General features: G+C 64.3%; 57 protein-coding genes (1 of these 57 only partly in view). 37 read left to right on the plus strand and 20 right to left on the minus strand.

Going from position 1 to position 55278, the window contains the following annotated elements:
* Positions 1 to 123: 123 nt before the first annotated feature.
* Positions 124 to 828, plus strand: a complete 705-nt coding sequence (locus ATE70_RS19695; protein ID WP_011542692.1) for a PepSY domain-containing protein — start codon at positions 124 to 126, stop codon at positions 826 to 828.
* A complete protein-coding gene (locus ATE70_RS19700; protein WP_037553306.1) occupies positions 825 to 1559 on the plus strand; it encodes a PepSY domain-containing protein in 735 nt (244 codons plus the stop codon). Before ATE70_RS19695 ends, ATE70_RS19700 begins: the two co-directional genes overlap by 4 nt.
* 6 nt (positions 1560 to 1565) lie before the next feature.
* Here ATE70_RS19700 and hutC read toward each other — a convergent pair whose 3' ends face one another.
* Positions 1566 to 2267: a histidine utilization repressor gene (hutC, locus tag ATE70_RS19705; protein WP_052181953.1), complete on the minus strand. Its 702-nt coding sequence runs from the start codon at positions 2265 to 2267 to the stop codon at positions 1566 to 1568.
* A 196-nt stretch (positions 2268 to 2463) separates the two neighbouring features.
* Complete coding sequence (locus ATE70_RS24430) at positions 2464 to 3234, minus strand: AraC family transcriptional regulator (RefSeq protein ID WP_081932949.1); 771 nt, start codon at positions 3232 to 3234, stop codon at positions 2464 to 2466.
* An 86-nt stretch (positions 3235 to 3320) separates the two neighbouring features.
* On the opposite strand from ATE70_RS24430, the gene ATE70_RS19715 reads away from it, so the two are divergent.
* The 14 genes from ATE70_RS19715 (at position 3321) to ATE70_RS19770 (ending at position 17131) form a co-directional block, all read left to right on the plus strand.
* Positions 3321 to 4052, plus strand: coding sequence for a class I SAM-dependent methyltransferase (locus ATE70_RS19715; protein ID WP_231732723.1), 732 nt, complete (start codon positions 3321 to 3323; stop codon positions 4050 to 4052).
* Complete coding sequence (locus ATE70_RS19720) at positions 3994 to 4923, plus strand: alpha/beta fold hydrolase (protein ID WP_197411521.1); 930 nt, start codon at positions 3994 to 3996, stop codon at positions 4921 to 4923. The genes ATE70_RS19715 and ATE70_RS19720 overlap by 59 nt, the downstream gene beginning before the upstream one ends.
* Positions 4924 to 5160: 237 nt before the next feature.
* The gene (locus tag ATE70_RS19725) at positions 5161 to 6354 is read left to right on the plus strand and encodes a hypothetical protein (protein WP_037553308.1); all 1194 of its coding nucleotides are present in this window, start codon (positions 5161 to 5163) and stop codon (positions 6352 to 6354) included.
* A gap of 121 nt (positions 6355 to 6475) precedes the next feature.
* Positions 6476 to 8593, plus strand: a complete 2118-nt coding sequence (locus ATE70_RS19730) for a ParB/RepB/Spo0J family partition protein (RefSeq protein ID WP_037553309.1) — start codon at positions 6476 to 6478, stop codon at positions 8591 to 8593.
* A 189-nt stretch (positions 8594 to 8782) separates the two neighbouring features.
* Entirely contained in the window at positions 8783 to 9817 is a 1035-nt protein-coding gene (locus ATE70_RS19735; RefSeq protein WP_037553310.1) for a DUF7146 domain-containing protein, read from the plus strand.
* Positions 9818 to 10134: 317 nt separating this feature from the next.
* Positions 10135 to 11067 (plus strand): DUF2493 domain-containing protein, encoded by a 933-nt coding sequence (locus ATE70_RS19740; RefSeq protein WP_037553311.1) that lies wholly within the window; start codon positions 10135 to 10137, stop codon positions 11065 to 11067.
* 251 nt (positions 11068 to 11318) lie between these two features.
* Positions 11319 to 12053 (plus strand): helix-turn-helix transcriptional regulator, encoded by a 735-nt coding sequence (locus ATE70_RS19745; protein ID WP_052181956.1) that lies wholly within the window; start codon positions 11319 to 11321, stop codon positions 12051 to 12053.
* A gap of 91 nt (positions 12054 to 12144) precedes the next feature.
* The gene (locus ATE70_RS19750; protein WP_052181957.1) at positions 12145 to 12762 is read left to right on the plus strand and encodes an acyl-homoserine-lactone synthase; all 618 of its coding nucleotides are present in this window, start codon (positions 12145 to 12147) and stop codon (positions 12760 to 12762) included.
* Between the two features lie 13 nt (positions 12763 to 12775).
* Positions 12776 to 13687, plus strand: a complete 912-nt coding sequence (locus ATE70_RS19755; protein ID WP_037553312.1) for a phytanoyl-CoA dioxygenase family protein — start codon at positions 12776 to 12778, stop codon at positions 13685 to 13687.
* Positions 13684 to 14322: a GntR family transcriptional regulator gene (locus ATE70_RS19760; protein ID WP_052181958.1), complete on the plus strand. Its 639-nt coding sequence runs from the start codon at positions 13684 to 13686 to the stop codon at positions 14320 to 14322. Before ATE70_RS19755 ends, ATE70_RS19760 begins: the two co-directional genes overlap by 4 nt.
* A gap of 82 nt (positions 14323 to 14404) precedes the next feature.
* Positions 14405 to 14527, plus strand: coding sequence for a hypothetical protein (locus ATE70_RS25720; protein ID WP_255265930.1), 123 nt, complete (start codon positions 14405 to 14407; stop codon positions 14525 to 14527).
* A 68-nt stretch (positions 14528 to 14595) separates the two neighbouring features.
* Positions 14596 to 14718, plus strand: coding sequence for a hypothetical protein (locus ATE70_RS25715; RefSeq protein ID WP_255265931.1), 123 nt, complete (start codon positions 14596 to 14598; stop codon positions 14716 to 14718).
* Between the two features lie 56 nt (positions 14719 to 14774).
* Positions 14775 to 15434, plus strand: coding sequence for a lasso peptide biosynthesis B2 protein (locus tag ATE70_RS19765; protein WP_037553313.1), 660 nt, complete (start codon positions 14775 to 14777; stop codon positions 15432 to 15434).
* Complete coding sequence (locus tag ATE70_RS19770; RefSeq protein ID WP_039579005.1) at positions 15431 to 17131, plus strand: asparagine synthase-related protein; 1701 nt, start codon at positions 15431 to 15433, stop codon at positions 17129 to 17131. Before ATE70_RS19765 ends, ATE70_RS19770 begins: the two co-directional genes overlap by 4 nt.
* Here ATE70_RS19770 and ATE70_RS19775 read toward each other — a convergent pair.
* From ATE70_RS19775 to ATE70_RS19800, 6 genes are all read right to left on the minus strand, one after another.
* Positions 17032 to 19005 carry an Atxe2 family lasso peptide isopeptidase gene (locus ATE70_RS19775; RefSeq protein ID WP_037553315.1) on the minus strand — a complete coding sequence of 658 codons (1974 nt, stop codon included), beginning with the start codon at positions 19003 to 19005 and terminating at the stop codon, positions 17032 to 17034. The genes ATE70_RS19770 and ATE70_RS19775 overlap by 100 nt on opposite strands.
* Positions 18999 to 21935, minus strand: coding sequence for a TonB-dependent receptor (locus ATE70_RS19780; protein ID WP_052181959.1), 2937 nt, complete (start codon positions 21933 to 21935; stop codon positions 18999 to 19001). Before ATE70_RS19780 ends, ATE70_RS19775 begins: the two co-directional genes overlap by 7 nt.
* An 87-nt stretch (positions 21936 to 22022) precedes the next feature.
* Positions 22023 to 22943, minus strand: coding sequence for a FecR family protein (locus ATE70_RS19785; RefSeq protein ID WP_052181960.1), 921 nt, complete (start codon positions 22941 to 22943; stop codon positions 22023 to 22025).
* On the minus strand, positions 22940 to 23584 hold the full coding sequence (locus tag ATE70_RS19790) for an RNA polymerase sigma factor (RefSeq protein ID WP_136173115.1): 645 nt from the start codon (positions 23582 to 23584) through the stop codon (positions 22940 to 22942). The genes ATE70_RS19785 and ATE70_RS19790 overlap by 4 nt, the downstream gene beginning before the upstream one ends.
* 206 nt (positions 23585 to 23790) lie before the next feature.
* Positions 23791 to 25449 carry a hypothetical protein gene (locus ATE70_RS19795; protein WP_037553316.1) on the minus strand — a complete coding sequence of 553 codons (1659 nt, stop codon included), beginning with the start codon at positions 25447 to 25449 and terminating at the stop codon, positions 23791 to 23793.
* A gap of 203 nt (positions 25450 to 25652) precedes the next feature.
* On the minus strand, positions 25653 to 26579 hold the full coding sequence (locus ATE70_RS19800; protein WP_052181962.1) for a lipid kinase: 927 nt from the start codon (positions 26577 to 26579) through the stop codon (positions 25653 to 25655).
* Positions 26580 to 26948: 369 nt separating this feature from the next.
* Here ATE70_RS19800 and ATE70_RS19805 point away from each other — a divergent pair, with 369 nt between their 5' ends.
* The gene (locus ATE70_RS19805) at positions 26949 to 27272 is read left to right on the plus strand and encodes a DUF736 domain-containing protein (RefSeq protein ID WP_037553318.1); all 324 of its coding nucleotides are present in this window, start codon (positions 26949 to 26951) and stop codon (positions 27270 to 27272) included.
* A gap of 83 nt (positions 27273 to 27355) precedes the next feature.
* Positions 27356 to 28285, plus strand: a complete 930-nt coding sequence (locus tag ATE70_RS19810) for a HEPN domain-containing protein (protein ID WP_037553319.1) — start codon at positions 27356 to 27358, stop codon at positions 28283 to 28285.
* Between the two features lie 6 nt (positions 28286 to 28291).
* On the opposite strand, the gene ATE70_RS19815 is transcribed toward ATE70_RS19810, so the two are convergent.
* On the minus strand, positions 28292 to 28522 hold the full coding sequence (locus ATE70_RS19815) for an EexN family lipoprotein (protein ID WP_037553321.1): 231 nt from the start codon (positions 28520 to 28522) through the stop codon (positions 28292 to 28294).
* Positions 28523 to 28731: 209 nt separating this feature from the next.
* On the opposite strand from ATE70_RS19815, the gene ATE70_RS19820 reads away from it, so the two are divergent.
* From ATE70_RS19820 to ATE70_RS19835, 4 genes are all read left to right on the plus strand, one after another.
* Positions 28732 to 29808: a PIN domain-containing protein gene (locus tag ATE70_RS19820; RefSeq protein WP_037553323.1), complete on the plus strand. Its 1077-nt coding sequence runs from the start codon at positions 28732 to 28734 to the stop codon at positions 29806 to 29808.
* A gap of 193 nt (positions 29809 to 30001) precedes the next feature.
* Entirely contained in the window at positions 30002 to 31069 is a 1068-nt protein-coding gene (locus tag ATE70_RS19825) for a MarR family transcriptional regulator (protein WP_231733420.1), read from the plus strand.
* On the plus strand, positions 31069 to 31977 hold the full coding sequence (locus ATE70_RS19830; RefSeq protein WP_037553327.1) for a hypothetical protein: 909 nt from the start codon (positions 31069 to 31071) through the stop codon (positions 31975 to 31977). The genes ATE70_RS19825 and ATE70_RS19830 overlap by 1 nt, the downstream gene beginning before the upstream one ends.
* 52 nt (positions 31978 to 32029) lie before the next feature.
* On the plus strand, positions 32030 to 32746 hold the full coding sequence (locus ATE70_RS19835) for an SDR family NAD(P)-dependent oxidoreductase (RefSeq protein WP_037553328.1): 717 nt from the start codon (positions 32030 to 32032) through the stop codon (positions 32744 to 32746).
* A gap of 10 nt (positions 32747 to 32756) precedes the next feature.
* Here ATE70_RS19835 and ATE70_RS19840 read toward each other — a convergent pair whose 3' ends face one another.
* The 5 genes from ATE70_RS19840 to ATE70_RS19860 form a co-directional block, all read right to left on the minus strand.
* Positions 32757 to 35693, minus strand: coding sequence for a YecA/YgfB family protein (locus tag ATE70_RS19840; RefSeq protein WP_197411522.1), 2937 nt, complete (start codon positions 35691 to 35693; stop codon positions 32757 to 32759).
* Positions 35690 to 36094: a hypothetical protein gene (locus ATE70_RS25780; RefSeq protein ID WP_231732872.1), complete on the minus strand. Its 405-nt coding sequence runs from the start codon at positions 36092 to 36094 to the stop codon at positions 35690 to 35692. Before ATE70_RS25780 ends, ATE70_RS19840 begins: the two co-directional genes overlap by 4 nt.
* Positions 35979 to 36464 (minus strand): hypothetical protein, encoded by a 486-nt coding sequence (locus tag ATE70_RS25555; protein ID WP_231732706.1) that lies wholly within the window; start codon positions 36462 to 36464, stop codon positions 35979 to 35981. Before ATE70_RS25555 ends, ATE70_RS25780 begins: the two co-directional genes overlap by 116 nt.
* Before the next feature lie 39 nt (positions 36465 to 36503).
* On the minus strand, positions 36504 to 39467 hold the full coding sequence (locus tag ATE70_RS19855) for a TrlF family AAA-like ATPase (RefSeq protein ID WP_037553330.1): 2964 nt from the start codon (positions 39465 to 39467) through the stop codon (positions 36504 to 36506).
* Between the two features lie 511 nt (positions 39468 to 39978).
* Positions 39979 to 40884: an endonuclease/exonuclease/phosphatase family protein gene (locus tag ATE70_RS19860; protein ID WP_037553331.1), complete on the minus strand. Its 906-nt coding sequence runs from the start codon at positions 40882 to 40884 to the stop codon at positions 39979 to 39981.
* A 140-nt stretch (positions 40885 to 41024) separates the two neighbouring features.
* On the opposite strand from ATE70_RS19860, the gene ATE70_RS19865 reads away from it, so the two are divergent.
* Positions 41025 to 41300 (plus strand): HU family DNA-binding protein, encoded by a 276-nt coding sequence (locus tag ATE70_RS19865; protein ID WP_037553418.1) that lies wholly within the window; start codon positions 41025 to 41027, stop codon positions 41298 to 41300.
* 249 nt (positions 41301 to 41549) lie between these two features.
* On the opposite strand, the gene ATE70_RS19870 is transcribed toward ATE70_RS19865, so the two are convergent.
* Positions 41550 to 42062: an SOS response-associated peptidase family protein gene (locus ATE70_RS19870; RefSeq protein WP_037553332.1), complete on the minus strand. Its 513-nt coding sequence runs from the start codon at positions 42060 to 42062 to the stop codon at positions 41550 to 41552.
* 55 nt (positions 42063 to 42117) lie between these two features.
* Between ATE70_RS19870 and ATE70_RS19875 the strand changes: the two genes are divergently transcribed.
* Both ATE70_RS19875 and ATE70_RS19880 read left to right on the plus strand, forming a co-directional pair.
* Positions 42118 to 42735 carry an SOS response-associated peptidase family protein gene (locus tag ATE70_RS19875; protein WP_037553333.1) on the plus strand — a complete coding sequence of 206 codons (618 nt, stop codon included), beginning with the start codon at positions 42118 to 42120 and terminating at the stop codon, positions 42733 to 42735.
* A complete protein-coding gene (locus ATE70_RS19880; RefSeq protein ID WP_037553335.1) occupies positions 42732 to 43169 on the plus strand; it encodes a DUF1810 domain-containing protein in 438 nt (145 codons plus the stop codon). Before ATE70_RS19875 ends, ATE70_RS19880 begins: the two co-directional genes overlap by 4 nt.
* Before the next feature lie 12 nt (positions 43170 to 43181).
* Here the strand turns inward: ATE70_RS19880 and ATE70_RS19885 are convergent, their stop codons facing one another.
* Both ATE70_RS19885 and ATE70_RS25300 read right to left on the minus strand, forming a co-directional pair.
* Positions 43182 to 43739, minus strand: coding sequence for a cytochrome b (locus ATE70_RS19885; RefSeq protein WP_037553336.1), 558 nt, complete (start codon positions 43737 to 43739; stop codon positions 43182 to 43184).
* 62 nt (positions 43740 to 43801) lie between these two features.
* On the minus strand, positions 43802 to 43963 hold the full coding sequence (locus tag ATE70_RS25300; protein WP_156420168.1) for a hypothetical protein: 162 nt from the start codon (positions 43961 to 43963) through the stop codon (positions 43802 to 43804).
* Here ATE70_RS25300 and ATE70_RS19890 point away from each other — a divergent pair.
* The 4 genes from ATE70_RS19890 to ATE70_RS19905 all read left to right on the plus strand — a co-directional run bounded on the left by ATE70_RS19890 (position 43962) and on the right by ATE70_RS19905 (position 50174).
* Positions 43962 to 44750: an ImuA family protein gene (locus ATE70_RS19890; protein WP_228383753.1), complete on the plus strand. Its 789-nt coding sequence runs from the start codon at positions 43962 to 43964 to the stop codon at positions 44748 to 44750. The two genes, ATE70_RS25300 and ATE70_RS19890, sit on opposite strands and share 2 nt — an antisense overlap.
* Complete coding sequence (locus ATE70_RS19895) at positions 44656 to 46461, plus strand: DUF6504 family protein (protein ID WP_081932951.1); 1806 nt, start codon at positions 44656 to 44658, stop codon at positions 46459 to 46461. The genes ATE70_RS19890 and ATE70_RS19895 overlap by 95 nt, the downstream gene beginning before the upstream one ends.
* Positions 46458 to 49667, plus strand: a complete 3210-nt coding sequence (locus ATE70_RS19900; RefSeq protein WP_037553338.1) for an error-prone DNA polymerase — start codon at positions 46458 to 46460, stop codon at positions 49665 to 49667. Before ATE70_RS19895 ends, ATE70_RS19900 begins: the two co-directional genes overlap by 4 nt.
* Positions 49668 to 49853: 186 nt before the next feature.
* Positions 49854 to 50174: a DUF736 domain-containing protein gene (locus ATE70_RS19905; RefSeq protein WP_037553339.1), complete on the plus strand. Its 321-nt coding sequence runs from the start codon at positions 49854 to 49856 to the stop codon at positions 50172 to 50174.
* Between the two features lie 30 nt (positions 50175 to 50204).
* Here the strand turns inward: ATE70_RS19905 and ATE70_RS24435 are convergent, their stop codons facing one another.
* From ATE70_RS24435 to ATE70_RS19915, 3 genes are read right to left on the minus strand one after another with little or no spacing between them, the layout of a single operon-like run.
* Positions 50205 to 50378 (minus strand): DUF1289 domain-containing protein, encoded by a 174-nt coding sequence (locus tag ATE70_RS24435; protein ID WP_037553340.1) that lies wholly within the window; start codon positions 50376 to 50378, stop codon positions 50205 to 50207.
* A 3-nt stretch (positions 50379 to 50381) separates the two neighbouring features.
* On the minus strand, positions 50382 to 51344 hold the full coding sequence (dmeF, locus tag ATE70_RS19910; RefSeq protein ID WP_037553341.1) for a CDF family Co(II)/Ni(II) efflux transporter DmeF: 963 nt from the start codon (positions 51342 to 51344) through the stop codon (positions 50382 to 50384).
* 9 nt (positions 51345 to 51353) lie between these two features.
* A complete protein-coding gene (locus ATE70_RS19915; protein WP_037553343.1) occupies positions 51354 to 51629 on the minus strand; it encodes a metal/formaldehyde-sensitive transcriptional repressor in 276 nt (91 codons plus the stop codon).
* 332 nt (positions 51630 to 51961) lie between these two features.
* Between ATE70_RS19915 and ATE70_RS25295 the strand changes: the two genes are divergently transcribed.
* From ATE70_RS25295 to ATE70_RS19945, 8 genes are all read left to right on the plus strand, one after another.
* Positions 51962 to 52126 (plus strand): hypothetical protein, encoded by a 165-nt coding sequence (locus tag ATE70_RS25295; RefSeq protein WP_162928261.1) that lies wholly within the window; start codon positions 51962 to 51964, stop codon positions 52124 to 52126.
* A 123-nt stretch (positions 52127 to 52249) separates the two neighbouring features.
* Positions 52250 to 52738, plus strand: a complete 489-nt coding sequence (locus ATE70_RS19920; RefSeq protein ID WP_058801025.1) for a hypothetical protein — start codon at positions 52250 to 52252, stop codon at positions 52736 to 52738.
* 262 nt (positions 52739 to 53000) lie between these two features.
* Complete coding sequence (locus tag ATE70_RS19925; RefSeq protein ID WP_037553344.1) at positions 53001 to 53312, plus strand: DUF736 domain-containing protein; 312 nt, start codon at positions 53001 to 53003, stop codon at positions 53310 to 53312.
* 183 nt (positions 53313 to 53495) lie between these two features.
* A complete protein-coding gene (locus ATE70_RS25550; RefSeq protein WP_081932956.1) occupies positions 53496 to 53705 on the plus strand; it encodes a transcriptional regulator domain-containing protein in 210 nt (69 codons plus the stop codon).
* Positions 53706 to 53874: 169 nt separating this feature from the next.
* On the plus strand, positions 53875 to 54279 hold the full coding sequence (locus ATE70_RS19930) for a DUF2285 domain-containing protein (protein ID WP_228383939.1): 405 nt from the start codon (positions 53875 to 53877) through the stop codon (positions 54277 to 54279).
* A gap of 128 nt (positions 54280 to 54407) precedes the next feature.
* Entirely contained in the window at positions 54408 to 54650 is a 243-nt protein-coding gene (locus ATE70_RS19935; protein WP_037553423.1) for a helix-turn-helix transcriptional regulator, read from the plus strand.
* Positions 54650 to 55171, plus strand: coding sequence for a DUF2840 domain-containing protein (locus ATE70_RS19940; RefSeq protein ID WP_052181966.1), 522 nt, complete (start codon positions 54650 to 54652; stop codon positions 55169 to 55171). Before ATE70_RS19935 ends, ATE70_RS19940 begins: the two co-directional genes overlap by 1 nt.
* A protein-coding gene (locus ATE70_RS19945) for a S26 family signal peptidase (RefSeq protein WP_037553345.1) crosses the window boundary here: on the plus strand, positions 55168 to 55278 show its beginning. Its footprint extends 480 nt past the window's final position; the window shows 111 of its 591 coding nt (coding positions 1-111); its start codon is at positions 55168 to 55170; the stop codon falls past the right edge of the window. Before ATE70_RS19940 ends, ATE70_RS19945 begins: the two co-directional genes overlap by 4 nt.

Genomic DNA, 55278 nt, shown 5'->3' on the forward strand with positions numbered 1-55278 from the left:
TTTCGATCGCAAGGCGCCCTATATCCAGAGCTTCACCGATGCGAACACCGACACGATGACCTATGACCTGCTCGGACGGCGTTTCTACGTCGGCTTCCGCACCGCGTTCTGAGGGTAATCGATATGGCGATCCGTTGGCCGCTGCTCGTCCGGCGAACGCATAAATGGCTGGCCTTGGTGGTCGGCGTCCAGGCGCTGCTCTGGACGCTGACCGGCTTCTACATGGTGGTCGTGCATATCGACACCATCCATGGCGACCATCTCGTGCGCGCGCCGATGGTTCAGCCCTTCGACCTCGCGGGCCTCGCGCCGCCGTCGCGGATCGTTGCGGCCGCGCCCGGTGCGTCCGAGGTTCGCTTGCAGCGGTTCTTCGATCGCCCCGTCTGGCGCGCTGAAACTCCCGAAGGGGCGCGGCTGTTCGATGCCCGCTCGGGTGCGCCGCTGCCTGCGCTTACCGAGTCCCAGGTCCGCGAGCAGGCGCGGCGCATCTACACCGGCGACGGCAAGATCGTGTCGGTGCGGCTGTTGACCGAAGCGCCACAGGAAATGCAGTCGCGCAAGCCGCCCTATTGGCAGGTCGAGTTCGAGGGCTGGAACCGCCCGACGCTCTATCTGTCGCCGACGACCGGTGAGCTTATCTCGCGCCGGCACGCATTGTGGCGCGTGTTCGACTTCGCGTGGATGCTCCACATCATGGACTATGATGAGCGGACCGACGTCAACAACCCGTTGCTCCGCGTCGCGACCTGGAGCGTCTTCGCGATGGCGATCAGCGGGGCGTGGTTGCTGATCTGGTCCTTCAAACGCCGCAAGAGGAAGCAGGCATGAAACGCATCCGACTGACGCCGCTCTTCTTCCGGCGCATCCACAAATGGGTCGGGCTGATCCTGGGTCTCCAGTTCCTGCTCTGGGCGCTCAGCGGATCGGTGATGGCGCTGCTCGACAAGGATAAGGTCGGCGGGCACGGCGGCGGGATGTCGCATGCGCATCCACTGCCACCGGGGGAATATTTCGACGTGGCGGCCCTGCCGCGCGGCGAACCTGTCACGGGCGTGATCCTTCGCGATCTCGGAACCCGGCCGGTCTATGAAGTGCGCTCCGCAAAAGGCGTCCGTCTCGTCGACGCGACAAGCGGCGAGCACATCCGGGTCGACGAGGCCATGGCGCGCGAAGTCGCCTCCATGATGAACGAGGCGCCGATCCGAGAGGTGAGCGTAATCGCCAAGCCGAACCTCGAATCGCGCGATCATGAGGGGGCGATGTGGCGCGTCGATTTCGCGGACGACGAGAACAGCAGCGCCTATGTCTCGCTCGATACCGCCCGCTTTCTCGTGATGCGCGGCGATACCTGGCGCACATGGGACTTCTTCTGGATGCTCCACAATATGGACTATATCAACCGGTCGAGCTTCAACCACCCGCTGATCATCTTCGTCGCCTTCGGTGTACTATGGCTGTCGGGAACCGGCTTCTACCTGCTGTTCAAAAGCTTCAGCAAAGCCGACTTCCGTTGGCTGCGCCGGCGCCGCAAGCCGGTCGTGGTCACCCGCACCGGCTGACCGGCCTCAATCGTCGATCGAAAAGGCGGCTGACAGCTCGAAGCGTGTTCCGGGGTGTGTCAGCCAGGCATGCGACACAAGGCGCGAGCGGCTCCAAGTCCGGCGCGTCATCTGGAGCACCGGTTCGCCGTCGGACAATCCCAGCATGCCGCGCATCCGCTCGTCGGGCATCGTCGAGCAAACGCGATGCTCGACCCGTTCGAGCGGTGCAATGCGCGTCAGATATTCATTTGGTGTCATCCGCGTGAAGTCGAGCGTGCCATAGTCGGGGGCGATCGACGCGAGAACGAACCTCTCTTCTATCTGTATCGGAAATTCGGCTTCGTGATGGACGATGATCGAATGGAACAATTTCGTGCCCACGGACACCTCGAGCAGCGGCGCCGTCTCTACATTGGCGCGCTCTTCGCGGTTCTGGATCACGCGGGCGCGGTACGCATGACCGCGCTCCCGGATTTCCTCGGCGATGTTGCGGATTTCAATCATCTGGCCGATCGGCTTTGGCTCTGCGATGAACGATCCGCTGCCGGCGCGCCGCACGACGACGCCCGCCGCCTGCAACTCGCGTAGAGCGCGGTTCGCGGTCATCCGCGAAACGTCGAACTGCTGAACCAGCTCCGCTTCCGACGGCACCCGGTCTCCTGGGTTGAGGCGGCCGTCCCGCACTGCATCGCAAATGCTTTGCTTGATGGCGACGTACCGGGGCATCACCTCGCCTCCCGTCTCTTCGGGCGGCCGGGTTGCCTCGCGGGGCCGAGATTCTGAAGCGGGGGATTTTCGAGTGAGCGAAGGGTTCATAAGTCGTCTATACAACTTCGCCGACTCCCAGCTAGGTAAAACAGAATGTCACGCGCCGATTGCGCAAAAACTTGCGCGCCAAGCCACTCTCGGTGAGAGCGGGAGACTAATTGTCTCGATTCCGCTTGCGATCGGGAAAGTAGCGTGCCGGCGTTACACCGGTCAGTTCGCGAAACGAGCGGATAAAGTTACTCGCCGTCCCAAAACCGAGTTCGAGCGCGATCGATGTGACCGCCTCGCCCTGCGCCAGCCGCAAGAGCGCGGCCTTGAGCCGAATCTGGTTCCGAAACGCGGTAAAGCCTGTTCCGGTATCGCGTTGGAACAGCCGCGCAAGGCTTCGGCTCGAGATATGGAGTTGCTCCGACCAGGCTTCGAGGCTCCTCCGGTCGCCGGGATTGCGATCGAGTGCCGCGGCGATTTGCGCGATACGGGGCGCTGTGACCGACGGGATCGTCAGGGCAGGCGATATTTTCAACGCCATCTCGTCGGCGAAGAGGAAGGCCAGATGCCGCTGACGCGCCCCTGCGCCCGTGCCTGCGGCCGCAAAAATGATCTCGCGCATCAAGGGGCTCACGGAAGTTAGCCCGGCTTCTTTCGGCAGCCTCCGTAGAATGCTGCCGAAACAATATATGCTGTACATCTCGAAACCGCCCGAGGTCTCGACGCGATGCTCATGGTCCGCGGGCAGCCAAACGCCCTGCTGGGGCGGAACGACCCATTGTCCCTCACGGGTGTGCAATATCATGACCCCCCTGCTCGGGTATATCAGTTGGACTACTGGGTGCCGGTGCCACTCCCCGATGCTTCGTGCATGGAATGTGGCTCGTTCCACCTCGATCGAGACCGAAGGAGCATTCTTGTCGGATAGTGAATTCATTATGTCCTGATATCATCTATCGGACATAGTCTCCAACGCTCAGCATCGTCTTCGCAATCGACGGAGACCTTATGCGCCTACCCATGATGATCCAGTCCACGAAGCGTTCGTCCGCCGCCCGTCCCCATGGGGAATATAAGCGCCAATTGCTCGACGAAATTGTCGCTCTCAAGCCGGCAACCTTACTCGACGTCGGATGCGGCACGGGCGATCTTCTCGTCGCAGCGCGCGAAGCGGGCATCGCCCGCACTGTCGGGATCGAGCCGGAAACCCAAGCTTGCGTCCGCGCGCGATCCCGGGGTTTGGACGTCATTTCATGTCGTGCCGAAGCGCTGCCATTCGAAGACCGCAGTTTCGACGTCGTGACGCTCGATTATGTCGCACATCATACGGAGAATTTGCCGAGAGCATTGCGCGAGGCGTCGCGCGTCGCGCGCTGCGCCGTGCTCATCCTGGATTGCTGGTTCGACGACACCCTTGCTTCCCAGCGCGTCGCACGACGCTATGACAACTGGCTGAAGAGGCGCGACCGCAAGAGCGGATATGTGCACAACGCCTGCCCCACGGCGATCGAACTAATCTCTATGTTTGCAGCCGAAGAATTTTCGATCGACTATTTTTGCCGCCTTATCCTTTCGCCGCTCGACGTCGCCGAAGTCGAACGATCGGCCCGCGGTCTCCTGGAAAATGACGACGACCCGATCGGGAGGCTGGAACTGGAGGGCATTCTAGACGATGCCCGCCGCGACGGAATAAGCGATGATGGCTGCATCGTCGCTCGCTTTCTTCGCGACGGCGAAGCTGCAGACACCGCCTAGGCCCGAGAATGAAGGAGAGGCGATCATGTCGAGGCAAGCGGCTCTGGCCGAGATCCGGTTTCTGGGCGATGATCGATGTGAGTTGTCTGCCTGGGTGTCGGCGGCGGCTCCAGGGATCGAGAATCCAACGCCGATCCTGCTATGCCACGGTGGCGGACCCGATCACGCAATGTTCCTGCCCCTGATCGAGACAATCCCGGACGAATATGCGGTAATACTTCCCGATGTGCGCGGCTATGGCCGATCGCGATGTCGCGACACGGCGCGCCACACTTGGGCCCAATATGTATCCGATGCAGTCGCGTTGCTTGACGCCCTTGGTTTCTCGCGCGCCATCATCGGAGGCGCCGGACTTGGATCGACGATAGCACTCCGCTTCGCGGTGGATCTTCCGACCTATGTTCTGGCTGTCATCGCGATCGGGATCGAGGATATCGAGGACGATAAGGCAAAGGAGGCTGAAATCCGGATGATGGAGGCGTTCGCCTTGCGAGTACAGCGTGACGGCATTCTGGCCGGATGGGAGCCCCTCTTGCCGCATCTATCTCCGATCATCGGCGCGATGGTTTGCGAGGCGATCCCGCGTTCCGATGCGGAGAGCATTGCCGCGGCTGCGGCGATCGGTCGCGACCGATCCTTTAAAGATCCCGAAGAGCTTGCCGTCATTTCCGTTCCGGTCATCTTGTTCGCGGGTGACGACGCGAGACACCCGCAGTCGCTGGCCGAAGAGCTTGCGAGCATCATTCCCCGTGGCCGATTGGCGGCGGCTTCGCTGTCATCGAACGTGAAAACAAGCCGCGATTTCGGTCGGTTCATCGCGCCCGCTCTTCTCGACTTTATTGCCGAAGTTCGAGCCGCACCCACAGGATGATCGCAGCCTCTACGATCTGACCGACGGATAACCGCCGAAGCAGGCCCATCCAGCCGGACCTGGCGCGCACCCGATTGCGATAGCAGCAAGCGGTCTCGGCCGGCACCTGCGTCGGTGGTGCGATGTCCCGCCGCGAAGCGCGGCCCCCTTCGGCGGCCGCAGAGGGAGAGGAGAGAGGGGCCAGGTGACGGGTTGAAACCGGGAGAGAGTCTTCCGGACCCGTCGCGGAGACACGCCATGACACTTCTACCCAGCACCCTCGCCCGCGATTCGTCCCCGGGCTACAAGGTCGATATCTCGCGAGGCCGGCGCATCGGCCGCGTCTCGTCCGAATGGTTCTCCCGGCCCGACGACGAGCGCTACCTGTCGCTCTCCGACCTTTATGATGCAGTGCGCGCGCGGGCCGAGACCGCGACTGCGCGGACTGTCGAAACCCGCGCCATTCGCGTCATCGCCGCGCCCGACGAACCCGAGCGACTGAGCCTGCTCCTTCCCGACCGCGAAGCGCCGGTTGCACCCACGCACTGGTCTTTCGGGCAAATGTGCAGTCTCGTCGGGGCGCCGTCGGCCTATCTGCGCCAGCTTCCCGCCGCATTGGCGGGCATCAACATGCAGCACGGTCTGCTCGCGCATCGCGGGGAATTGGTGAAGACGCTCGAGACCGGCGACGGGCGCACCGAGCTGCGTGCCGTGACCGGCCCCGATTATGGCCGCATCTGGGATCATGAGCTTGTCGCCGCGGTCATGAAGATCGCGGGCAATGGCACTGGCGACACGCGGTGGAAGGTGCCGGGGCTCCTCGACTGGTCGACGATGCGCCACAATCCCTTCGTCGAGGTCATGAAAGATACGACGACGCTCTACGCCAGCGACCGCGACGTCTTCCTCTTCCTTGTCGACGACGCCAATCCGATCGAGGCCGGTCGTCTGCCCAACGGCGATCCCGACCTCTTCTTCCGCGGCTTCTACTGCTGGAACAGCGAGGTCGGGTCGAAAGCCCTCGGCATGGCGACCTTCTATCTTCGCGCCGTCTGCATGAACCGGAACATCTGGGGCGCCGAGGGCTTCGAAGAGATCAGCATCCGGCACAGCAAGTTCGCGGCCGGTCGCTTCGCGCAGGAAGCGGCGCCCGCGCTCGAACGCTTCGCCTCTTCCTCGCCGGTCTCCTTTATGAACGGCATCAAGGCCGCTCGGGCCGCGATCGTCGCGCGCGACGATGACGATCGGCAGACCTTCCTGCGCAAACGCGGCTTCTCGAAGGGCGAGAGCGAGCGGATCATCCGCAGCGTGCTGCAGGAAGAGGGGCACCCGCCCGCATCGATCTTCGACTTCGTGCAGGGGATCACCGCGCTGGCCCGCGAGCGTCCGCATCAGGATGGACGGCTCGAGCTGGAAGCCAAGGGTGCCAAGCTTCTGGCCTCGGTCCACTGAGCAAATCTCGCGTTCGCCGGCGGCGTGGTCCTTTCCCTTCAGAGGGAGAGGGCTGCGCCGGAGCCATGACGGGCTGAGAGCCGGGAGAGAGTCTCGCGGCGGCCTGTCATGGAGAAGCATCATGACGAAACAGGCAAAAATCACCCTCAGCGGCGCGCGGGAAATTCCCTTCAGCGCGCTCGTGCTGAGCCAGGCCAATGTGCGGCGCGTGAAGGCCGGGGTGTCGATCGACAGCCTTGCCGCGGACATCGCGCGGCGCGGCCTCCTCCAGAGCCTGACTGTTCGCGCCCAGCGCGACGAGGCGGGCCAGGAAACCGGTCGCTTCGAAGTCCCGGCCGGCGGTCGCCGCTTCCGCGCGCTCCAGATGCTGGTGAAACAGCGGCGCCTGGCGAAGACCGAGCCCGTGCCCTGCATCGTCCGCGAGGATGATGCCGTGTCGGCCGAAGAGGATTCGCTCGCCGAAAATGTCCATCGCGAACCGCTGCATCCGCTCGACCAGTTCCGGTCGATGCAGAAGCTCGTCGAACAGGGCACCGACATCGAAACGATCGCGGCGACCTTCATGGTCACGCCCGCGGTCGTGAAACAGCGCCTCAAGCTCGCCGAGGTCTCGCCCAAGCTCCACGACATCTACGCCGATGACGGCATGACGCTCGAACAGCTGATGTCCTTTTCGGTGTCGAGCGATCACGCGCGGCAGGAACAGGTCTGGGATATGCTCGCCTCGAGCCACACCCAGCAGCCCTGGTATATCCGCGCGCGGCTGACCGAGGACAAGGTTCGGGCATCGGACAAGCGCGTCCAGTTCGTCACCCTCGACGCCTATCGCGAGGCAGGCGGACATATTCTTCGCGATCTCTTCGAAAGCGATGACGGCGGCTGGCTCGAGGACGTCGCGCTGCTCGACCGGCTGCAGGCCGAGAAGTTCGAAGCCGAGGTTGCGCGTGTCGCGGCGGAAGGCTGGAAGTGGATCGAGACGGCGGTCGACTTCCCCTATGGCCACACCTTCGGCCACCGCCCGCTCGATGGCGTGGCGGCCGAGACGAGCGCCGACGATGAGGCGCGGATCGAAGCGCTGCGCGAGGAAGCCGACCGGCTCGAAGACGAATGGGCGGGCGCCGAGGACATCCCCGATGAAATCAGTGCCCGGATCGATGCGATCGACGAGGAGATCGCGCCGCTCGTCTCGAAGCCGCTGATCTACGACCCGGAGGAAGTGGCGATCGCCGGCACCTTCGTGAGCATCGATGTCGACGGGTCGCTGCATATCGAACGCGGCTTCGTTCGTCCCGAGGACGAGCCGCAAGAGCCCGTTGACGAGGAAGCTGCGGGCGGCGAGGAAGCGGCCGGCGGCGTGATCGGCGACGAAATGCAGGAAGATGCGGTCGGCGCGACATCTCCGGAAGAAGGCGGCACCGGCGAGGGCGAAGATCCGGATGATCTCGTCCGCCCGCTTCCGGACAAGCTCGTGACCGACCTCACCGCGCACCGCACCCTTGCGCTGCGCGACGCGCTGGCCGCAAGCCCGCTGGTGGCGTTTGCGGCGATGCTCCACGCCATCGTTCTCGAATGCTTCTACACCTATGCCTCCTCGGCGAGTTGCGTCGGCATCGCGCTGCGCAATCATTCGATGGTCGGCTATGATGCGGGGCTCAACGATACGCCGTCCGCGCGGGCCATTCGCGAACGGCACGAAGGCTGGTCCGAGCGGCTGCCCGATGCGACCGCCGATCTGTGGGACGTGCTTGCCGGTCTCGACGCTGATGACCAGGCAGCACTGTTCGCGCACTGCGTCTCCTTCGGCGTCAATGCGGTGTGGGAGCCGGCGACCCGCTATAATGAAGGCCGGGTGTCGGCCCGCGCGGTGGCGAGCCGGATCGACCATTCGCACATCCTCGCGCGGGCGTCGGGCCTCGACATGGTCCAGGCGGGCTGGGTTGCTACCACGGCCAATTACCTCGGACGGGTGACCAAGCCGGGGATCCTCGATGCCGTCGAAGAGGCTTGCGGGGCCGAAGCGGCGGCGCGGATTGCGGGACTGAAGAAGCCCGAGATGGCGAGCGCCGCCGAGGACCTGCTCAAAGGCACCGGCTGGCTTGCACATCCGCTGCGCACGCCCGTCATCGACGAGCCCGACGGTGATGGGGAGCTGGCTGCGGCCAATGACGATGGCCCTGCAATCGAAGCGGGCCATGACGAGCTGGGCGACGACGACATCGAAGCGATTGCCGCCGAATAACGCCACCGACTATCATTCGGGGAGTTCGGCGCTGTGCCGGGCTCCCCATTTTTTCGCTGGCCCTTGAAATCAGGACGCTCCGCGCGAACATCGGAGGTGTCCGGCAGGGGCTGCCAGACCGCCGCATGCCTTCCTGACCCGCTCCACCGGGCGGGATCGCGCGCAGCCTGTCTTGTGAAGGAGGCCCCCATGTCGAGTCCTGCAGCCGAGGTCGCGCGACGCCTCGCCGACGATGCCGAGGCGGTTTGCCGCCGATATCTCTCCCATGGACGCCGCGAGGGACATTATTGGATGGTCGGTGACGTCCGTAATTCGCCGGGCCGCAGCCTTTACGTTCGCCTTTCTGGCACCGCCGACGGTCTTCGGTCCGCTGGCAAATGGACCGATGCCGCCAGCGGCGATCATGGCGATCTTCTCGATGTCATCGCCGCGAGCTGCGGCCATACATCCTTCCGCGACACGCTCGACGAGGCGCGCCGCTTTCTGAGCCTGCCTGCCGTCATGCCCGGCGACCGAAATCCGGCTCCGCGTAAAGCACCGCGCGGCACCCCCGAGGCCGCCCGCAGGCTATGGGCCGGATCGAAGCCGCTCAGCGGCACCCTTGCCCGCGCCTATCTGTCTGCCCGCGCGATCGGCGACCTTCGCGATGCCGAATGGCTTCGTTTCCATCCCCATTGCTTCTATCATCCATCCGAGGACGACGCCCCCGATGTCCGCCGGGCATGGCCCGCCCTGATCGCGGCGATCACTGACGAGGCGGGCAATGTCACCGGAGTCCATCGCACCTGGCTCGACTCGGCCGCCTGCGACAAGGCGCCGGTTGCCTATCCGCGGCGCGCCATGGGCCAATTGCTCGGTCATGGCGTTCGGTTCGGCACGTCGGCTGCGGTCATGGCGGCGGGCGAAGGCATCGAAACCATCCTGTCTTTGCGTCAGATCACACCAGCCCTGCCGATGATCGCCGCCCTTTCGGCGGCCCATCTGGGAGCGTTGACCTTCCCGCGCGGACTGCAGCGACTGTATGTCGCGCGTGACGACGACCCGGCGGGTGCGGCCGCCTTCGGGACGCTTTGCGACCGAGCCCGGCCGCTCGGCATCGAGGTCATCGCGCTCGAAGCGGATCGCGGCGACTTCAATGCCGATCTCATGACACTCGGCCGACAGCGAATGATCGGCTCGCTTCGATCCCAGCTCCGGACTGCGGATCGTTCACTCCTGCTCTGACGCCTCAGCATCGGCCGGAAGGAGGGCGGGCGAGGGATGGACCGGTGCTGATGCAGCACCACGGGGTGGCCGCGCTCCGGCCTTCGCAAGAGGGCGACTGCGGCGAACCGTACCGGGCCCGCAATGGCGGGCGGGCGGCTATTTTCCGCCGGGGCGCGCGGCGCCCCTTTGCATCGCGAAACAAAATAGCCTTCGCCCGCCATCCTCCGCCTTCGGCTTCGGCCGCGGCCGGGGCCGCGGTGCAGTTCGGTACGGCGCGCCGCGAGGGGTCGCCGCGAAGGCCGCGCGAGCGCGGCAAAACCCGACTGGAGACGATCATGTTGAGCCCCACCGAACCCGCCGACGATCCTGCCGAAGCCGGCGCCACCCATCTCCTCCTTCAGGAGATGCAACTCTTCGGACATCGCCCCTTCGAAGACGAACCCGACCCGCGCCCGCTGCCCGATGCCCGCCTGGCGGCCGGCGCTGTCGCCGACATATTCGATGCCCTTGTCGGCTGTCTCGACGATACGCGGATCGAGCCCGATCTCGAAGAGCTCCTCTGGAACGTCGTCAACCTCTTCCACCGCGCGGGGGAGCGGGTCGAACGCAGCCTCGACGACAATGAACAGGCGCAACGCCGAGCCCAGCGCGAACAGGACGGGAGCGAGATCCGGTCGGTCGAGCTCGAACGCCTCGTGCAGCAGGGGATCAGCCTGATCGAACGGCGCGATGCGATGGAATTCTTCCGCGAAAGCGCCGCCGAACAATTTCGGACCCACTGCCGCAAGGCCTGGTCACCGCGCACCGGATCGCGCGCGCATCACCGGTCGATGACCGCGGCGATGATCGACAGCCGTGACTTTCTCGACGCGCGGTTGCGCCAGAAAGCGGCTGCACTTCTTCCCGAGGGCACGCGCATCCTGTTCACCGGCGGCGCTGATGTCGACGATCATAGGGCGATCTGGGATGCTCTCGATCGCGCACGCGACCGCCATCCCGATATGATCCTGCTCCATGGGGCAACGCCGACGGGGGCCGAACGCATCGCCGCCTGCTGGGCCGAAACCCGCAAGGTGACGCAGGTGGCCTTCCGTCCCGACTGGAGCCGGCATGGCAAGTCCGCGCCGTTCAAGCGCAACGACCGGATGCTCGAAGCACTGCCGGTCGGGGTCATCATCTTCCCCGGCACCGGCATCCAGGACAATCTCGCCGACAAGGCTGCGAAGATCGGCCTTCCGGTCTGGGATTTTCGCAAGCGGGGCCGATGACAGCCGTCGGGCATTCGGACGCTTTCGGCAAAATGGCCCCAATCTGGTTCTATCTCCCGAATATAATTGAAATATATTCGTAACATCCGCAAATTTACATCATTGTAGATCGCTATGACCAGCGGCGATCACCCGTCGCCGGCGGGACGGCCCATTGAGAGGGCACCGCTCGCAGGCCATGACGAGGAGCAGGGACGGTCGGCCGACTTGGCGACGACTGCCGTCCGCTGCCATGGGTCGCAATGCCGACGATGGACGCTGCGCATGCTTTTGCGCTCGACGTCACGCGGGTGAAGGATGCGGCGGGTCTGGCCGATCTGCTGGCGGAGGCCTGCGCGCGCATGGGCTGTTCCTGGTTCGCGCTGAGCCACCATGTCGATTTCCTCGCGGCTCCCGACAGGGGTGTTCGCGTCCACAACTATCCCGAGGATTGGGCCCGCTGGTTTGACGAGCGCGGCCTAGGGCTTACCGATCCGGTGCATCGCGCCAGTCACCGCAGTCTCGAGGGTTTCTTCTGGCGCAACATGAAGCCGCTTTCGGGCGAACGCCCCGAGGACGAACTGGTTCTCAGTGAGGCGCAGCGGCACGGAATAGGAGACGGGCTTACCATACCGGCGCATATTCCTGGCGAGGCGCATGGTTCGGTGTCCTTCGCCTGGACGCCGGGGATCGCCGCGAATGATATGGCGCTCCTCTTTGCCCGAATGATCGGTGGGCCAGCCTTCGAAGCCGCGCGGCTGCTCGCCAATCCCGAACTCGCGCAGGTCGGGCCGCGGCTGACGGACCGCCAGCGCGAATGTCTGATCTTGTCCGCCAAAGGCAACAGTGCCCCGAAGGTTGGACGCATCCTCGATCTCAGTCCCGACACGGTTCGCGAGCATCTTCGCAACGCGCGGCAGCGTTACGACGCGAATGGTGGGATCACGCTGACGGTGCGCGCGCTTTATGCCGGCGACCTCAGCTACGAGGATATCGCCAAGCGCTGAACTTTTTTCGCCGACACCCCCCGATCGTGCTATGGTGGAGTGGCAAAAAGCCGTTCAATTGGATGGTCTCTTTCGAAAAGGAGACACATCCATGCTTTCGGTAATCGACCATTCCAACCGCGCGCACGAGCATCAATTGCTCCGCGCGATGTTCGAGGCGCGTAAGCGCGTCTTCATCGATCTTCTGAAATGGGACCTGCCGGTGCTCGCCGACCGGTTCGAGATCGATCATTTCGACGATCCCCATGCGACCTATCTGATCGTCGGCGATCAGGAGGGCGGGCATCTCGCCTCGGCGCGCCTCCTTCCCACCACGCGCCCGGCTCTTCTCGATGGTCTCTTCCCCGGCCTCGTCGACGGCATCCCGCCGTCCGGCCCCGACATCTTCGAGATCACGCGCTTCTGCCTGTCGCCGGGGATCGGTGCGCGCCAGCGCCGCACCGCGCGCGACACGCTTCTTGTCGGGCTGGTAGACTATGCGCTCGCCAACGGCATCCGCTCCTACACCGGCGTCGCAGAGCTCGACTGGTTCGCTCAGATCCGGACCTTTGGCTGGGACTGCAAGGCGCTCGGCGAAGCCGGCATTTACGACGGCCGCGCGCTGACCTCGCTGCGGATCGAGATCGACGCCGACACCCCCGCAAGGCTCAAGTCGGCGGGGATTGTTTCGGGCAGCGCTGCGACGCCGGTCGCGGCCAATGCAGCGTGAAAGGAGCGGGACCATGATTACCGATATCGCTCCAGTCGATAGCCACCAGCCGCCCTCTGCTTCGATGCGGGCGCTCAAGGAAAACGGCTACGCGATCGTTCGCGAAGCCGTTCCCGCCGAGCTGATCGCGGCGATCGATCGCGACCTCGATCCGCGATACGCCGCGACGCCCTTTTGCGAGGGCGGCTTCTATGGGACACGCACCAAGCGCTTCGGCCGCCTGCTCATCCGCTCGCCGCATGTTGGCGCATTGGTCATGAACCCGGCGATCCTCGCCCTCGCCGAGGCCGCGCTCGGCGACTGGTGTGAGCGCATCCAGCTCAATCTCGCCCAAGCGATTGAGCTGCATCCGGGAGCGCTTCCGCAATTCCCGCACCGCGATCAAGATATGTGGCAGGGCACACTCGGTGAGGTCGAATATCTCGTGAATGTGATGTGGCCGCTGACGCCCTTCACCACCGAGAATGGCGCCACGATCATCTGGCCGAAAAGCCATGGGCTCGAGGCGCTCATCGAGGAACCGGCGGAGGAGCCGATCATTGCCGAGACCATGCCGGGCGATGCCATCGTCTTCCTGGGTTCGACGCTCCACGGAGCCGGCGGCAATTGCAGCGCGTCGGTGCGGCGCGGGATCATCATCAGCTACTGCCTTGGCTGGCTGAAACCATATGAGAACCAGTGGCTCGCCTATCCACCCGACGTCGCGAAGGACTTTCCGCCGGAGCTGGCGGCCTTGACCGGCTATGTACAGCATCGCCCAAACCTCGGCAACTTCGAGGGCCAGTGTCCCTCGATCCTGTTCCGCGGCTATCCCCCCGACCCGATCGCAGCCGTTGATGCGCTCCGGCCCGACCAGCAGGCGCTTCTTGCCGACTATATCGGCGACCAAAGATCGGCGGGCGGAGACGGGACGCTCGCGGCATGAGCCCGGGCACCACGATGGAGCGGGTCTATCTGGACCTCAAGGCGCGTATCCTGTCGGGCACCTATCCGCCCGGTACGCGCCTCGAGGCGGCGCAGCTCGCAAAGTCGCTGGCGGCCAGCGCTACCCCCGTTCGCGATGCCCTGTATCGCCTGTCGGGCGAGCGGATCATCGAGAGCTGGCATCAGGAGGGGTTTCGGCAGCCCCTTCTTAATGAGGCGGATTTGGTCGAACTCTATTGGTGGACCGGCGCCCTTCTCTCGCTGGCGTTGAAGGGGAGGACGCCGAGGCCCGATTTGCCAGGCGGACTGATCTCGCTCGCGAATCACCAGGCCTATCCTGAGGGGCTCAATGGCCTCTTCCGGACCATCGCAATCGGCAGCAGCAACGGCGAACTTCGCGCTACCATCATCAATTGTGTCGAGCGAAGCATGACAATCCGCACATTGGAGGTTCGTGTCGATGGGTCTGTGGGCGACGCGCTCACGGCGATGGCGGACGATTACCGGTTCGGTCGATGGAGCGCTTTACGCAGTAAAATCACGCGCTTCCATCGCCGCCGCGCGTCATATGCCGGCCGCGTCGCGGCCGAAATCCGGCGCCGGTCCGAGCCGCTGGATAATATTCGGAGAATATGAGTCGTATTAAATTCCTATACGGCGCGGCCTCCCTAGCTTCGAGAGGGCCGCAATTCCGCGGCAATCATGGAAGGAAGCGATCATGGACCGCGAACTCAATGAGTTGATCGAACTCGGCAGCGTTACCGGCGACACCGCGGGCAGCGAAGACGTCGGCATCGAAACGAACGGCAAGTTCAAGCCGCTCGGACTCAGCCAGGACTGACCAGCGCTCCGGGGACCGGCCCGAGGCCGGCCCCCGGTCGTTTCCTTGTGTCTGAGAAGGGAAGCAACATGGAACGCGATAACGACACGCTCGTCGAACTCGGCTCGGTCTCCGGTGACACCGCCGGCGACTGGGGCCTGTATGTCGAAGCCGGCGGCCGTATGCCGACGCCCGGTCTCGTCCAGGACTGACTGGTGTATCCGGGAGCCGTCCAGCATCGAGCGGCTCCCGGGTCTCGCGCGGCGCCATGACGACCGGCTGGAAACTGGCAACCGGAACGGGCTATTGCGAAGTCGACGGAGATCTCGTCTTCCTCGACCTTGTCCGGGACAAATATTTCGCGCTGCGCGGGCAAGACCGCGCGGCCTTCGAGCGGCTTCGGGCAGGCGAGCCGAACGACAGCGAGGCGATGGGGCGTCTTGTGGCGACAGGATTCCTCGCACGGTCGAGCGAGCCGACGAAGCTCGATCCGGCCTCGCCTCACATTCCGGCCAACGATTTGTCGGCGGTCGCCGACGGACCGACATCGCTCCGCATGGGTTTCGCAGCGTCCCGCGCGCTGCGCTGGGCAAGACGTTCGATGCGGCCAAACCGGATCGCGTCAACGGTGGAAGCCATGCGGAACGCAAAGCTTCGGCTCGGCGTGCCGGGCGCCGAAGCGGCGGTTCGGGGCATCGCTTCATCCTATGCAGCATCGCGCTGGATGGCGCGGACCCCGCCACGATGTTTGATCGACGCGCTAGCGCTCGACCACATCCTCCTGTCGCACGGCCTAGGCGCGCGGCTGGTTTTTGGGGTGCGTCTCAGCCCCTTTGCCGCACATTGCTGGTTACAGAGTCCCGGCGCGGTGTTGACCGGAACCTCGGCCGAGGCCCGCAACTTCACACCAATATTGGCGATCGGATGAAACGCGGCATTCTCGCACTTGTGGGAACCACGTCCGGGGGGCTGGCGCTTGCGGCAGCTGCCGAGCGCCACGCATTGCGATGCGTTCAGAATGCGGGCGCACTGACCGTCTATGCAGGCGCCGGCATTGCTGACCAAGTGATGGAAAGCGGTGCCCTATTGCTCGGGGACATTTATTCGCTTTCGGGCGCTACCTGCCACGCGCCCGGCGACGGCTGGGGAAGCTATCTGGCCTTCACCGTCGACGATGCATCGGTCGAGATCGCGCGCGCCGCGCTCACCGGCATGCCGATCTACTGGACCCGGTTTGAAGACGGCTTTCTGCTTTGGAACGATCTCGAGCTGGTCGCGCCAATGCTTGGCATCGGGTCATTCGATTGGCAGTTCATCGCCGGGACTTTGGCGTACGCCAATCTGCGGACCGAACGGACCGGGCTTGAAGGTGTGAGCGAGCTATTGCCCGGCAGCTGTGCCAAGTTTTTGGCCGAGGAGTCAGCTGTCCAGACTTTGTGGACGCCTTGGAAGGCTGTCTCGCAGCCCGATCTTCGACCAGTCGCTGAACTTGCGCTAGACCTCGAACGTCGGTTCCTTGGGTGCTTGCGAGGCTGGTGTGGGAATCGGAGCGACATCCTGCTCGAGCTGTCGGGCGGACTCGACTCTTCGATCGTCGCGGCAGGCCTGTCATCGGCGCAAGCCAATTTCTCTGCCGTCACTTTCGTTTCGTCCGGTGCCGACGGCGACGAGCGTCCCTACGCGCGCGCCGTCGCGGCGCATTGCGGTGCTGAGCTTCTCGAAATGCCCCACGCGGATACCGGCATCGATCTGGTATCGCTACCGCCTGTCCTTCACGCGCGGCCCTCCGCCTATGGCGTGCTCGGCGGGATCGACGATGCCTTCGAATCGGCGTTCCCCGTTTCCGATGCCGCGATCTTCGGGGGCATCGGTGGGGACAATATCTTCGATTTCGACACGAGCGTCGCGCCGATCCTCGACGCCTTTCGTCATTTCGGGCCGCGGCGCCCTGCATTCGAGACGATGCGCGACGTCGCGCGCGCGGGCGATGCAACGGTCTGGCAGGCCGCTCGCTTGGCGTATCGGGCGGTGCGGGACGGCCCGAGCGGCTGGCGCCGTGAGACCGGCTTCTGCGTCGCGGACCAGGTGCCGGCCTCGCCGCCGGCTCATCCCTGGGATGCGGGCGAGGAGGATGCGCCGCGCGGCAAGCGCAACCATGTGCGCGCGCTTCGGCGCATCCTCGACTTCGTCGACCGGCCGCGCCGCTGGCGGGACCGCGATGTCGTAGCGCCGCTGCTTTCACAGCCGGTGGTAGAATTTTGCCTTACTGTTCCGAGCTGGGCGTGGGTGAGGGGCGGTCGCGACCGCGCGGTTGCCCGCGCCGCATTCGCGTCGCGACTTCCGCCGGAGGTCGTTTGGAGGCGCGGCAAAGGGCGGCTCGATTCCCTCTGTACCGCAAGCTATCTTCGCCAGCGCGGTGCGCTCGCCGACCTCCTGCTCGGCGGGCGGCTGGCGGAACGCGGGCTGCTGGACAAGCCTGCGATCGAGACCTACCTCGCGCACGATCTCGTCGAGGGCGACTTCGCCTATTTCCGGCTGCTCGAAATCGCCGATGTCGAACGTTGGGTGCGGTCGGTAGAAGCCTCGCCCTTGATGGGGCCGAGCAGCCGCCAGCGACGATACTGATCGGCCTTCGCTGGATCGGGGTCGATCTCGCCTTTGAGCCAGAAGCGGAACCAGTCGAGATTGCGCTCATAGGCCGCGAGCTTCTGGCGGGGTTCGACCTTCAGATGCGGGGCGAGGGGGAAGAGGTGGGTCTCGCCGAGACCGTTGGTAGCAAGCTTGCTCATCAGTTCGGCCGACTGGCGCGCTTCGCTCTCGGGAAGTTGCAGCAGCATCGGCGCCGTGATCATATCAATATTGAGCGCGGCCGAAAGCGCCTGCCACTCGGCAGGTTCGGTATCCGGCGGGCCGAGCTTCCAGTTCTGCCGGATATTGCGGGCGAATGTCTCGCGGCCCGGGCGAGCATTGTACCAGTAATACGTGGGTTCGATCTGGACCGAGGCGATCGAAACCGCCTTGAGAAGATCGCTGTGCATGGCAGTCCATACCGCAACCTCGCTTCCGAAGCTGAGACCGCCCATGCCGACGCGGCTGCGATCTATCGTTCCGCGCCGGTCGAGGGTGTCGATCGCGGCCCGCACGGCTTCCATGCCGATCTGGTAGCGATCCTGCGCGATCTCGCCGCCTGGGAGGACGTCGATGCAGAGCGATGCGATGCCGCCCGCGGCAAGCGCGCGCAGAGGCCATTCGTCGCCTGTTCCGCCGCGCAGATATCCATTGCAGCGATAGTAGGTGACGAAGAGCGGCAGCCGCCCGGGGATCTTCGGGCGGATGAGTATGCCCGACGCACGGCTGCCGCTCACCTGCCACGCGATCGTTTCGACAAGGAGCCCGTCGCGGCCAGGAAATGAATTTGGGGAATCGATGATCTTCTTGCGGCCAGAGGCCTCGATCCGGACGAGGCGGGGTGAGACCGACGCGGCCGCCTCGACGCAAAAGATTGCTTTTTCGCCTGCAGCGCAGGGCTTGCTGTCGCTCCGCCCACTCGAGAGCTGTCCTGCCGAGACCGCGATCATCTTGAACTTCGCCGACGCGGGCGTCCACACATGCAGGGTCGTTTGGCCCGATTGGGCGCGGAGTGCGATCAGGACGCGGCCGTCGGCAAGCCCGCTCCGCCATGCGATACGCTCCGCATCGTTCGGGCAGCCGCTCGCCGCGACGCAGACGCCGCGCTGCCGAAGAATGCCGCGGAGGCTTTCGGGGATGTCCGGCCCGGGCGCCGGCTTGAGCAGGGCGCGTTCAGCGTCGTTCGCCGGGCGCTCGCTGGTGCCGGATGCGTCTCGGGCAACGACAGCGCGCGGTGTATCTTCGAGCAGCGGCACGCGGTCGAACCAGTCACCAGAGAAGCGCTGCGTCGAAGGACGTCCATTGATTGAGGCGCCGCGATAGAGGGGTTGGGCAAGATCGACGCGCGCGTCGAACAAGATACCGGTGTCGCGCTCGGCCTCCTCTGCCCGCGCGATCGCATCGCGCGGAGGTCCTTCGCGCGAGATGACGGTACCGTCAGCGGCGATGGCAAAGGCCTCGATTTCGCCTTCGCTTGGCCCGATCTCGTGGAATCCCGACCCGTCGATGGGACTCACCCACAGGCCGATTCGTCCGTCGACAAGGGCACGGACAACGACTGCCTTGCCGTCGGGCATCCATGTGGCTTCGCCGGGCAGGACGCTCCCGGCGTCGTTCCACATCGCGGTGCCGAGTCGTCCGAGCGCGCGGGGAGGGGCGGTGGCGTCCGTGGGCGCTAGATACCAGTCGATATCGATCCGGTTGGTGACGGTGGATGGGCGCTCGACCCGATAGGCGATCCAATTTCCGTCAGGAGAGACCGCGAGCCCCGACAGGTCGGCAATCTCGGCGATTTCGCGCGGGGTCGTCTGGCTGGCCGCGGGCGATGCCGCGGCCAGGAGACAGCCGAGGATCGCGGCTTTGCTCACCATCGGATGGTGGCCTGGAGCGACATCATGCGGCCGAGCGGGCTCGCCTTCTCGGGGTCGTAGCCGAGCGCGGACGACACGCTGCGGTTGTTCACATAGGGCGGATCCTTGTCGAACAGGTTGGTGATTCCAAGGCTGAGCCGCAGGCCCCGCCCTTCCACGCCATCGCCGCCCCCGATGCGCTGCGAGATGCTGAGGTCGAACGTGGTCCAAGAACCGACCCGCTCCATCGGCGTCACGACCTGGTTGAGATAGCCGTCGATGTAGTTGACGAAGGCATTGGCCGAGAAGCCGCCCGTCGCCCAACCGAAGCGACCGCGAAGGCGCCATTTGACCGGCTTGGCATAGGTGCCGACGACATCGACCTGCGGCCCGCCCGGAGTCAGTTGCTGTTTTATCGAGAAGATATGCGTGCCCGCGATGCCGAGGTCGAGCGTTCCGCCCGCGAATGCGGGGGAATAGCCGACATCGAAATCGATCCCGCGCTGGCGTTCGGCGGCGAGGTTGCGGATGCGACCGTCCAGGATCGCGGCGACCTGGCCCGGCGCGATGTTTGCTGCGTTCACGAAGCTGGGACGTGCGAAATATCCCTCTACCAGTGCCAGCGACGGATTGTCGGTGATCAGCCCGCCGAAGCGCGCCCGGTCGACAAGAAAGCGGGTGTAATCCTCGCTCGCCGTCCCGATGCGGTCGCGATAGTCGACGTCATAATAGGTGACCGACGCCTTGAAACCGGCAAGCGACGAGGGGGCGACGTCGATGCCCGCGGTCCAGGTCGTCGCTCTTTCGGGACCTACGTCCGGTGCATAGCCGAACAGGCCGAGTATGTTGGTCGTGCCCGTCGGCGAAGCGGGGTCGGGGACCGCTTCGGTCTGAAACAGCGAAATCGCCTCGCCGATGAGCTCGTCGAAGGCGGGCGCGCGGAAGGATTTTCCGTAGGACCCGCGCAGCGCAATGCCCTGGAACGGTTCCCATCGGACGCCGACCTTGGGATTTTCGCTTCGGCCGACGTCGCTGTATTTCTCGGCGCGCCCGGCCAACGAAATGTCGAGCCTGCGGAAACCCGGCATCCCGTTATCCGGCCCGAAGACCGGCACGAGCAGTTCAGCATAGGCTGCGCGAACCTTCCGCACGCTCGGAATGATGTCGAATGGGTCGGTGAAGGGCGTCGCGAGGCTGAATCCGTTGACGGTGTAATAGTCGAAATTCTCGCGGCGATACTCCGCGCCGATCGCGAGCCGGACCTCGCCGCCGGGCAGGCGGAAGAGCGGGCCGTCACCGCGGAGCGCCGCCGACCAGCTTTCGAAATCATTGACCGACTGGAATGTGCCGCGAATGCTGTCGATGGTGACCGGATTGTTTGCGGTGCCGTTTCCGAAGACGTTGAATGCGGTTGCTCGGTTGGTGTCGGCAAGCGCCGCAGCAAGGCGCGGGCGATTGACGAGATTGGCCTTGTTCGCGATGCCGCGCTGATGGCCATAGGCGCCGCCGACCTGCACGCGCCAGCGGCCAATTTCCTGGTCGAAGCCCGCTGAGGCGGTGAGGCCGCGCGCCCGGCCGCTGTCGATCTGCGGTCCCAAGTCGTTCACGAAGCGATAGGCGACGCTGACCGGCTGGTTCGTGCCGATCGGATCAACGTAGAAAGGATTGGTAACCGGCACCCGCGCGGCCTGGATGAAGTCTCCGGTACTGACGCGGCTGTAGCGGCGCTGCGCCGCGAGCGCGCTTGCGCGAAAGGTCAACGTGTCGGTAAGGTCGAATTCGGCAGCGGCATAAAGGCTGTGAATGCGCGTTCTCGGCAAAATGTCGCTGTTCACGCGACCGTCGTAGCGGTTCTGGACACCTGGAATCAGCTGAGCGGCAGTCAATGCGCGGCCGTCTTGTCCGGCCGGGATGCCAAACCGCTGTCCATTCGCGGCCGTAATCGTCCCGGGCACCGCGAAGTTGGTCCGATAGTCGGGGCCTCCGAAGGCCCGCAGATCCTCGCGCGCGAAATCGCGGGAGGCGCCCGCGAGCGCACCGCGCTGCGAGTATTGGTAAGCAAGCACCAGCCGTGCGCCGCCGAAGTCACGACCAAAGATTTGGCCGAACTGCAACTCGGTCGTATCGCCATCGGCGGTGCCCGCGCGCAGCATTGTCTCGGCTCCCTCGAAGCGACTCCGCATCCGCACGTTCACCACCCCGGCGACCGCGTCGGCGCCGTAGATCGCCGATGCGCCGTCGATCAGCACTTCGATCCGTTCGACCGCGCCTACCGGGATGAGCGAGATGTCGGCGAAGACGCCGCCGATCCCGCCAAGCGCTGGGCGCGCATTGTCGATGAGGACGAGGGTCGACGAGGTCCCGAGGCCGCGCAGGTTGATGCTCGAGCCGAAAGTCGAATCCGAACCCCCGCCGTTCCGGGTCGTGGTCGTCGAGACTGCCTCGTTGGGGCCGCCGCCAAATGCCTGTGGCAGTGATTGGAGCATCTGCTGAACAGTGCCATAGCCGCTCTTTTCGATGGCTTCGCGGTCGATGGTGACGACCGGAGAACCGGTCGGTCCTGCACCGCGAATGCGCGAGCCTGTAACGATGATCGCTTCGCCGTTCGTCTCAGTCGATCCAGTCTCCCCGGCATCGACGTTTCCCGAGCGAAGGACCCATGCGCCTTCGACGAGTTCGATCGTCAGGCCCGTGCCGGTGAGGAGTCGGGAAAGGGCGGCGTCGGGAGAGAGTCGCCCGCGGACACGGTTGCTGCGTCGGCCTTCGAGCAGGCTCGAAGCCGCGATGACCTCGCGGCCGGAAATGTCCGAATATTTGCGAAGTGCGTCGCTAAGGCGCTGACCCTCGATATTGTAGGTCTGCTCGCCCGTCTGCGCACACGCGCTGGGTGCATAGAGTGCGGTCGCCGAGACGCCCGAAGCCAGAACGGCCGCGAAAAATTTCATCGTCATTCATCCCTCCCGTGCGGCCGATTTTGGCCGTCTGAAGGGAAAAAATGACGGGGGCTCCGAACACCCTATGGGTTTTTCTTGGGTGTCCTACTCGGATTTCGCGCCGAGAATCGGTCCGTTCGCACCGAACTCGACCTTGAGATCGAGCGCGGCGCCGAGCTTCAGCGCAAGTTTCCGGGCATCGGTCATGTCGAAGCGTCCCGTCACCTGCAGCGATGCCAGCGCCGGATCGGCCAAGCTGATCTTGACGCCATTCTCGCGGCCAGCGCGGTCGAGGATCGCGCCAAGCGGGAGATTGTCGGCCCACAGTGATTTGGCCGGGGCGTTCGCCTCCTCGCTCTTGATCGTCTGGGGGCCGGTCGACCTGACCTCGGCGCGTTCGCCGGGGCGGAGGCGAAGTGCCTTTCCGCCTTCGAGGCGCCGCACTTCGACCGAGCCTTCGACCAGCGCGATGCGCGGAACATCCGCGCGGAGATCGACCTCGAAGATGGTGCCGAGCGCGCGCGTGACCGAATCTCCGGCCTCGACGAGAAAGGGACGCGACGCGTCGTGTGCGACCTCGAACCTGGCTCGGCCGTCATACAGAATGACGCGGCGTTCGCCGTCCGAGAAGCGCGTCTCGATGCGGGCGCCGTCCATCAGCGTCACGCGCGTCCCGTCGGCGAGCTGGCTCTCGCCTTGCGCCGAATTGGTGGCGATGATCGGCTGATCGCTGTCGCGGCCGACCAGATACCAGGCGAACCCGACCGCGATCACCGCAGCGAGAATTGTGGCAAAAGCCCATCGCCGCCCGCCGGGTTCACGCTCCCGGGCATCGGCCCGAACATCGGCCTCGATCCGGGACGGCGACATCGCCGCAGACCAGTTCCAATTGTCGCGCGCTTCGTCATAGGCCTTGGCGTTGTCCGGCTTGGCCAGCCATTCGTCGAACGCCGCCCGGTGCTGGTCGGCATCGGGGCCCATCATCTTGTCGAGCCAGGCGGTGGCTTCGCTTTCGGCGCGGCTCACTGCTTACCCCGCGCGCGCTTGATGGCGGCAAGGGCTTTGGTCATGTGGCTTTCGACCGTCTTCACGCTGATTCCCTTGATTCGAGCGATCTCGGGATAGCGTAGTCCTTCGAAGCGATGCATCAGGAAAATCTCGCGCGTGAGCGGAGATAGCCTCGAAATGGCTCTTTCTGCCCGGCGAAGGACGTCGCGCGCTTCGAGCGCGGCGTGCGGGTCGCTCGCTCCCTCATGCTCGTCACTGAAACTGTCGTGCTGCGACCGGTGACGGCGCCCGTCGGCGCGACCATATTCGGCGAGGAGCATCCGGGCGCTCTTCACGAGATAGGCTCCGGGGCCTTCGACCAGCGCAGCGAGGCCGCCGCGCGCGCTCGCAAAGCGGCTGAAGACTTCCTGCACAAGGTCGCCGACATCTTGGGTCGGCGCGCGGCTCTTGAAGAAGCGGGTTATTTGGGGGCGGTGTTCGGAGTAGATCGCCTCGATGCGCGCCGATCGGCCGAAGCGCTCCCAATCCTCTGGCGGCAAGGGGTCGCCGCCGGCAATACCCGGTCGCTCGCTGTCCTTGTCCTCGAAGTCCATACCTGCCGCCTTCCCGTTCGGGACGAAGGCGGCAAGCCGGGCGTTGAGAACTTGCTTAGCGAACAAGCGCCGCCGCCTTTAGCCCGAGGGCTTGGACATGCGCAGCGGCCACCCGGCAGGATGGAATAGGAAAACTAAGCTAAGCAGGTTCTCACGCCTGGCACCGTGCGCCTTGCCCGATGCACCTCAAAGCATAGCTTTGCCCCTGTCGCTTGCAAGCCGGCTGTGCGGAGATAGGTCCAGATCGAGTCAAATTCCTGCGGACCGCGAGGCTATTTCGCGCCCTTTAGTTCGTCGTCGAGTGAGCATTCGGTGACCATCCCCGAAAGGTCGGGAAGGGCGGGCAGCCCCGAGGGGCCGGGTCCCGTGTCTGGCTTGAAAGCAGGCATCATGAACGACGGGAAATTGAACTCTGGAGGATTTTCGGCCGCGAGCGTCTTGCCGACCTCGGCGAACGGGTGTTTGAAAAAATGTTGGTTGAGCGCGTCGGCGATACCCTTTTCCTTTCCGGCACGCGCCAACGCAAGAACCGCATCCCCGTCCTTCCAGTCGATCGGCGCCTTGGACCGCTTGGCCTTTTCTTCCTTGAGAAGATAGAGAGCGTCGGCATCGATCGTTCCGCTCGTCCATATCTCGAAGCGATGTTCGGCTTCTCGTAGGGCGGCATGGTTCGCATAGTGCGCACGAAAGATCGGAATCTTTTTGAGCCAGATTTCGACCTCAGCGCGCGACAGTGATCCGCCGGGCTCTTTGCCTTTACATTCGATCGCTGTCACCGCGCTCGACTGCTGGGTGATGGCCTGAACGTCTATGTCCGCGGTCTGGCCGGTCGCAGGATTTCGCGCGGTAACCCCCATATCGATAGAGATAGCGCTTCGCCGGGCGAGGTAGCCGACCACTAACTCGAATAGGATGCCGCGCAGGTTGAGGCTGCGTCCCTCGATGTCGAGCAAATTGTCGAGGAGGTATGTGAGCCGCTCAGGACTGGACGATGCATATTTGGCGGCATTTTTTAGGACTTCGCATAGTGACGCAATCGCCACCCCAACCCGTTTGCCGAACAGATCTTTCGGCGTGGCGAGCATCACGCCCGCGGCATGGCCAGCCTTCATTGCTTCGCCGGTAAATTCTTCCGCGACAATGATCGACAACACCCCGATATTCTTGAGGGTCGCCTTGAGCATCCTCGCCTTGCGGATGAAGAACTGGATTTCGTCGGCGGTAAGCCGCCCCTCAGCGAACACGTCGGCGACAATGAAGCCGGGCTTGCCGCCGGGACCCTGGAGCGGAAGCAGGTAGCTCGGGCCGGCGAAATCGAAGGCGAAGGGGCCGATGGGCTGGAGTTCTTCGTCGCCGCGGATGCGGATCAGATTGTAGCTCGCAAATCCGATCTTCCTCGCCCATTCGCGCATTCCGTCGAGCAGAATCCCCTCTGTGAGGTCGCGGGCCCTTAGTCCGGCAGGCGTGCCGAAAGCCAGCGACGGCGCGAGCTCGAAACATCGGCCGTGGTCGATATTATGTATTTCCTTGATGAACCCTGCGGCGATCAGGCGTTGCGCGACCGTCTCGACCGGCAGCTGTCCGCGCTGCGGGATGACCGTCGCGCCGCTGATCGACGCGAATTGGTCGGCACGGATGAGGCCGCCGCGTGCGATCATGCCATCGACCGATGCAGCGAAGACCGAATTGGTCGCGCGCATGTCGCGAATGAAATTCTGCCAGAAGCGTTCGCTGTTCCGATCCTTGTCGAGATAGAGAAAGGCTTCGCGCTTGGGCAGCATCGGGACTGGAAAGCGGCGTATCGGTTTTGCGACCCGAGCGACGCGCTGGCGCGCTGCCTCTGGGCTCGCTCCGGCAGCGACGAGCGCCTCGACAATCAGCGACGAGCGCGATGGGCCATGCTCTGAAAGATATTGCGCGATGGTGGTCATGGTCGATGTCACACTGCTTAATTTATTAATTTAACTACCCTGTGCCTCCTCGTTTTTCAACCTTCGATATGAACTCAAATTTTTCAAATACTTAACGAGACGATTTTTGGACGTCCGCGCGGCGCGATGTCACAGAGCCATTTCGAACGACTGAAAATCGTCGCCGCACGCTGCAGCCGCAACTGCGCTGGGCCTTCGCTCGGTCAGTGATGGTAGAGCGGGAATTGCCGTGCGGTGGTCGGGCATTCGCACGGGGCGAGCACCGATATCGCTCGAGGCAAGACGCGGAAATGCGCAGGCGTCGCGGTGACGATCTCACCGTCGGTGTTCACCGGCATCGGCCGCCGCGTCTCGATATCGAACTCGACGCATTTGGCGGTGCGCACTTCCTTCCACGCGCCATGCGTGCCGGACCGGAAGGCGCGAAGCATGAGGGCGAGCTTCCAGAGGTTTTTGACCTCGAGACTATAAAGATCGAGCGTGCCGTCGTCGATCGCGGCATTCTCTTCTACGACATTACCTCCCCCGTAGAGACGCCCGTTGCCGATCGCGACCTGATAGGTGCTGACGGTCCTCGACTCGCCCTTCTCCCTGATCCTCGCCCGGAACCGCTGGGCAGCCAGGATGACCCGCAGCGCGGCGACGGCATAGCCGAGGCGGCCGAACCTTTTCTTGATCGCCGGGTCGAGCTTCTGCGCAAGTTCGCTGCTGATCCCGATGCTCGCGACATTGAAGAAGGCATGGCCATTGACCATGCCGACATCGATCCGTCGGCTGTGACTCTCGACAATGACGTCGGCCGCCGCCGCGAAGTCGAGCGGGATCGACAGGGTGCGCGCCAAGTCATTCGCGGTTCCGGCGGGAATGATTCCCAGCGGCAGGCCGCTCTCGATCACCGCGGGCGCGGCGGATGAGATCGAACCGTCGCCGCCGCACACGACAATGATATCGGCGGTCTGATGCAAGCGTGTCACGTCGCGTGCAATTTCGGGCAAGCTCTCGAACGGCTCGACCGTCACCAGAAGGCCGCCGGCAGCGAGGCGCTCGCGAACGGGAACGAGCGCCTGCTCGCCCTGCCGCGCCTTTGCATTGTGCAGCACGAGGGCGCGCGTACCTTTGGGCCACGGCATCGACACGATCCTGTTCAGCAGAGTTACGACCGTCGAGCGCGTGCCTTCAGAAGAACCACGCCCGATAGAGCAGGCCTATATATCGCCGCGACGAGGCCGGGAAGCATCCGTATCGATGCAGCTCCCTTTTCGGCTTCGTCATATCCTTGGCGCGATCGCTCGCCCTGATCGCTCTTCCATTTTCGAAGTTCGACCGGTCCCACCCAAGAGCGCTCCGCCAATCTGGTCGGCGGCGGCGCCCGCGCAAGCGAGGCGTAGCCTCACTCCTCCGCTGCGCTTCGGCCCTTCGGGTGCGCAAGCGCCTCAAGCCGCCGACCCGCCCGGCTGCACGCCCGGGATGGTCCCGGGCAAATCAGCAGGAGTATCGACATGGCGAGCATCGGCATCGTCAGCGGCAGCATCGAGAAGGGCTTTGTGGGCCAGCTCATCACGCTGTCGATCAAGGCACCGATCGAGATACGCCCCAACCGCGGCAAGGCGAGCGATGTGCAGCCCGACTATCGCGTTTGGTCCGATGGCGTCGAGATCGGAGCCGGCTGGATTCGCGTCGCCGAGCAATCGGGGCGTCCCTATGTCTCGCTCTCGCTCGCGACCCCCGAGTTCGGGCCGCGGCGCATCTACGCCAATCTCGGGCGGGCCGCGGGGCAGGATCGCGACGATGTTTTCGCGATCATCTGGACACCCGCCGACTGAGCGGCGGCCATCTTGCGGCATCCTTGCGCATCGGAACAATCTTCCGGGTGCAAGGGTGCCGCCACCTTGTTAGGGTGACCCCAATGCAGAGCAGCCTCGAACATCTTCCCCCGCACAAGCAACGCGAGATCGAGCGCGTCGTCGAGATCATCTTCGAGGAATTCGAGGATGCGCTGGCGCTCGCGACGCAGGACTGGAAGCGCAAGGGCCGGATTTCCAAGATCATCCTCTACGGCAGCTATGCACGGGGTGGGTGGGTCGACGAGCCGCACACGGCGAAGGGCTATCAGTCGGACTATGACCTGCTGATCATCGTCAACGACAAGCGGCTGACCGATCGGGCGGACTATTGGTCGAAGCTCGACGACCGGCTCATTCGTGAGCTGTCGGTAACGAAGCGGCTCCGCACGCCGGTGAATTTCATCGTTCACAGTCTCGACGAGGTGAATGCCGGACTGACGCAGGGTCGCTATTTCTTCATCGACGTCGCTCGTGACGGGATCGCGCTGTACGAGGCCGACGGGAAGGAGCTCGCAGAACCCAAGCCGATGACGCCGCATGCGGCGCTCGAGATGGCGCGCGAGTATTTTGATGAGTGGTATCCTAGCGGAGCGCAGTTTCTTCATCACTATCGAAGCGCTGTCGCTGCAGGTTGGTTGAACAATGCGGCCTTTCAGCTTCATCAGGCGACGGAACGATATTACCACTGCATCTTATTGGTATGCACTTTCCACACGCCGCACATCCATAATCTTGTTTTCCTGCGCACCCAAGCCGAGCGGATCGATGATCGATTGATCGAGGCATGGCCGCGAGAAGTTAAGGCCGACCGGTCGCGGTTCGAAAAGTTGAAGGAAGCGTACATCAAGGCGCGCTATTCGAAGCATTACGCGATCACCGCCGACGAACTGGAATGGCTCGGCGCGCGGGTTCAGCATCTCGCCGGTATCGTCGAGACTATTTGCCGTGACCGCATCGCTGAGCTTGAGACAACAGCGCGTCAGGCAGGTTGAGACCCGCTACTTTTTCCCGCGGAACCGCTCGAATTTGGCCTTTCCCTCGGCAGTCTCGACCGCGACATTGGCATTGCTGCATTCATCGCCGCGCTTGTCGCCCGCCGTGCAGCTTTGGACGACGTCGCGTGCCTCATCGAGATTGGCCTCGAAATATTGAACGCTGCGTGGCTCCGGCGGAGCACATGCTGTCAGGATCGTCAGGCTGGCGATCGCCAGCATCTTGAAAATGATCATCGTCACCTCCGACGATCAACTCTAGCGTCGGCGACCCGGTCCATGCAGTGGCGATTTGAGATTTAGAACCAAATTGAGGCTAGTTCTCCGTCCATCGGCCTATGTGAGCCAGTTTTGCGCCATTCTTAGCTCTCTCTCAAGCGTCGCATTGGGCGGCGAGGCTCAAGGGAACGATTGAGGAAATCCGTCGCAAAAGCTAGTTTGCAACGATGAGCGAACCACCAGCACCGCGCGGACAGCGCCTCGTCACACCATATGCTTTCATCGATACCGAGGCTTTTCGTGCGGCGGGTCTCGACTGGCAATCGCGAACTTGGTCCAGCCTGATCGATCTAGCGTCGAAGAGCACGCTCGAGCCGATCACGACTTCCATCACCACGCGGGAGGTTGAAGCGAGACTTTCGGAAGCGCTGGCGGAGGCGGAAGCAGCAGCGAAGAAGCACGGCGCGATTTTTGGCCAGCTTGGAGAAAGCGGTCCCTTTGGTGATACCGATCCAGCCGATCGGAAGGCACTGCTTCACGCGCGCTTTCGAGAATTCCTAGCGACAGCAAAATTTACCGAAATCCCCGTTGTTGCCGATCACAAAGCGATTTTTGACGATTATTTTGCTGGTGCTGCGCCCTTTGGGGAGGGCAAAAAAAAGAGCGAGTTTCCGGACGCCTTTGTGCTGTCGAGCCTCCTCGCCTGGATCCGGCCCGGTCGACCCAGAATATATGTGGTTGGCAAGGATCCGGACCTGGTGAAATTCTGCGAGGGACGGGACGATCTGATCCAATTGGACTCCGTTGCCCAGCTTCTCTCGCTGGCTCTGGCGTCAGCCCAGTTGGTGAAGCGTCTTGAAGCGCATGTCCGTGGAGACGCGTCCCTGCTCGAAAGGCTGAGGGCACGCCTTAACTCCTATCGTCCGCGCCGTGTCGATATCGAGGTTGAAGATGTCGAGTTCTTCGATCTTGAGATTTCGAGCGTGTTTCTCGTCGACGAATCCGAGGAGGGACAGGATTTTGTCCTTGAGGTCGAAGTCTTGGCTGAGGTCGAAGCCGACGTTCGTGAGACGGGTCATGAGTATGTCATCTCGCGGCGGGGAGAGCCTGATTTGGATATTCGGACTTACCATGCTCGTCCAACTTCCAGCGCGGCTATTTATGTTGAGGTGCTGGTGTCCGAGGACGATAGTGGCGAAGAGCCAGCCTTGGTGACGACCGATTGGGCTATCACATCGGGCGATATCGAGATCAAATTGCCATCTCAGTTCAGCAGGCGTGAAATCACCCTCGAGGCGCGGTGACGCCAAAATCCTTCGTTGACGCCACCGGAGCGTTGCCAGTTTCGACGCTTTCCAGATTTCAGATGAAATTTTTTCCATTTTTTTAATGCAAATTTTCTGCGCAGCAAATATCAAGGTTTTTCCGAATATTCACTTTTAGGGTGATTTTTGCTGGGCACAAAATATGGCCGAATTTGAAAATTCTCAGCGCGAATTGCTCGATGCGCTTTTGGAGGCGCTTTTGGCGCTGCCGCAGTCGCACGCGCAAATCGAGCGATATGAGGTCGAAATCGGGCCTCGCGGCCGCGCCGACGCCCTGATCGGCGCATATATCGGCCGCCAGCCGCTCTTATTGCTTGTCGAAATCAAGGCGCAGCTTTTTCCGCGCGATGTGCGCGAAGCAATCTGGCAGCTTCGGAATAATCAGGCCCATCTCAGCAATTCCGGTGACGACCGGGAAATCATTCCTTTTTTTGTCGCCCGTGCGATCTCGCCGGGCGCTCGAGAGATTTTTCGGGAAGAGCGCGTCGGATATTACGACCTCGGAGGCTCGCTTTATATTCCGGGGAAAAAGGCATTCATATTTCTCGATAAACCGGCTCCGAAAAAAGGGACGAAGAAATTCGATTCCATTTTTCAGGGGCAAAAGGCGCGCGCACTCCATGAAATTTATGAGAGGCGGCAGGACTGGCTGGGCGTGAAGGATCTCGCCGATGCGAGCGGCGTATCGCCCGCTACGGCTTCCGAGACCCTCACGGAACTCGAACGGCGCGAGTGGGTGGATGTGCAGGGGGCGGGTCCGTCGAAACAGCGTCGATTGCGCGCCGCACGGCCCCTTCTCGAAGCTTGGACCAGCTATGCGAGCGATCAGAAGGCGCCGACAGTGCGGCGTTACTATGTCCCGAAAGGGAGTGACGCACTGGCGCTGGCGCTGCGCCTTGATCAGGCGTGCGACGAGGCGAAAGCCGCCTATGCGGTCACCGGCGAGGTAGCCGCTCAAATCTATGCCCCCTATCTTTCTTCCATCTCGCAGCTTCGTTGCCGGATCGAGCCCGGGCAGAAGCTGATCGAGGCGCTGCTCAATCTCGACGCCCGGCCCGTGGCGGAGGGGTGGAATCTCGGTATCATCGAGGCGAAGAGCCGGCGCGATGTCGCGGTCGGCCAACGGATCGATGGCGTCTGCTATGCGCCGCCGCTGCAGGTCTATCTCGACCTGCTCCAGGCGTCCGGCCGTTCCCGTGAATTGGCGATGCACCTCCGTAGCGAATGTCTGGATAAATAATGCCCAAACCACAGACGATCAGCGGCTATGAGGACATGGTCACCGACGCGTGCGAGCGCGTACTGGTCACGCTCCTGCGCGGGCTTGGACCATGGAAGGATTCGGTCTTTCTCGTCGGCGGACTCGCGCCGCGCTATCTCGTGACCGCCAGGCCGCCGAAAGTCCCGAAACATGCGGGCACGGGTGACGTCGATATCGTCGTCGACGTCGGAATCCTCACGACGACCGAAGCCTACAGTACGCTAGAAGAAAATCTAAAGGCGATGAACTTCGAGCGCGCCGAGAATGAAAAGGGTGCGAAGCAATCCTGGCGGTGGCGCGCCGAGATCGAGGACGGCACGACGATGATCCTCGAGTTTCTGGCGGACTCGCCGGAACTTGGAGGCGGCAAGGTAAAGGAACTTCCTTCGGACGGAAATGTCTCGGCGTTGAACATCCCCCACGCTTCCATGGTGTTCGACCATCACGGGACCGTCGAAATCACGGCGGACCTGCTGAACGGTAAGGGCCGTGCCACCGAGGTCGTGCGCTACGCTGATATCGTCACCTTCACCTGTCTCAAGGCCTTTGCTTTCGATCAGAGGTTCGAGCGCAAGGATGCGCACGACCTGATCTACTGCATCGAGAATCTGGAAGGTGGCGTCGGCGCGGCGCAATCCGCATTCGCGGCTGCACTGACCGGTCCGCATGCCGAGGCGATACGCGAGGCTCTTACTCGCATGGCGGCTCGCTTCCGCGATCCCAATCCCGACGAGAGCTATTTGCGCGACGGGCCCGTCGCCGTGGCAAGTTTCGAAGACGACGAAGCCGATGTCTCGGCCGACCCCGATCTGCTGAACGCCCGGATCTTGCGGCAGCGACATGCCGCGGAAATTATGGCCGACTTCCTCAAGGCATTCGAAATCTGATGACGAAGGCTGTGATCGCAGTTTCGTTCCGGCGCATTCCAAGAGCTTGCCCGTGAACAAAGCGATCATAGTCGGCGCGAGTTCAGGGATCGGCCGAGAGCTGGCGATGCTGCTCTCGCATCATGGCTATTCGGTTGGCGTCACCAGTCGGCGCCGCGACCTGCTCGCCAATCTCGCTGGCAATTCTTCCGGTTCGATAATCTACGAGGCGTTCGACGTGGCCGACACGACCGCGATGCAACGCGGACTCGCCGCCCTGATCGAGCGGCTTGGCGGGCTCGACTTGCTGGTGATCAGTGCCGGGGTCGGCCACATAAATGCCGATCTTGTCTGGGAGGCGGAACGCGAGACCATCGCGGTGAATGTCGAAGGTTTCGCGGCCGCGGCCAATATCGGCATGCAGCACTTCATCGCCCAAGGCACGGGGCATCTGGTGGCCATTTCGTCGATCGCGGGATTGCGGGGAAGCGGCGACGCGCCTGCCTACAATGCGTCCAAGGCCTTCGTCTCCAACTATATGGAGGCGCTACGCCAGAACATGGCGCGCCGGGGCCTGCCGATTGCAACGACCGACGTGCGGCCCGGCTTCGTCGACACCGCGATGGCGAAGGGTGACGGACTCTTCTGGGTTGCTTCGCCTGAAAAGGCGGCGAAGCAGATCTACGGCGCCATCCGCGCCCGTAAGTCTCATGCCTATGTCACCAAACGCTGGTGGCTCGTCGCTGGCCTGATGAAACTTCTGCCGAACGCCATCTACGACCGACTCTAGCCGCTCGCGATCATCGCCCGTGGCAGATTTTGTATTTCTTGCCAGAACCGCAGGGACATTTTTCGTTGCGGCCGACCTTTTTCCTCGGCTCAACCTCCCTGGGGGCACCGCGACGCTGATCGAACAGCGCCTGCAAAGGGGCAGGAATCACAACCTGTCGCTGCGGGGGACCGCCTTTGCGCCGAACCTCGCGAATGATGGCCTTCTGCTCCTGGAATGCCGCGCGATGGTTCGGATCCATCGCATCCTCGAACGGCAGCAGCCGCTCGACCTCGTTCGCCGCCGCATCATGGTCGCCGCAGTACGCAAGAACCACCGCATATAGAGCGCGAGCTTCGAGAACGGGCCCCGCGAGGCCCGCGCCTTGCAAGATGGGGAAGATGTTCCGTTCGAAGGCCTCGCGGGCGCTTATGAAGTCGTTCACCCAGACCAGTTCTTCGACAAGATCGAGACCAACCCGGACGAATGACTGGTAGGATTGCGACAGTTCGTAGAATTTCATCGCATGGATGCGTGCGAGAGTAGATCGCTGGCTCTTCCGGCCCAAGGCCTGCGCGAAAAGATCGTGACTGTCTGCCAGATGTTTCAGCCGATCGGTGAGATCTTCGTCTTTGGGAAGAAGCTCCCGAAGTTCGGGGGCGTTCCGTCCTATCACATCGTCGGGCCTGATCCCGAGCTCCCGATAATATTCGCCGATGAGGGCGAGTGCCTCACTTACCGCTGTATCGTTGTCGCCGAGCTTGAAGAGGGCGAGGGCGCGATTGTAGCGAAACACGCGCAGATGTTCGGGCTGGTCGGGAAGTCGATCCGAAACTTCGTCAAGCATGGCCCGGACGCCATCAATGTCGCCAAGCTCGGACAAGAGCAACATCCGCTTCATGCCCCAGGCCATCCACTCCTCGTCGCCGAGCTCGTTCGCCCTCAGCAGCGATTCCATCTCGTCGACCCGCTCCCGGCCGGCCTCATAATCTCCCTCGCGCAGATCATTGAAGACCAGGCCGTCGAGCGCCCACAGCCTTGTCTCGGCATCTCCGTTCGGATCGGCCGCGATCGTCAGCAGATAGGGTTCGATTTCCGGCCAGACCCCGAGTTCGTGGAACAATTCGTCTGTGGCAAACTGCACCAATATTCTCGCCTGACCGAGAAGCCCGAACAGACGGATGAGCAGTCCTAACTTCGCGAGGCTCCAGTTGGTCCGGATCGAGCTTACGATGACCCGCTGCAGCGAGCCCAAGGCTTTCTGCTCGAAGTCCTGACCCTTTGCCGAGACGTCCGCTTTGCCGAGTATCCTCACCGCGTCGTGAATTTTTAGGCCGCTATTCCCGAATAATTCCAGCGCACCCGTTGCGGGAAGCGCGCGCAACCGGGCCGTGGCCGCCTTCGCGTCGATGTCGCATGCGGCTTGAAGCAAGGCACTGGCTTCGTCCCGTGAGAGCGCGACATCGGCGAGGCTCAGGACCGCGATCGTTTCTCTGTCGACCGGCGGCAAGCCTTCGAACGCGCGCCTCAGGATAATCTCTTGAGCCGTCTCGACGATATTGGTCTGCTGCTCGATATCCGTACAAAAGGCCCTAATGTCGCCGCCATATTCGCGCGCCGCGATCGTCGCCGCATTGAGTACATAAAATGGCAGGCCTCCGGTAATTCTGGATAGCCGCTCGCAATCGCCGAAATCGGCACGGCAACCAGCATCTTGAACTGCCGCCGCGATAGTGTCTTCGTCCCAGCCGTTCAGAGTCTCGGCTTGAATATCTAGTCCTGCTTCGAGTTCGGCGATGTGCCGACCCGGTTGGCTCAGCAGGACAAATCGGAGATTGGGGCCCCGTGCTACCAGCGCCTCTATATCGGCCGCGGGAATGCGGTGGCTGTTATCGATGACGACAGCCGCGTGAAGGCCGTCTTCGCCGAGCTTGATGCTCAGCGCGCTCACCATGTCCAATCCGCTCGCGCCCGGCAGAAGAATTTCGCCGAGCTTGTCGTTGGAGCGACCGAACATCTTCGCCGCCACTTCGCGCGCTACCGCTGACGCGAGCGCGGGTCCCGGCGTGTCCCCAACGTCGAGATAGGTGACCGGGAGCGCAGCATGGACCGCGGCCTCGGCCATCCAGGCGGTTTTCCCCGAGCCCGAAAGTCCCGCTATGATGCGGACGGGCTGGTCACTTAGCAGGGCGGGTTCGTCGACCTGGGCGCGGTACACCGGGGGCGGCGCCGGAAGCTGCTGCATCTGGACCACGAGCTGCTCGAACAGGTCCGGCAATTCCTCGCGGGAAAAACTGTGATCCTCGCGCGGAGGCGTGCCAGCGGATGCGAGCATGACCATGGCGGCCAGCTTCCAGGTCAGCGTCTCCGGCCTGAGCAACCCGAATGGCAGCTGCGCCGCGAGATCCGAGCAATATGCAGCCATACCGGCAACATTGTCGGCAGGTCGAGGCAGGCAATTGTCGGAGGGCTCAGGACCGCCTGGCCAATGCAGCTCGACATCGTCAGGCCAGTCATCCGCGGCAATCTTCTTGAGCAGGGCTGGCGACGGAGGCGCATTCGTCGCGATCACGAATCTCGCGTCGCCAGCTCGCAGGCCGTTCTGATGATCCGCACGTATGTCCTCGAAACGCTCTAGTGCTCCTGAAATATCACTGGGATTGAGGACGTCCTGCCGCGTTTTGACCTGCGCATAGATACGGGCGTCCGGAAGCTGGACTTCAATGTCCTCGTCCCGCTCGACGATGATATGTTCGGCTCCCGCCTTTCCCGCGAGGAGAAGGCACGCTGCCGCGAAAAGATGCTGGTAGAGGAAACCCCTGTGTACGGCCTCGATCCGGATGAGTTGGCGCTCGTCGAGAACGAGGAGTTCGTCGACCGGCGGCTGTGGGCGTTCTGCCTCATCCTCCGCGCGGTGATCGGCCGCATTATGACCGGAATTGTCTCCGGGATCTTCTGACGCGGTCATCGTGTCGTGAAGGCTGCGACGACCTTGTTCGTCCCGTCCATGAGCAGGCCGCACTGAATGTCGGCGACCAGGACCGTCGAATTCACCGTGATATCGGTCGGATTGCTGATCGTCGTCTTGCCATAGGGGTAGGTGGCGCGAACGACATTCGGGAGCTTCGGCACGACAACAAAGGCAATCTTGGCTTGGGGTTTGAAGGCTTGCGCTTCGGCGACGCTCATGGGGATGGTCCCGATGACCCCACCCTTGTTGGCGATGAAAAGCTCTTCGCCATAGCGCGCCGGTTCACCCTCGAAGATCGCGTTCTCGGTCCGGGTAATCTTGCTGATGGTGGCCTTCGCCCCGAAGCCATTCTGCGCGGAATAGGTGCCGGTCGTGACCTCGCTGCTCGAAATCGTCACGTCGAGGTTGGGCCTTCGGACTTTCGACTTTTGCATAATAGAAGGTGTCCCAAGCGCTGAAGTTCGTATTGTCGAACAGGTAGGACTTCACCTCGAAGGCTCCGAGATCGGCATTATAGGCCAGATATTCCGCGCCTTCGATCTTCTTCGAGATGATGAGGGGGCCGGAGCCGCCCGCTGCTGCGAGCCGGGCGCGGTATGCATCGCTGGTCTCGAATTCGTCCTTCGGCGCGACGGGCTTGATGGACGCGATAGCCTGGTCGAAGGTCTGGGGCTGCACCATGGTGCCCGTATAGGCTGCACAGCCCGATTGCGCCTGCGCCAGTCCCGGCGCGCAGATCAGCGCCGCAGCCAGAATGATTTTCCTCATTGGTTTTGCTCCCCCTTGAGCCCGTGCAAAATATCGAGACTAACGCTCCAGGCGAACGCGCAGGCGCCGTGCGCGCTCGCGAAACGCATGTTCCCCGCCCTCGAGAATGTCGCAGACCATCTTGCGGATCGGTGCATCTTCGAGGCCGCCGCTCGCATAGGCGATCTCGGGCAAGCCATCCCCCGGATGCGGGCCGGCCGATGCAACGATGACCTGATCGGCGTCGGTGTTGATCACCAGATTGGCGTTATGCGTGACGATGATGACCTGGCGCTTCGCCTTGGCCTTGAGGAACAGGCCGACGAGTTCATCATAGATCGACTTGGGATCGAGATTTTCCTCGGGCTGATCGATGATCAGCGGCCGCTCATCTGCGTTGTCGAGCGCGAGGTACAGCAGCAGGAGTACGATGCCGCGCGTGCCCGGCGAAAGTTTGCGGATGTCGACCCCATCATAATCGACGCTGTACCGGACTTCGATATGATCGGTGCCATAGAGCCAGCGCGCGAACAGCTTGAGCCAGCCGCGGAATGCGGCGGCATCGCTGCGCTGTGCGAGAGCATGTTCGAAGAAGCTCTTCTGATATTTTTGGCGAAAGTCTTTGAGCGCCTCGGTCACTTCTTCGGCGGTCCCACTCTCCCAAACGCCGCGAAGCTCGTCATTCGCGGCCTCGAGCAATTTGCCCTCGCCGCGGAACGGGCCCTGTCGGCGAAGGTCCAGCAGATCCTCGCCGCGCTTTGCCCACTCCGCCATGTCTGCTCGGCGGGTGACGGTGAATGCAAGCTTCCCGAGCGTCCCGCCCGTCTCGTCCATTCGCGCCCGGATGGGTGCGTAAAGGTCGTTGAGGACCTGCTGTTCCGAAAACACCGCTTCGAAGATCCGCCGGTAGCTTGACTGCCTTTCCGTAGGCAGGCCCTTGGCGCGCTCCTCTGCGCCCTCATAGTCCTTCAGCTTGTCCTGCAGGACCGAGAGCAATTCGGTCTCGGTCGTGATTTTCGTCGACAGGGAATTGAACCGTTCGCGTGTTTCCTTGTCGACGTTTATGATATCGCCGAGCCGCCGGATTTCCGCATCGAGCCGGCCAAGGGGAAGTCTCGTCAGATCGGCATCGTCGGCGATGAGCGGGGTCGCTGGATCGGTGATTGCGATATCGATCCCGCGCCACCCGTCACGGTTCTTCCGGGTGGAGGACAGGTTGTCGTTGATGATGCCGTCCACATTGCCGCTGTACTGCGTCAGAAACGGGTCCCACGCCTCTCCGGCTATGCCGGCATCCTTGTGGCGCTCTTGCGCATCGCGCAGATTTTCGGGCGCCTGATGGGTCCGGAAGTCCGAAACCTCGTCCTGGACGAGTAGCAACTTCTGCTCGCGATTGGTCAGGCGCCTAACCCGTGCGCGCACTTCGTTTGCCGCCTCGGTCAGGGCCTCGAGGCGCTTGATCCGGTCCTCGCTGCCTTTGCGGACAAGCTTGCCGCGGTCCTCGGTGAGCTGGGTGATCTTGAGCTTCTTCTCGTCGACCTGCTTCCGAATGGCCACGATCTGAGATTGCTTCTCGAGCTCGATGTTGATCCGGTCGGACAATTCCTCGAGCTTCTGTTCTTCGCGGCGTCGCGCCTCGCGGAACCGGGCTGCCTTGAGGTCGCGAAGGTCCGCAAAATCGACCGCGCCCTCTCGCTCGGTCGGGCTGTGGGCGTCAAAGACCACGCGCTCGACTTCCGACAGCAGGCCATCGGTCATTCCCTCCGGTGAGCAGAGCGATTCCACGAACTGCTGTGTCAGGTATCGAGCGCGGGCGTAGCCGTCCCATGCCGCCGCGGCATTATCGAGGCCGCGTTCGGTGACAACGCCATTGCCCCAATCGAGCTTCACCGTCGCATCGTCGAGATATTCGCTCGCCCGAACCAGGAAAGACTGCATAGGGAGCTGGTCGGCATGGGCATCGCAGCCCGCTGCGATCATGTCGGCCAGCGCGGTCTTGCCGGACCCGCGCGCACCAATGATCGCGACGAGGCCCGGGTTGAGATCGATCACCGAATTGGGGGCCCACGGCGCATTCGTCAGGGTCACACGGTGGATCGTCTCAGACGGCGCAGCTGCGGGCGGCGCCTCGGTCCCGACGTAAGCGCGGCCCTCGGGATCGATGCAGGCCTGCTTCAGTCCGTCGAATGTCGCCGCACCTTTGATCCAGGTATAGCGGTCGCCATCGGGCGCGCCCGTTCGTTCCACAGAATGCCCGTCGCTGCCGTGCATGCAGGGCTTGAGCCCGCCGTAGGTCTCGCAGATATGCTCGCGACTGGTTTTTCGGCCGAGCCAAAATTCACGTTGCGCCGGGCTCGACGCGAACATGATGTGAGCAAAATGTTCAATCTGCTGGCGCAAAGCTTGGTCTGCGCCATCTTGAAGTCCCGATGTCCCATCGCCCTTCGCGCCGGCGACCGCGATCAGGATATTCTCCTGCGCCCAGCTCATCCCCTTATATTCTTCACGGAGCTGATCGAAGCTTACCTTGAATTGTTCGGAGCCGTGGCGAAGCGCTGAACGATCATCGGTCAGCTCGGAATTGAGCGAACGTCCCAGGCGGATCAGCTCCGAAGGATTACAGGCGAAGGTGTCGGTCGTGGTCTTGAAGGTCAGGCGCTGAAGGAAGCGCGTGAGCTGCTCGATATGATCGGGATCGTCGGGGCAGACGAGCAGATGGGCGTTGATCCACGACCGCGCGGTTCCCACGCTGAACCGAAGCTCGATATTCGGAAAGATCAGGTCGCAGTCCTTGAGGCGACCTTGCTCCTTGCGCGCGCGAACCTCCTTGTAGAGTTCAAGCCCGTAATAGTCGGTAATACCGAGCGCACGGATCGCCGGCGTCGCACCCTCGATCGCGGCAAGATAGGCTTCCCAATCGCCCTTGAACTGGTCGTTGAAGATCGTGCCCGGGGCGTGGACGTGCGGATCCCATCGCAGCCACAACGATCCCGGTCCGATCGATTCCTCTTCCCCCACGGTCATGGCGCGGCACGCTATCGTCAACAGGGGGGAAACGGAAGTGCCGCCGCCAGATCAAACCATTTTGGATCTATTTTGTGCCGGGGCCTGCGGCCTGATCGCAGGGCGGCTCGGGCTCGCCGGAACCGCAGGACTTGCCGGCCGTTTCCCAGTGGCAACGTCCATAGGAGCTGTCATGGCAAGCGCACCGCCCGACCCGCATCCCGATTCTCCCCCGACCGGCCCCGAGCAAGTTCCGGAGCAGGTTCCCCTTCCTGATGACGACGGTCGGGAAAGTGTCGAGGACGTGCCTGACGCAGAATGATCGTCGGGCCGCTTGGCTTCTCGCCTGCGGCATGGCGCCCGCATATCTGCGGAGCGGAAATGGTAAGCCCCGCTACATCGCTGCAGCGGGGCTTCCCTAGATTGCATCCGAAGATGCGATCAAATTCTGCCATTCTTTCGTCTGGACAGGTAAGTGAAACGTGCCGGGCGCGCGATGGTTCCGTGGGCTACTTCGAGGCCCGGAATTTTTCTATCGCCGCAGCGTGACCGCGATCGGGCAGTGGTCCGAATAATGCTTCTCGCCGGGCGCATAGAGCGTTTCGCTGAACCCCGTCCGGTCGGCGGCGGCGCGCCGGTCGAGCACGATATGATCGATGAAACTGTCGTAACGCGGATCGCAGGCCGGCGGCTGGCCCGCGTCGGCGAGCATCAAATCGGCGTTGGCCGGATCGCCATCGTCGATTTTAGTCCAGATCGCGTCGCCGGGAAGCGCGAGCCGCCGGTTCCAGTCGCCCAGCACCGCGAAGCGCTCGGGCCCGGCGGCGGCCGCGTCGATCCAGGCTTCGAGCGCCGGAATCTGGTCCTGGAATATGGGGCAGGCCTTCGCCTCGTTCCCGGAGAAGCAGCCTGACTTGAGGTGGATGCCGAGAAGGCGGATCGGTGTGCGGCCCTCGGGGCGGAGCGTGATGTCGACGCCCGAGCGAAGCTGTTCGTTGCCGCGCATCAGCGACGTCACATCGGCATGGCGATCGAAGGCCATATCCTTGCGGATCGCAAAACCGACCGCTTGGCGGATCACCGTCTGCGACGGGAACTTGCCGCCGCAGGTGCCGCCCGGCGCGCCCTTCCGCGCTTCCATGATCACGACATATTTGGCGGGGTCGAAGACCCGCGCCGCGGCGGTCTCATTCTCGGCCTCCTGAAAGGCGATCACATCGGCGTCGAGGTCGTCGACGATGCGGCGCATCGCGGCATAATCGCTGTCATCCCTGGGGTTGCAGCCTTCGCCGTTCCTCGCGGCGAGAAATTCCAGGTTCCAGCTCGCAAGCTTGAGCGGTTTCGATGGAGCAGACGGGTTCGCGGGTGCGGAGGTCGCGGGCGAGCAGGCGGCAGCCAGCAGGAGCAGGGCGGATGCGATGAGGCGGTGGGGAAGCATCCGCCGCTACTGCCGCACGCCGCCACCGAGTGCAACTCGCCGTGCCGCGCCTTGGCGCGGCGCAGATGGCGCCGATCCGTCCGCGGCGCTATAGCGCCCGCCCGGCCGGGATCCTTCCGGCCGCTCAAGGAGATGATTTTATGAACCACGCCGAACTGTCGGACAGCGTCGCAACCGCACTTGGTCTGAGCAAGGCCGATGCGAAGAAGGCTGTCGATGCCGTTTTCGCTGCGATCACCGACGCCGCCGCCAAGGGCGACGAAGTCTCGGTGAACGGCTTCGGCAAGTTCAAGGTCAAGGAATCGGCCGCGCGTGAAGGCCGCAATCCCTCGACTGGCGAAACCATCCAGATTGCGGCTTCGAAGAAGCTGACCTTCGGCGCCGCGAAGGCCGTCAAGGATCGTCTGAACGGCTGAGCCGGTACGTCCCGCCGGCGTGCCCGGCGGGACGGCCGCGCGGCGGCATGTCGGGCGCGGCATCTGATGAGCGCGCTCTGGCCTCGCAGGCTCGGCCAGGGGTCGCACTTTTGTTTTGGCCGCGCGGCACACTCGGCTCGCTATCCTTGCGGGGCGGCGGCTAGGCACGGGAGCGCATCGCACGCCGCCCCGCTGCGGGCTCGCCAAGAGTGCGGTTGTTCGGGCCCTGCGGGCCGGCGACATCATGACCTAGAGCGGAAGTTCCGCCTGTTTGCGCAAAGGCTCAACGAACAGCGTGCGACGCGGCGGTTCCTCGAACAGCAGCTCGTTCGGCAGGCTGCCGTCGAGCCAATGGTTCGCGTCGCGCCGCTGGATGATCACGCCGTGGCGCGACTGATAGGGAATGACATCGGCGCCCGCCGGGATGGTGAGGATGCGGTAGGACAGCGGCCAGTCGGCGAGTGGCGGGTCCCACACTGCGGCGAGATAGAAGAAATTGCCGCTGTCGAGCGTCACCCGGTAGCGGTGATCGCCGGTTCCCATGCGAAACTCGGACGCCGGGATCAGGCAGCGGCGCGCCGGGAAGGCGCGGCCCTCGGCGCGCACGAAACGATAATTGATCCCGTCGCTAAACCGCGGGTCGGAACCCCAAACCGCTTTGACCATTTCGATCTCGGTCATATTGTCGGGATTGCGCCGGACGAGCGCTTGCACGCCTCCGCTCGGGGCGTCGGGATCGAAAGGGGTTGGCGCGATACCCATATGTGGAACATAATGGGAACGATGTTGAGTCGCAAGGGCGAGGGGGCCGACGCGCATGTGCAATGATTATCGGCTCGAAATTGACATCGCGTCGATCGCCGAGGACTTCGACAACCTCCAGATCAAGATCGACATGCCCGAGGGCGCACCGAACGTGCCGGCGCGCGAGGATGTCCGCATCACCGATACAGCGCCGATCGTGAAGAGCAGCGACGGCGCCGCCGCCGGATCGCTCGTCAACCGGCGCTGGAGCTGGCCCGGACAGGGCGGCAAACCGGTCTATAATGTGCGCTCGGAGCGCCGCGATCTCGGCATGCAGCGATGCCTCGTCCTCTGCGACGGTTTCTATGAGTTCACCGATCCCACCGACCCTGCGCAGAAGCGGCTCGACAAGTGGCTGTTCACGCTGAAGGACCATCGCTGGTTCTGCATGGCCGGCGTCTGGCGCGACAGCCATGTCGGCGAAGCCTTCAGCCTCCTGACCATGGACGCAGGTCCCGACATCGCACCCTATCACCATCGCCAGATCATTCCGCTGCCACGCGATCAATGGGCCGCTTGGCTCGATCCGCGCGTTCCGGCCGAGGACATATTGAAATGGCTTCCCGAAGGCAGCCTCGAGGTGACGCAGGTATATGGTAAGCCGCCTGCACAAGGCGCTCTTGCCTTATGACGAACGAAGAGGGACTCGATCTGTTCGTGACCGCGCAAGAGCAAATCTACCCGCGCGCGCTCGGCGAGATTCGCCGCGGCAAGAAGTGCTCGCACTGGATGTGGTTCATATTCCCGCAGCTGGCAGGCCTTGGCCGAAGCGCGACGTCGAAGCTCTACGGTCTCGCGGGAGCCGATGAGGCGCGGGCCTATCTGGCCCATCCGCTTCTCGGCGCGCGCTATGCCGAATGCGTCGAAGCGATCCAGGACCTGCCGGCAAGCGACCCGGTGGCGGTCTTCGGCGAGGTCGACGCCGTCAAGCTGCGTTCATCGCTGACATTGTTCGAGGCCGTGAGCCGGCGGCCGCTCTTCTCCGCCGCGCTCATCCGCTGGTTCGGCGGCGAGCGCGATGAGCGCACCCTCGGCCTGCTCAGCCGCGACGACAGCATGCCGTGACGCCGACGCGTGTCAGCCGCGCGGATTGCGAAACAGCGGCAGCATCCGGTGGAGCACTTCGTCCTTGTCGAAAAAATGATGCTTGAGCGCGCCGAGAACATGCAGCGCGAGCACGACGTAAATGGCCTTCACCATCAGCTTGTGTATGTCGCCGAGCTCTTCGGCGAGATCCTCGTTCAGCGGTAGCGGAAGATTGGGCGCGGGCACGGCGCCGTAAAGCGGCACTTCAGGCGCCCCGCCCGCCGACGCTGCGGCCCAGCCGAGAAGCGGGGCGCCGATCATCAGCACATAGAAGAGGACATGGGTCGTGCGCGCGAGCATCCGTTCCCATGACGGCATGCCGCCGGGGAAGGCCGGCCAGGGATGGCCGAAGCGCCAACCGAGCCGGATAATGCTGAGCGCGAGGATCGTGATCCCGACCGATTTGTGCAGATGATAATAGCCAAGTTTCTCGCTGTCCGAGGCGTCCTCCATCCAGCCGCCAAAGGTGGCATTGGCGATGATCAGGATGGCGATCGTCCAGTGCAGGACGATCGAGACGGTGGAATAGCGGCTGTGATTCTCACGCATGATTCGCCTCGCAATAGGTCCGTCACCGGTCTTCCAATGCTTTGGCGGCGATCCTCGTTCCGTCAGCAGGACGCAGCCGTCACGATCATGAGCCCAATTTGTTTCGCTTTTACAGAGGCCGGGCGGAAGGCGCGCACCGATTCCCGGCGGTTCGTCGCGGCCCGCTTGACGCGCCCTTTGACTCGGTGGAACATAAAGGGAACATTTGAGTCGATATTTCCCATGAGCACGACGCCCCAATCTGCACCTCGGCCAAGTGCCAGAGATATCGACGTGCTTCGCGCGGCGGTGGCGCGTGTAGCCGCCTCGCGCGGGCCGGTCTTGCCGTTCGGCGTCGGGCCGGTCGATCATCTTCTCGCTGGCGGCGGGCTCGATGGCGCAGGCCTGCACGAGGTCACGGGCGCCTCGGCAAGCTGGAGCGATGACGCTGCGGCAACGCTCTTCGCGGCTGGAATCGCGTCGCGCTTCGCGGCGGCGCCCGACGTGTCGGCGCTCTGGGCGCTGACGCGGTTCGATCTCTATGCCCCCGGTCTCGAACAGGCGGGGCTCGGTCCGGACCGCGTGCTCTATGCTCAAGGCAGGACCGACAAGGAACTGCTGGCGCTGTGCGAGGACGCGCTGCGCGACGGTTCGCTCGCCTGCGTCGTTGCCGAAGTGAAAGCGGCCGATCAGACCGCGACGCGCCGGCTGCAACTGGCAGCATCCGAGGGCAACACGCCGATGATCCTCTATCGCCGGTACCGGCGTTATGGCCAATGCCCGCTCGCCGATCCGTCGCTCGCAATGACCCGCTGGCGCATCGGCACCTTGTCGTCGGGCCGCCTCGCCTCGCCCGGCGTCGGGCGCGGGCGCTGGAATGTCGAGCTGGTCCGGCAGCGCGGCGGGCCGCCTTTTTCCCTCGAACTGGAGGCGTGCGATGACCAGGGTCGCCTCGCTCTTCCTGCCGCAACTGCCGATCGAGCGGTTGCGCCGGGCAGAACGGACACCGTCGCATTCGGGCACGCCGCCTGATCGGGCGCGGGCGGGTCCGCGCTTCCCCGAGCCTGTCGACGACAATCCCGGCACCTGTTCGGTGCCGCGCGGCGGCGGCTGGCGTCCGGGCGCGCGCTGGGCGCAAGGCACGCACTCCGGCGAGCCGTCGCTCGACGCCCTCCCGGCGCACCAGCGACCGACGATGCGCGAGCTCGGACGGCGGAGCGAAGCTGCCGCACCGGTGTTCCGGGCGTTGCGCTCGGACGACGGGACGTCGGGCGGGATCGCTGCGCCGCTGCCGCCGCTCTGGGGCCTCCGTCCGACGATCGTCGTCGCGCGAACCGGCCAGCGCGACGTCGTGACCGCCGCCTGTCCGGCGGCGCTCGATCTCGGCCTCGTGCCCGGCATGGCGGCCGCCCATGCCCGCGCGCTGGTCTCCGATCTCGACATACTCGATGCCGCACCCGACGCCGATCGCGCGTGGCTCGATCGCCTTGCGCTCCACGCCGCCCGCTGCTGGACGCCGACGGCGGCAGTGTCGGGCATCGACGGGCTGTGGCTCGACCTGTCGGGCACGACGCATCTCTTCGGCGGCGAAGAGCGTTTCGCGGCGCGTCTGCTCGGTTTTCTACGGCGCCTCGGCTTCACCGCGCGTGTCGCGATCGCCGGCACGCCCGGCGCCGCTCACGCGCTCGCACGCGATGGCGGCGCGGGCGTGCGGATCTTGCCGGAAGGAGGCGAGAGCGAGGCGCTGGCGCCTTTGCCGCTGGCGGCGCTCCGGCTGGCGCCGGAGGCGCTCGCCGCGGCGGCGCGCTTCGGGATCGAGCGGATCGCCGATCTTTATCCGATGCCGCGCGGGCCATTGGCCCGGCGGCTCGGGCGCGGCGCGGTCGAGCGGCTCGACCAGGCGCGAGGGTTCGTACCCGAGCCGATCGTGCCCGTCGTCCCGTTCGACATGCCCGAGGCGCGCCGTTCCTTGCTCGAGCCGATCGGGACCGCCGAGGCGATCGAGCAGGTCATCGCCGACCTGCTCGGCGATCTCGTGCTCGCGCTGCGCGAGCGCAGTCTTGGCGTGCGGAGCCTCGTCTTGCGCTGCGACCGGCTCGACATGGGCGCGCAGTTCGTCACCGTCGGCACGGCGCGCGCGACGCGCGATGCGAAACATCTGCTGCGCCTGTTCAGGCTCCGGATCGACCGGATCGAGCCGGGGCTCGGGATCGAGACGATGGTTCTCGCGGCGCCGCAGGTCGAAGCGCTGGCGCCCGAGGCGATCGCCGCCGTGCTCAACACGGCACGCCAGGCGCCCGACCTCGCTCCGCTCGTCGATGCGCTGGCCGGCCGCGCCGGCGATGCCGCGCTGTTCCGCCTGTCCGCGATCGAAAGCGATGTCCCCGAGCGCGCGATCGTGCGCGCCGGGCCTTTGGCCCAGCCTGCCGGCTGGCCCGTCTGGCCGCGGCCGATCCGGATGCTCGCGCGGCCCGAGGCGCTGTCGGGCGTCGTCGCCTTGCTTCCCGACCATCCGCCGCGCCGCTTCGCGTGGCGCGGGCGGAGCTATGCGGTGGTCGCAGGCGATGGCCCCGAGCGCATCCATGGCGAATGGTGGCGCCGCCCGGGCGAGATGTGGGCGGTTCGCGACTATTTCCGGGTCGAGGCGACAAGCGGCGAGCGCTTCTGGCTCTTCCGCCGCGGCGACGCGATCACCGACAAGACGGGTGACCTCAGCTGGTACATGCACGGCGTGTTCGGATGACGGACCCCGTTACGACCTATGTCGAACTCTACGCCACGAGCCATTTTTCCTTTCTGCGGGGGGCCTCTTCGCCCGAGGAATTGTTCGCGGCCGCCGCTGCCCTCGGCCATTCGGCCCTCGGGCTTTGCGACCGGGGCAGCGTCGCCGGCATGGTGCGCGGTCTGTCGGGACAGGAAGCAACCGGCGTCCGGCTGATCGCGGGGACGCGCGTCGACCTTCGCGACGGTCGCTCGATCCTCCTCTATCCGACGGACCGCGCGGCCTGGTCGCGGCTGACCCGGCTGCTCTCCTTGGGCAAGGGGCGCGGCGGCAAGGGCAATTGCTGGCTCGACTGGCCCGACGTCGCGGCCTCGGCCGAGGGCCTCGTCGCGATCCTCCTGCCCGGTGAAGCCGACGAACGGGCGCGGCTCGATCTCGCCGAGCTCAGCGGCGCCTTCGGCCCGCGCGCCTTTCTCGCGCTCGCGCTGCGCCGCCGGCCCGGCGATTTCGCGCGGCTTCGCGCGCTCGATGCGCTGGCGCAGGAAGTGGCGGTGCGGAGCGTCGCGCTCGGCGACATCCTCTACCATGCGCCCGAACGGCGCCCGCTGCAGGACGTGCTGACCGCGATCCGCGAGAAGACGACGGTCGATGCGCTCGGGTTCAAGCGCGAACGCTTCATGGACCGGGCCTTGAAGAGCCCGGCCGAGATGGAAAGGCGCTTCGCGCTGTTCCCCGACGCGATCGCGGCGACCGCCGACATCGCGGCAGCCTGTCGCTTCGACCTTGCCGAGATCCGCTACCAATATCCCTATGAGCAGGTGATGGAGGGCCGCACCGCGCAGGAAGCGTTGGCGGCGTTGACCGAGGAAGGTGCGAACCGGATGTTTCCGGGCGGCGTGCCGCCTGCCTTTCGGAAACAGATCGATCACGAGCTGCGCCTGATCGGCGAGCTCGGCTACGCGCCCTATTTCCTGACCGTCAATTCGATCGTCGCCGAGAGCCGGCGGCGCGGCATATTGTGCCAAGGGCGCGGGTCAGCCGCGAACAGCTGCGTCTGCTTCCTGCTCGGCGTGACTTCGATCGACCCGATCAAGCACGAGCTGCTCTTCGAGCGCTTCGTGTCGGGTGAACGCAAGGAGCCGCCCGATATCGACGTCGACTTCGAACATGAGCGGCGCGAAGAAATCATCCAGTGGATCTACGAGACCTACGGCCGTCATCGCTCCGCGCTGACCGCCGTGGTCACGCGATACCGAACCCGCGGGGCGGTCGCCGAGGTGGGGAAGGCGCTCGGGCTACCGCGGGATCTCACCAAGATGCTGACCGGCCTCGTCTGGGGCTGGTCGGTCGACGGCATCCCCGAGGAGCGCATCGCTGAGCTTAACCTCAACGCCAATGACTATCGACTTCGGCTGACGCTCGATCTAGCGCGGCAGCTGATCGGGACGCCGCGGCATCTCTCCCAGCACCCGGGCGGCTTCGTGCTGACCGAGGAGCGGCTCGACGATCTTGTGCCGATCGAGCCGGCGCGGATGGAGGACCGCCAGATCATCGAATGGGACAAGGACGATATCGACGTCCTCAAATTCATGAAGGTCGACGTGCTGGGTCTCGGGATGCTCGGCTGCATGAACCGGGCGTTCAACCTGCTCCGCGAACACAAGAGCATCGATGTCGGCATGGCCGACCTGCAGGACGACGACCCGGCGGTCTATGGGATGATCCAGAAGGCCGACACGCTCGGCGTCTTCCAGATCGAGAGCCGCGCGCAGATGTCGATGCTGCCGCGGATCAAGCCCAAATGCTTCTACGACCTCGTGATCGAGGTCGCGATCGTCCGCCCCGGCCCGATCCAGGGCGACATGGTGCACCCCTATCTTCGGCGGCGTGAAGGCAAGGAGAAGCCCGAATATCCAAAGCCCGAGCTTCGCGCCGTGCTCGAGAAGACCTTGGGGGTGCCACTCTTTCAGGAGCAGGCGATGAAGGTCGCGATCGTCGGTGCCGGCTTCACGCCGGTCGAGGCCGACCAGCTTCGCCGCGCGATGGCGACCTTCAAGCTCACCGGCGGCGTATCACATTTCTACGACAAGCTCGTCGGCGGCATGGTCGAGCGCGGCTATCCCAAGGATTTCGCCGAGCGTACCTTCAAGCAGATCGAGGGTTTCGGGAGCTATGGCTTTCCCGAGAGCCACGCCGCGAGCTTCGCGAAAATCGCCTATGCCTCATGTTGGATGAAGCATCATCATCCGGACGTCTTTTGCGCGGCCTTGCTCAACGCGCAGCCGATGGGCTTCTACGCGCCCGCGCAGATCGTGCGCGATGCCCGGAATCACGGCGTCGAGGTGCGCCCGGTCTCGATCAACGACAGCCATTGGGACTGCACGCTGGAAAGGAGCGACGGGCGCTATCTCGCGGTTCGCCTCGGCTTCCGCCAGGTTCGATCGCTCGCGAACATACATGGTGCCGCGATCGTCGGGGCGCGCGGCGATGTGCCCTACGACTGCGTCGAGGATGTATGGCGGCGCGCCGGCGTGCCGCGCGCCGCGATCGAGCGGATCGCCGAAGCGGATGGATTTGCCTCTCTGTCCGAGGACCGGCGGCAGGGGCTGTGGAAGGTCCGCGGCCTCGGCGAGGCGCCGCTGCCGCTCTTCGCGGCCGCCGACGCGCGCGAGGCGAACTTCTCGCCCGAAGGGCTCGAACCGCCGACCGCGCTTCGGCCGATGACCGAAGGACGCGAGGTGGTGGAGGATTATCGCACGCTTCAACTGAGTTTGCGCGCGCATCCCTTAAGTTTCCTGCGCGAGGAGCTGGACCGGATGGGGATCGTCCGCTGCGCGGATCTCGGCTCGATCCGCGATGGCCGGAATATCGAGGTCGCCGGGGTGATCCTCGTCCGGCAACGCCCCGGCTCGGCAAAGGGCGTGCTGTTCGTCACGATCGAGGATGAGACCGGTATCGCCAACGGCATCCTCTGGCCCGATCGCTTCGACATCTATCGGCGCCAGGTCATGGCGGCGTCGATGATCGCGATGCGCGGCCGCGTCCAGAAGGAAGGCGAGATCATTCATGTCATCTGTGACCGGATAACCGACCATGACGCGATGCTGCGGCAGGTCGGGCGCAGCGCGCTTTCCATTGCGCCGGGACGCGGGGACGGGGCGCGGAACGGGGGCGGGCCCGACAGCCGCGAGCCTGCGTTGCGCGTCCGGAGCCATGACTTTCACTGATGGTGGCCAAATGCTCCGGTTGCAGGACCACTCCCTCCTTGGCTGCCTGACTGCGGGCCTCGGCTCGCCTCATGCCGTCAACCCCCTGCGGGGGTTCGCCCTCGCGTACCGCTCGGTGACGGCGGCTCGCGGGCCCTTCGGTCGGCGCCATCGGGGATGGTCCCGAGCAACCCAAGGAGACACGACATGGCCACCATCGCAAATCTCACCGTCAAGGCCGACGGCAGCTTCGAAGGCACGCTGACGACCCTTCTGGTCACCGCGCCGATCGCGATCGTCCCGAACGGCCGCAAGGTGAAGGACAATGAGCCCGACTTCCGCGTGATCGCGCGCAAGAACGGCTACGAGGTCGGCGCCGGCTGGACCCGCACGTCGCAGTCGAACGGCACCGAATATGTCTCGGTCACCCTTTCGGCCCCCGAATTCGGCACGATCTACGCGAATATCGCGAACGCGCCCGGCGACGATCCGATGAAGAAGGTGCTTATCTGGAACCCGCCGAGCTGACCCCAGCGGCCCCGCCTTCGGGCGGGGCCGTCATTTTTCCTGCGTGAGTTTCGCCAATCGGCGCGGAAGCTCCGAGGCCAGCTTGCGCTGCTGGAATGGCGAGGCCTTCTTCCAGCTCCGGCATTCGGACTGGGTGCGGCCGCAGCCGGGGCACCAGCCCGTCCGACCGTCGAACGCACATAATTCGATGCAGGGCGAACGCATCGCTCAGTTGCACTCGATCGTGACGTGACGCAGCTCGTGGACCGGCGCGAGGCGCTCGCGGATCGCCGCGCCGGTGAGACCGGCAGGCCCGGCGACGCTGACGATCGCGGCATGCGCGTCGGGTCCGAGGCGCCATACGTGAAGATCGACGATCCGGGCATCGCCGGGCGCCTCGACCAGCTCGCGGACTTCCTCCGCCACATGATCGTCGCTCCGGTCGAGCAGGACCGCGGCCGTGTCGCGCATCAGGCTCCACGACCAGCGCGCGATCACGATCGCGCCGACGATCCCCATTACGGGGTCCATCCACACCCATCCGAGATAGCGTCCCGCAAGCAGGGCTGCGATGGCGAGCACCGACGTCAACGCATCGGCAAGCACATGCACATAGGCCGAGCGCAGATTATTGTCGCCGCTCTGCGCCATTGGCCCATGGTTGTGATGATGATCGTCGCCATGGCCATGGCCATGACCATGGTGATGTCCGTGCCCATGACCATGGTGATGCCCGCCCGACAGCAGGAAGGCGCTCGCAATGTTTACGCCAAGGCCAACCGCCGCGACGACAGTCGCCTCGAGAAAAGCGACGTTGGTCGGATTGAACAGTCGCGACACCGCTTCGACGCCGATGCCGAGCGAAACAAGCCCGAGCGCCATCGCCGAGGCAAATCCTCCGAGATCGCCGACCTTGCCGGTTCCGAAGCTATAGGCCGCGTTGTGCGCATTGCGCTTCGCATAACCATAAGCGATCGCCGCCACGCCGAGGGCACCGGCATGCGTCGCCATGTGGAAACCATCGGCGAGCAGCGCCATCGATCCCGTGATGTAGCCGGCGATGATCTCGCCGACCATCATCAGCGCGGTCAAAACGACGACGAGCAGCGTGCGCCGGGCATTCTCGTCATGTGACGCGCCCAGGAACATATGATCGTGGACACGCGCGTCCGCGATGGGGGTAGTGGCCATTATGCGATCCTATTTGCTGTAGCGGCGGATAACGGTGAGCAACTCCTCGGCACCGGCCGCGCGCTCGGCGTCGGTCAGCCCCGGGCGCGAGACATGCTCCTCGAGATGATCGGAGATCACTTCCTCGATGAGCCCGGCGACCGCGCCGCGGACTGCCGCAACAAGATGCAGGACTTCGGCGCACGGCGCTTGCGACTGGAGCGCTCGCTCGATCGCGCCAACCTGTCCGCTGATGCGGCGGACGCGCGCAATGAGTTCGGAATTATCGCCTGAAAGATGTGCCATAGGGATACCCCCTACCCCTACCCAAGGCAGAAGGCAAGCAACCTCGTGTGGAGAGGCACGATCGCCAAGTCCCACTACAGGGGCCACGGCGCACGCAGATTGTGGTCCGGGAGGAAGGCGCAAGGGCCTCCAGTCCCCGCGAAACCATACCCGCTCTCGATAGCCGCTGATCCCTGGGCTCGAAGCCGGGCCTCCTTCAATCAACCCGTGAAGGGTCCGCTACGCTTCGCGTGCGGCCGCAGCCTTGCTGCGGTGATTGCGGCCCGCCCCCGGCCGGCGGGGCGACTGTCGAGCGGGAACGGTCCCGCTCCGAAAGGACAGGAGCCAAACCCATGCCGCTTTCCACCGCTCAATCGCTCGGCTGGAGCCTCGCCCGCACGATGATGACGATCATCGTCCTTATCGAAACGACAAAAGGCTATGCGGTGATGCCCATCGAAGAGTTCGACGGCGACCCCGAACACATCGTGTGCGAATATGACCCGTTCAACCGCTGAGCCCGCAAAATTTGCCCCGCGATGGTTCCAGTTCCGGTTCCGTCGCGGGCGGCTGTCTGCTAGATTGACGGTGCAGACCGCGCTGTGGTGGTGGTGGAGAGCGCGTCCCCAGGGAGGACGCTCGTGACTTTCATGCTTATCCTCGGCGCTGCCGCAGGCCTCTATCTCATCTGGCTTCTGTTCCGGCTGGCGGCACTCGCGCTGCCGCTTGGCACCGGCATTGCTCTCGCCTTCGAACTTCTGGACCGGGGCTATGGCATTGGCGCTGCCCTTGCGATGGCATTCCTGGCGGGGATCCTGCTCCATCTTGCTGGACGGCACCTCTACGCGCACGGCGGATCGACATTGCTGCGAGCCTGTGTCGCAATGCTCTTCCTCCTCCCGGCGGGGGTCGCAGGCTATTATGGCATGACGGGGATCGTGCGGCTCTTCGCTACGGAGGGCATGCTGGTGGCGATCCTGCCTATGCTCGCTGCCGTCGTCGCCGCCGTGGCGGCGGTCCGGGGACTTAACGGGTCTTCGGTGGATGCAATTGGTGTCGGCGACCGGGAACGTGACGATCGCGCACCCGCGATCCCGGCCTCCGCTTCGCCCGCTTCCGACCGCCTCTGAGTCCTTCGCTCCCGCCGCAGGAACACGGTCTCTTCCCTGCGCGATCTGCCGGCAAGCCGCTGCGCTGAGCCCGCTGGCCGCAACGGCGCTCCCCGATTTTCTTCCCCCGGCGTGCCGCCGTTCCTCGCGGACCAAGAAAATCGCTGCGCTGCCGTCCTTTGCTTCGCTCCGGGCCTGCGGCTGCGGCGCGGTCTCCTTTCCGGCCACCGATGCGCATCGAGACCGCGATCCTGCGGCTCGAAAGCAAGGAAAGGACTTCAAGATGGCCAAGATCGGAACCTTCAAGAAAGCGAAGGGCGAATATCGGGGCGCAATCGCGAGCCTCGCCCTCTCGGTCGACGCGGTTCGCATCGTCCCCGAGGACAATCCCAAACCCAGCGCTCCGACCCACCGCATCTATGTCGGCGACGTCGAGGTGGGTGCGGCCTGGGAGAAGACCAGCCAGGACGACCGCACCTATCTCTCGACCAAGTTCGACGACCCGAGCTTCACCGCGCCCATCTTCGCGCAGCTCTTCGAAGGAAGCGACGGCGACTATGACCTCGTCTGGACCCGTCCCCAGCGGCGGGACTGATCGAGCACGCCGCCCGGCCGCAAGCCGGGCGGCGATACTCTCATTTTGAGGCTTTTCGCGCGGGGATTCTCCGCCGCAATGCGTTACGATGATCCTTTGCATGCCGCTAACCATGTTCCAGCCGATGCGGGCAAGCTGCTGATAGGCTTTGCTTTCATTCCTGAAGATCAGCCGGAGGTGCGAATGGATCAGGTCGTCGATTGGCAATCGCCATATTTTCCGAGAATATTCGAAACATATGATCGCGCCGATTTCGCGCAGGAGTTCCTGCGCCGAAGCCCGGCCTATCGCCGCGCCTATCGTTCGGCCGCGTTGGCGCCGACGCGGCGGCGCACCGCGCGCCTCGCTGGGCTGGCGCGACGATGGGGGTTGGTCTTTCGCCCTAGACCCTGACCGATCCGTCACCGAATCCCCCGCGCTCTGGCAGCCCGAGGCCTGCGCGCATGTCGCCATCGCCGAACCGGCGCCCGACGGCTTTGCCGCGCCGCGGCTCGCCGAGCTCATCGCCTCCGCGGATATCGCCTCCGAGATCATCCTGCCGGGCGAGTGGCATCTCGTGTTCGTGGCCGACGGACGGCGCTTCCGCCTCTGGCTTCGCCGCTTCCTCGCCGATGAACGGCTCGCCTATGTAAATCCGGCCGATCCGCACAGCGAGCTGCGGATGGCCGTGAGCCTCGCCGTACAGCGCCGCTTCTCGGCGGGCGTCACGACGCATCGCTTCCTGCGGGGAGGCGCCCCCGGACCATCCGAGCGCTGGCGTCTCATCCAGTGGCTGCGGCTCCTCGACGCCTCCGCCGAAGGGCGTTCGGCGCGCGACATCGCCGCCGCCCTCATCCTCGACGATGCCCAGGATTTCTCGGCCGCCGACTGGGACGGATCGAGCGAGCGCCGTCGCATCGCGCGCTGGCACCGCGCCGCGGTCGCGATGCGCGACGGCGGCTATCAGGAGCTGCTCGGCGCCGCCTGATCGGGACATTCCGCGCGTCGTCACTTTGTCCGTTCCTAAACCGCATCCCGATTTCCGAATGTCGCCGCCTCTCCGCCGGAGCCCCCCACGGGACCCGGCGCTGCGAACGGAGGCCCCTTTTGAGCGACATGCATACCCCCATTTCGCCGCGCTACCTCAAGACGCCCGACGCTGCGCTGCACCTCGGCCTGTCGAGCCGGACGCTCGAAAAACATCGCTGCTTCGGAACGGGTCCCGAATACCGCAAACTCGGCGGGCGGATCGTCTACGCGATCGCTGATCTCGACGCCTGGGCCGAGATCGGCCGCAAGAAGTCGACATCCGATCCCGGCAAGGGCGTCGTCCATCCCGCGCGCCCGGTCCGCCGCTGATGCGCTCCGCCCAGAACATCCCGCCCGCTCCCGGCGTGCAGCCGGTCGCGGCGACCGCGAGCGGTCTCACCGACCTTGAGCTGACCTGGATCGAGCAGCGGCTCGAGAATTGGCTGCGCTTCGGCCGCGTCGCCGCCGAGCGCATCGTCAGCCGCCGGACGCGCATCGTCTCCTTCCGGCCCGAGGCCGTCTTCGGCTTCGTCCGTTGGGGCGCGAACGATTTCGGCACGATCTTCTCGAGCATCTCGGTCATCGCGGCGCCCGCGCCCCGCGCCCCCTTCGCGACGCATCCCTACGTGCGTCCCGGAGGCGACATCCTGCTCCGCGTCGACGGTTGGCCGAAGGTCCAGCAGGTGCTCTCGGCGATCGATGCGATCGAGGCCGACGGGCTCGACCCGTGCGAGACGGCGCCCGATCATTGGCGCCACATCGGCAGCCATATCGCCGCCGGACTGCCGTTCCGGCCCTATGGTCCGGAGCGGCACCGGGCATGGCTCCAGCGCAAGGCGATCGCGCCATGAACCGCCGCTGGTTCCGCGCAACCGCGGCGAGCGCTACGCTCTTCGCGGGGCTGTTCGTCGCGGCGGCAGCGCTCGCGCCGAAACCGCGCCTCATCTGGAACGCGAGC

This window comes from Sphingopyxis sp. H053 (genome assembly GCF_001468225.1).
In the GTDB taxonomy this organism is placed as follows: domain Bacteria; phylum Pseudomonadota; class Alphaproteobacteria; order Sphingomonadales; family Sphingomonadaceae; genus Sphingopyxis.

Bases quoted from the DNA above. Each gene is read 5' to 3' on its own strand.
- ATE70_RS19830 (WP_037553327.1), top strand. From the start codon at position 31,069: ATGCCCAAACCACAGACGATCAGCGGCTATGAGGACATGGTCACCGAC.
- ATE70_RS19700 (WP_037553306.1), top strand. From the start codon at position 825: ATGAAACGCATCCGACTGACGCCGCTCTTCTTCCGGCGCATCCACAAA.
- ATE70_RS19885 (WP_037553336.1), bottom strand. From the start codon at position 43,739: ATGCGTGAGAATCACAGCCGCTATTCCACCGTCTCGATCGTCCTGCAC.
- ATE70_RS19730 (WP_037553309.1), top strand. From the start codon at position 6,476: ATGACGAAACAGGCAAAAATCACCCTCAGCGGCGCGCGGGAAATTCCC.
- ATE70_RS19745 (WP_052181956.1), top strand. From the start codon at position 11,319: ATGGACGCTGCGCATGCTTTTGCGCTCGACGTCACGCGGGTGAAGGAT.
- ATE70_RS19875 (WP_037553333.1), top strand. From the start codon at position 42,118: ATGTGCAATGATTATCGGCTCGAAATTGACATCGCGTCGATCGCCGAG.
- ATE70_RS25720 (WP_255265930.1), top strand. From the start codon at position 14,405: ATGGACCGCGAACTCAATGAGTTGATCGAACTCGGCAGCGTTACCGGC.
- ATE70_RS19720 (WP_197411521.1), top strand. From the start codon at position 3,994: ATGATGGCTGCATCGTCGCTCGCTTTCTTCGCGACGGCGAAGCTGCAG.
- ATE70_RS19880 (WP_037553335.1), top strand. From the start codon at position 42,732: ATGACGAACGAAGAGGGACTCGATCTGTTCGTGACCGCGCAAGAGCAA.
- ATE70_RS19805 (WP_037553318.1), top strand. From the start codon at position 26,949: ATGGCGAGCATCGGCATCGTCAGCGGCAGCATCGAGAAGGGCTTTGTG.
- ATE70_RS19810 (WP_037553319.1), top strand. From the start codon at position 27,356: ATGCAGAGCAGCCTCGAACATCTTCCCCCGCACAAGCAACGCGAGATC.
- ATE70_RS19775 (WP_037553315.1), bottom strand. From the start codon at position 19,005: ATGGTGAGCAAAGCCGCGATCCTCGGCTGTCTCCTGGCCGCGGCATCG.
- ATE70_RS19915 (WP_037553343.1), bottom strand. From the start codon at position 51,629: ATGGCACATCTTTCAGGCGATAATTCCGAACTCATTGCGCGCGTCCGC.
- ATE70_RS19740 (WP_037553311.1), top strand. From the start codon at position 10,135: ATGTTGAGCCCCACCGAACCCGCCGACGATCCTGCCGAAGCCGGCGCC.
- ATE70_RS25295 (WP_162928261.1), top strand. From the start codon at position 51,962: ATGCCGCTTTCCACCGCTCAATCGCTCGGCTGGAGCCTCGCCCGCACG.
- ATE70_RS24435 (WP_037553340.1), bottom strand. From the start codon at position 50,378: ATGCGTTCGCCCTGCATCGAATTATGTGCGTTCGACGGTCGGACGGGC.
- ATE70_RS19855 (WP_037553330.1), bottom strand. From the start codon at position 39,467: ATGACCGTGGGGGAAGAGGAATCGATCGGACCGGGATCGTTGTGGCTG.
- ATE70_RS25550 (WP_081932956.1), top strand. From the start codon at position 53,496: ATGGATCAGGTCGTCGATTGGCAATCGCCATATTTTCCGAGAATATTC.
- dmeF (WP_037553341.1), bottom strand. From the start codon at position 51,344: ATGGCCACTACCCCCATCGCGGACGCGCGTGTCCACGATCATATGTTC.
- ATE70_RS19895 (WP_081932951.1), top strand. From the start codon at position 44,656: ATGACCAGGGTCGCCTCGCTCTTCCTGCCGCAACTGCCGATCGAGCGG.
- ATE70_RS19795 (WP_037553316.1), bottom strand. From the start codon at position 25,449: ATGACCACCATCGCGCAATATCTTTCAGAGCATGGCCCATCGCGCTCG.
- ATE70_RS25715 (WP_255265931.1), top strand. From the start codon at position 14,596: ATGGAACGCGATAACGACACGCTCGTCGAACTCGGCTCGGTCTCCGGT.
- ATE70_RS19860 (WP_037553331.1), bottom strand. From the start codon at position 40,884: ATGCTTCCCCACCGCCTCATCGCATCCGCCCTGCTCCTGCTGGCTGCC.
- ATE70_RS19725 (WP_037553308.1), top strand. From the start codon at position 5,161: ATGACACTTCTACCCAGCACCCTCGCCCGCGATTCGTCCCCGGGCTAC.
- ATE70_RS19865 (WP_037553418.1), top strand. From the start codon at position 41,025: ATGAACCACGCCGAACTGTCGGACAGCGTCGCAACCGCACTTGGTCTG.
- ATE70_RS25300 (WP_156420168.1), bottom strand. From the start codon at position 43,963: ATGGGAAATATCGACTCAAATGTTCCCTTTATGTTCCACCGAGTCAAA.
- ATE70_RS19750 (WP_052181957.1), top strand. From the start codon at position 12,145: ATGCTTTCGGTAATCGACCATTCCAACCGCGCGCACGAGCATCAATTG.
- ATE70_RS19870 (WP_037553332.1), bottom strand. From the start codon at position 42,062: ATGGGTATCGCGCCAACCCCTTTCGATCCCGACGCCCCGAGCGGAGGC.
- ATE70_RS19900 (WP_037553338.1), top strand. From the start codon at position 46,458: ATGACGGACCCCGTTACGACCTATGTCGAACTCTACGCCACGAGCCAT.
- ATE70_RS19765 (WP_037553313.1), top strand. From the start codon at position 14,775: ATGACGACCGGCTGGAAACTGGCAACCGGAACGGGCTATTGCGAAGTC.
- ATE70_RS19755 (WP_037553312.1), top strand. From the start codon at position 12,776: ATGATTACCGATATCGCTCCAGTCGATAGCCACCAGCCGCCCTCTGCT.
- ATE70_RS24430 (WP_081932949.1), bottom strand. From the start codon at position 3,234: ATGAATTCACTATCCGACAAGAATGCTCCTTCGGTCTCGATCGAGGTG.
- hutC (WP_052181953.1), bottom strand. From the start codon at position 2,267: ATGCCCCGGTACGTCGCCATCAAGCAAAGCATTTGCGATGCAGTGCGG.
- ATE70_RS19735 (WP_037553310.1), top strand. From the start codon at position 8,783: ATGTCGAGTCCTGCAGCCGAGGTCGCGCGACGCCTCGCCGACGATGCC.
- ATE70_RS19925 (WP_037553344.1), top strand. From the start codon at position 53,001: ATGGCCAAGATCGGAACCTTCAAGAAAGCGAAGGGCGAATATCGGGGC.
- ATE70_RS19890 (WP_228383753.1), top strand. From the start codon at position 43,962: ATGAGCACGACGCCCCAATCTGCACCTCGGCCAAGTGCCAGAGATATC.
- ATE70_RS19820 (WP_037553323.1), top strand. From the start codon at position 28,732: ATGAGCGAACCACCAGCACCGCGCGGACAGCGCCTCGTCACACCATAT.
- ATE70_RS19935 (WP_037553423.1), top strand. From the start codon at position 54,408: ATGCATACCCCCATTTCGCCGCGCTACCTCAAGACGCCCGACGCTGCG.
- ATE70_RS19760 (WP_052181958.1), top strand. From the start codon at position 13,684: ATGAGCCCGGGCACCACGATGGAGCGGGTCTATCTGGACCTCAAGGCG.
- ATE70_RS19815 (WP_037553321.1), bottom strand. From the start codon at position 28,522: ATGATCATTTTCAAGATGCTGGCGATCGCCAGCCTGACGATCCTGACA.
- ATE70_RS25555 (WP_231732706.1), bottom strand. From the start codon at position 36,464: ATGAGGAAAATCATTCTGGCTGCGGCGCTGATCTGCGCGCCGGGACTG.
- ATE70_RS19940 (WP_052181966.1), top strand. From the start codon at position 54,650: ATGCGCTCCGCCCAGAACATCCCGCCCGCTCCCGGCGTGCAGCCGGTC.
- ATE70_RS19840 (WP_197411522.1), bottom strand. From the start codon at position 35,693: ATGACCGCGTCAGAAGATCCCGGAGACAATTCCGGTCATAATGCGGCC.
- ATE70_RS19905 (WP_037553339.1), top strand. From the start codon at position 49,854: ATGGCCACCATCGCAAATCTCACCGTCAAGGCCGACGGCAGCTTCGAA.
- ATE70_RS19695 (WP_011542692.1), top strand. From the start codon at position 124: ATGGCGATCCGTTGGCCGCTGCTCGTCCGGCGAACGCATAAATGGCTG.
- ATE70_RS19800 (WP_052181962.1), bottom strand. From the start codon at position 26,579: ATGCCGTGGCCCAAAGGTACGCGCGCCCTCGTGCTGCACAATGCAAAG.
- ATE70_RS19715 (WP_231732723.1), top strand. From the start codon at position 3,321: ATGATCCAGTCCACGAAGCGTTCGTCCGCCGCCCGTCCCCATGGGGAA.
- ATE70_RS19770 (WP_039579005.1), top strand. From the start codon at position 15,431: ATGAAACGCGGCATTCTCGCACTTGTGGGAACCACGTCCGGGGGGCTG.
- ATE70_RS19780 (WP_052181959.1), bottom strand. From the start codon at position 21,935: ATGACGATGAAATTTTTCGCGGCCGTTCTGGCTTCGGGCGTCTCGGCG.